54 protein-coding genes (2 of these 54 running past the window's edge) are annotated in these 56244 nt (G+C 66.7%); 17 read left to right on the plus strand and 37 right to left on the minus strand.

The window, feature by feature from the left end; translation table 11 throughout:
• The 3 genes in view from lipA to AC5P9N_RS16695 are tightly spaced (at most 17 nt apart) and all read right to left on the minus strand, a layout consistent with a single transcriptional unit that may run on beyond the window.
• Window positions 1–364, minus strand: the beginning of a protein-coding gene (lipA, locus tag AC5P9N_RS16685) for a lipoyl synthase (protein WP_099484074.1). The gene continues 647 nt to the left of window position 1, outside the view; 364 of the gene's 1011 nt are visible here — the first part of the coding sequence; the start codon lies at window positions 362–364; its stop codon lies off the left edge, out of view.
• Between the two features lie 17 nt (window positions 365–381).
• Window positions 382–1092: a lipoyl(octanoyl) transferase LipB gene (gene lipB, locus AC5P9N_RS16690; protein WP_099484073.1), complete on the minus strand. Its 711-nt coding sequence runs from the start codon at window positions 1090–1092 to the stop codon at window positions 382–384.
• On the minus strand, window positions 1080–1358 hold the full coding sequence (locus AC5P9N_RS16695; protein WP_005411067.1) for a YbeD family protein: 279 nt from the start codon (window positions 1356–1358) through the stop codon (window positions 1080–1082). The genes lipB and AC5P9N_RS16695 overlap by 13 nt, the downstream gene beginning before the upstream one ends.
• A 317-nt stretch (window positions 1359–1675) precedes the next feature.
• Between AC5P9N_RS16695 and AC5P9N_RS16700 the strand changes: the two genes are divergently transcribed.
• Window positions 1676–2734, plus strand: coding sequence for a lipid A deacylase LpxR family protein (locus AC5P9N_RS16700; RefSeq protein ID WP_171968432.1), 1059 nt, complete (start codon window positions 1676–1678; stop codon window positions 2732–2734).
• A gap of 301 nt (window positions 2735–3035) precedes the next feature.
• Window positions 3036–3995: a trypsin-like serine peptidase gene (locus AC5P9N_RS16705; RefSeq protein ID WP_148239701.1), complete on the plus strand. Its 960-nt coding sequence runs from the start codon at window positions 3036–3038 to the stop codon at window positions 3993–3995.
• A 99-nt stretch (window positions 3996–4094) separates the two neighbouring features.
• Here the strand turns inward: AC5P9N_RS16705 and AC5P9N_RS16710 are convergent, their stop codons facing one another.
• The 9 genes from AC5P9N_RS16710 to AC5P9N_RS16750 form a co-directional block, all read right to left on the minus strand.
• Entirely contained in the window at window positions 4095–5312 is a 1218-nt protein-coding gene (locus AC5P9N_RS16710; RefSeq protein WP_005411069.1) for a D-alanyl-D-alanine carboxypeptidase family protein, read from the minus strand.
• A 100-nt stretch (window positions 5313–5412) separates the two neighbouring features.
• Window positions 5413–6612 carry a septal ring lytic transglycosylase RlpA family protein gene (locus AC5P9N_RS16715; RefSeq protein ID WP_495223842.1) on the minus strand — a complete coding sequence of 400 codons (1200 nt, stop codon included), beginning with the start codon at window positions 6610–6612 and terminating at the stop codon, window positions 5413–5415.
• Window positions 6609–7754, minus strand: a complete 1146-nt coding sequence (mltB, locus tag AC5P9N_RS16720; protein ID WP_099484068.1) for a lytic murein transglycosylase B — start codon at window positions 7752–7754, stop codon at window positions 6609–6611. Before mltB ends, AC5P9N_RS16715 begins: the two co-directional genes overlap by 4 nt.
• 989 nt (window positions 7755–8743) lie before the next feature.
• A complete protein-coding gene (gene rodA, locus AC5P9N_RS16725; protein WP_049461443.1) occupies window positions 8744–9838 on the minus strand; it encodes a rod shape-determining protein RodA in 1095 nt (364 codons plus the stop codon).
• A 136-nt stretch (window positions 9839–9974) separates the two neighbouring features.
• The gene (gene rodA / locus AC5P9N_RS16730; protein ID WP_005411073.1) at window positions 9975–11087 is read right to left on the minus strand and encodes a rod shape-determining protein RodA; all 1113 of its coding nucleotides are present in this window, start codon (window positions 11085–11087) and stop codon (window positions 9975–9977) included.
• Entirely contained in the window at window positions 11084–13159 is a 2076-nt protein-coding gene (gene mrdA / locus AC5P9N_RS16735; RefSeq protein ID WP_062605613.1) for a penicillin-binding protein 2, read from the minus strand. The genes rodA (AC5P9N_RS16730) and mrdA overlap by 4 nt, the downstream gene beginning before the upstream one ends.
• 3 nt (window positions 13160–13162) lie before the next feature.
• On the minus strand, window positions 13163–13648 hold the full coding sequence (gene mreD, locus AC5P9N_RS16740) for a rod shape-determining protein MreD (protein ID WP_005411075.1): 486 nt from the start codon (window positions 13646–13648) through the stop codon (window positions 13163–13165).
• Entirely contained in the window at window positions 13645–14658 is a 1014-nt protein-coding gene (gene mreC, locus AC5P9N_RS16745; protein ID WP_080240897.1) for a rod shape-determining protein MreC, read from the minus strand. The genes mreD and mreC overlap by 4 nt, the downstream gene beginning before the upstream one ends.
• A 121-nt stretch (window positions 14659–14779) precedes the next feature.
• Window positions 14780–15826 carry a rod shape-determining protein gene (locus tag AC5P9N_RS16750; RefSeq protein ID WP_005411077.1) on the minus strand — a complete coding sequence of 349 codons (1047 nt, stop codon included), beginning with the start codon at window positions 15824–15826 and terminating at the stop codon, window positions 14780–14782.
• A gap of 283 nt (window positions 15827–16109) precedes the next feature.
• Between AC5P9N_RS16750 and AC5P9N_RS16755 the strand changes: the two genes are divergently transcribed.
• Window positions 16110–17048, plus strand: a complete 939-nt coding sequence (locus AC5P9N_RS16755) for a carbohydrate kinase family protein (protein ID WP_005411078.1) — start codon at window positions 16110–16112, stop codon at window positions 17046–17048.
• Between the two features lie 144 nt (window positions 17049–17192).
• On the opposite strand, the gene AC5P9N_RS16760 is transcribed toward AC5P9N_RS16755, so the two are convergent.
• The 4 genes from AC5P9N_RS16760 to ubiE form a co-directional block, all read right to left on the minus strand.
• Window positions 17193–17828, minus strand: coding sequence for an HAD family hydrolase (locus tag AC5P9N_RS16760; RefSeq protein WP_099484352.1), 636 nt, complete (start codon window positions 17826–17828; stop codon window positions 17193–17195).
• Complete coding sequence (locus AC5P9N_RS16765) at window positions 17816–18547, minus strand: hypothetical protein (protein ID WP_005411080.1); 732 nt, start codon at window positions 18545–18547, stop codon at window positions 17816–17818. The genes AC5P9N_RS16760 and AC5P9N_RS16765 overlap by 13 nt, the downstream gene beginning before the upstream one ends.
• Window positions 18548–18674: 127 nt before the next feature.
• Complete coding sequence (locus AC5P9N_RS16770; protein ID WP_049404068.1) at window positions 18675–20603, minus strand: M1 family metallopeptidase; 1929 nt, start codon at window positions 20601–20603, stop codon at window positions 18675–18677.
• A gap of 193 nt (window positions 20604–20796) precedes the next feature.
• On the minus strand, window positions 20797–21558 hold the full coding sequence (gene ubiE, locus AC5P9N_RS16775; RefSeq protein WP_005411082.1) for a bifunctional demethylmenaquinone methyltransferase/2-methoxy-6-polyprenyl-1,4-benzoquinol methylase UbiE: 762 nt from the start codon (window positions 21556–21558) through the stop codon (window positions 20797–20799).
• An 80-nt stretch (window positions 21559–21638) separates the two neighbouring features.
• On the opposite strand from ubiE, the gene AC5P9N_RS16780 reads away from it, so the two are divergent.
• The 4 genes from AC5P9N_RS16780 to AC5P9N_RS16795 all read left to right on the plus strand — a co-directional run bounded on the left by AC5P9N_RS16780 (window position 21639) and on the right by AC5P9N_RS16795 (window position 23451).
• The gene (locus AC5P9N_RS16780) at window positions 21639–22091 is read left to right on the plus strand and encodes a nucleoside deaminase (protein ID WP_099484351.1); all 453 of its coding nucleotides are present in this window, start codon (window positions 21639–21641) and stop codon (window positions 22089–22091) included.
• A gap of 198 nt (window positions 22092–22289) precedes the next feature.
• Window positions 22290–22550 carry a hypothetical protein gene (locus tag AC5P9N_RS16785; RefSeq protein WP_005414515.1) on the plus strand — a complete coding sequence of 87 codons (261 nt, stop codon included), beginning with the start codon at window positions 22290–22292 and terminating at the stop codon, window positions 22548–22550.
• A gap of 75 nt (window positions 22551–22625) precedes the next feature.
• Window positions 22626–22961, plus strand: a complete 336-nt coding sequence (locus AC5P9N_RS16790) for a hypothetical protein (protein WP_049461452.1) — start codon at window positions 22626–22628, stop codon at window positions 22959–22961.
• 67 nt (window positions 22962–23028) lie between these two features.
• Complete coding sequence (locus AC5P9N_RS16795; RefSeq protein WP_005411086.1) at window positions 23029–23451, plus strand: low affinity iron permease family protein; 423 nt, start codon at window positions 23029–23031, stop codon at window positions 23449–23451.
• An 83-nt stretch (window positions 23452–23534) separates the two neighbouring features.
• On the opposite strand, the gene smeF is transcribed toward AC5P9N_RS16795, so the two are convergent.
• The 3 genes from smeF to smeD form a co-directional block, all read right to left on the minus strand.
• The gene (gene smeF, locus AC5P9N_RS16800; protein WP_012481298.1) at window positions 23535–24935 is read right to left on the minus strand and encodes a multidrug efflux RND transporter outer membrane subunit SmeF; all 1401 of its coding nucleotides are present in this window, start codon (window positions 24933–24935) and stop codon (window positions 23535–23537) included.
• Between the two features lie 92 nt (window positions 24936–25027).
• Complete coding sequence (gene smeE, locus AC5P9N_RS16805; protein WP_005411088.1) at window positions 25028–28150, minus strand: multidrug efflux RND transporter permease subunit SmeE; 3123 nt, start codon at window positions 28148–28150, stop codon at window positions 25028–25030.
• A 12-nt stretch (window positions 28151–28162) separates the two neighbouring features.
• Entirely contained in the window at window positions 28163–29347 is a 1185-nt protein-coding gene (gene smeD, locus AC5P9N_RS16810) for a multidrug efflux RND transporter periplasmic adaptor subunit SmeD (RefSeq protein ID WP_005411089.1), read from the minus strand.
• Window positions 29348–29573: 226 nt separating this feature from the next.
• Here smeD and smeT point away from each other — a divergent pair, with 226 nt between their 5' ends.
• Together smeT and AC5P9N_RS16820 are read left to right on the plus strand one after the other, a co-directional pair.
• Window positions 29574–30233, plus strand: coding sequence for an efflux transporter SmeDEF transcriptional repressor SmeT (smeT, locus tag AC5P9N_RS16815; protein ID WP_005411090.1), 660 nt, complete (start codon window positions 29574–29576; stop codon window positions 30231–30233).
• Between the two features lie 45 nt (window positions 30234–30278).
• Window positions 30279–31271 (plus strand): Gfo/Idh/MocA family protein, encoded by a 993-nt coding sequence (locus tag AC5P9N_RS16820; protein ID WP_099484354.1) that lies wholly within the window; start codon window positions 30279–30281, stop codon window positions 31269–31271.
• 96 nt (window positions 31272–31367) lie between these two features.
• Here AC5P9N_RS16820 and hslU read toward each other — a convergent pair whose 3' ends face one another.
• From hslU to AC5P9N_RS16865, 9 genes are all read right to left on the minus strand, one after another.
• Window positions 31368–32741: an ATP-dependent protease ATPase subunit HslU gene (gene hslU / locus AC5P9N_RS16825; protein WP_005414521.1), complete on the minus strand. Its 1374-nt coding sequence runs from the start codon at window positions 32739–32741 to the stop codon at window positions 31368–31370.
• A gap of 103 nt (window positions 32742–32844) precedes the next feature.
• Window positions 32845–33396 carry an ATP-dependent protease subunit HslV gene (gene hslV, locus AC5P9N_RS16830; RefSeq protein ID WP_005411093.1) on the minus strand — a complete coding sequence of 184 codons (552 nt, stop codon included), beginning with the start codon at window positions 33394–33396 and terminating at the stop codon, window positions 32845–32847.
• Between the two features lie 74 nt (window positions 33397–33470).
• The gene (locus AC5P9N_RS16835; protein ID WP_024957056.1) at window positions 33471–33671 is read right to left on the minus strand and encodes a DUF3079 domain-containing protein; all 201 of its coding nucleotides are present in this window, start codon (window positions 33669–33671) and stop codon (window positions 33471–33473) included.
• A 77-nt stretch (window positions 33672–33748) separates the two neighbouring features.
• Window positions 33749–34639, minus strand: coding sequence for a tyrosine recombinase XerC (xerC, locus tag AC5P9N_RS16840; protein WP_024957057.1), 891 nt, complete (start codon window positions 34637–34639; stop codon window positions 33749–33751).
• A gap of 13 nt (window positions 34640–34652) precedes the next feature.
• A complete protein-coding gene (locus AC5P9N_RS16845; protein WP_012481301.1) occupies window positions 34653–35327 on the minus strand; it encodes a DUF484 family protein in 675 nt (224 codons plus the stop codon).
• Window positions 35324–36175: a diaminopimelate epimerase gene (gene dapF, locus AC5P9N_RS16850; RefSeq protein ID WP_099484350.1), complete on the minus strand. Its 852-nt coding sequence runs from the start codon at window positions 36173–36175 to the stop codon at window positions 35324–35326. Before dapF ends, AC5P9N_RS16845 begins: the two co-directional genes overlap by 4 nt.
• Window positions 36168–36440 (minus strand): LPS translocon maturation chaperone LptM, encoded by a 273-nt coding sequence (lptM, locus tag AC5P9N_RS16855; protein ID WP_005411097.1) that lies wholly within the window; start codon window positions 36438–36440, stop codon window positions 36168–36170. The genes dapF and lptM overlap by 8 nt, the downstream gene beginning before the upstream one ends.
• A gap of 161 nt (window positions 36441–36601) precedes the next feature.
• The gene (locus AC5P9N_RS16860) at window positions 36602–37027 is read right to left on the minus strand and encodes a YbaN family protein (RefSeq protein WP_024957059.1); all 426 of its coding nucleotides are present in this window, start codon (window positions 37025–37027) and stop codon (window positions 36602–36604) included.
• Between the two features lie 54 nt (window positions 37028–37081).
• Window positions 37082–39193, minus strand: a complete 2112-nt coding sequence (locus AC5P9N_RS16865) for a S9 family peptidase (RefSeq protein ID WP_076739049.1) — start codon at window positions 39191–39193, stop codon at window positions 37082–37084.
• A gap of 220 nt (window positions 39194–39413) precedes the next feature.
• Between AC5P9N_RS16865 and AC5P9N_RS16870 the strand changes: the two genes are divergently transcribed.
• Complete coding sequence (locus tag AC5P9N_RS16870; RefSeq protein WP_180863428.1) at window positions 39414–40607, plus strand: pyridoxal phosphate-dependent aminotransferase; 1194 nt, start codon at window positions 39414–39416, stop codon at window positions 40605–40607.
• A gap of 127 nt (window positions 40608–40734) precedes the next feature.
• Here AC5P9N_RS16870 and AC5P9N_RS16875 read toward each other — a convergent pair whose 3' ends face one another.
• Entirely contained in the window at window positions 40735–42831 is a 2097-nt protein-coding gene (locus AC5P9N_RS16875; RefSeq protein ID WP_099484348.1) for a prolyl oligopeptidase family serine peptidase, read from the minus strand.
• A 69-nt stretch (window positions 42832–42900) separates the two neighbouring features.
• Entirely contained in the window at window positions 42901–43227 is a 327-nt protein-coding gene (locus tag AC5P9N_RS16880; RefSeq protein ID WP_099484347.1) for a hypothetical protein, read from the minus strand.
• 128 nt (window positions 43228–43355) lie between these two features.
• Here AC5P9N_RS16880 and AC5P9N_RS16885 point away from each other — a divergent pair, with 128 nt between their 5' ends.
• The gene (locus tag AC5P9N_RS16885) at window positions 43356–43958 is read left to right on the plus strand and encodes a lipocalin family protein (RefSeq protein ID WP_099484346.1); all 603 of its coding nucleotides are present in this window, start codon (window positions 43356–43358) and stop codon (window positions 43956–43958) included.
• Window positions 43959–44028: 70 nt separating this feature from the next.
• Here the strand turns inward: AC5P9N_RS16885 and AC5P9N_RS16890 are convergent, their stop codons facing one another.
• The 3 genes from AC5P9N_RS16890 to AC5P9N_RS16900 all read right to left on the minus strand — a co-directional run bounded on the left by AC5P9N_RS16890 (window position 44029) and on the right by AC5P9N_RS16900 (window position 46820).
• Window positions 44029–44718, minus strand: coding sequence for a methionine ABC transporter permease (locus tag AC5P9N_RS16890; protein WP_005411104.1), 690 nt, complete (start codon window positions 44716–44718; stop codon window positions 44029–44031).
• Window positions 44715–45722: a methionine ABC transporter ATP-binding protein gene (locus AC5P9N_RS16895; protein ID WP_049461469.1), complete on the minus strand. Its 1008-nt coding sequence runs from the start codon at window positions 45720–45722 to the stop codon at window positions 44715–44717. Before AC5P9N_RS16895 ends, AC5P9N_RS16890 begins: the two co-directional genes overlap by 4 nt.
• 201 nt (window positions 45723–45923) lie before the next feature.
• Complete coding sequence (locus AC5P9N_RS16900; RefSeq protein ID WP_005411106.1) at window positions 45924–46820, minus strand: DMT family transporter; 897 nt, start codon at window positions 46818–46820, stop codon at window positions 45924–45926.
• Window positions 46821–46946: 126 nt separating this feature from the next.
• Here AC5P9N_RS16900 and AC5P9N_RS16905 point away from each other — a divergent pair, with 126 nt between their 5' ends.
• The 3 genes from AC5P9N_RS16905 (at window position 46947) to AC5P9N_RS16915 (ending at window position 48897) form a co-directional block, all read left to right on the plus strand.
• Window positions 46947–47429, plus strand: a complete 483-nt coding sequence (locus AC5P9N_RS16905; protein WP_005411107.1) for a YajQ family cyclic di-GMP-binding protein — start codon at window positions 46947–46949, stop codon at window positions 47427–47429.
• 101 nt (window positions 47430–47530) lie between these two features.
• Entirely contained in the window at window positions 47531–48097 is a 567-nt protein-coding gene (locus AC5P9N_RS16910; RefSeq protein ID WP_099484353.1) for a DUF1415 domain-containing protein, read from the plus strand.
• Window positions 48094–48897: an SDR family oxidoreductase gene (locus AC5P9N_RS16915; RefSeq protein WP_099484345.1), complete on the plus strand. Its 804-nt coding sequence runs from the start codon at window positions 48094–48096 to the stop codon at window positions 48895–48897. Before AC5P9N_RS16910 ends, AC5P9N_RS16915 begins: the two co-directional genes overlap by 4 nt.
• Window positions 48898–49000: 103 nt before the next feature.
• On the opposite strand, the gene AC5P9N_RS16920 is transcribed toward AC5P9N_RS16915, so the two are convergent.
• The gene (locus tag AC5P9N_RS16920; protein WP_099484344.1) at window positions 49001–51031 is read right to left on the minus strand and encodes a M3 family metallopeptidase; all 2031 of its coding nucleotides are present in this window, start codon (window positions 51029–51031) and stop codon (window positions 49001–49003) included.
• A gap of 170 nt (window positions 51032–51201) precedes the next feature.
• Here AC5P9N_RS16920 and AC5P9N_RS16925 point away from each other — a divergent pair, with 170 nt between their 5' ends.
• Complete coding sequence (locus AC5P9N_RS16925) at window positions 51202–51606, plus strand: hypothetical protein (protein WP_044570892.1); 405 nt, start codon at window positions 51202–51204, stop codon at window positions 51604–51606.
• 138 nt (window positions 51607–51744) lie between these two features.
• Here AC5P9N_RS16925 and AC5P9N_RS16930 read toward each other — a convergent pair whose 3' ends face one another.
• The gene (locus tag AC5P9N_RS16930) at window positions 51745–52857 is read right to left on the minus strand and encodes a PLP-dependent cysteine synthase family protein (RefSeq protein WP_005411112.1); all 1113 of its coding nucleotides are present in this window, start codon (window positions 52855–52857) and stop codon (window positions 51745–51747) included.
• Between the two features lie 125 nt (window positions 52858–52982).
• Between AC5P9N_RS16930 and gloA the strand changes: the two genes are divergently transcribed.
• Window positions 52983–53501 (plus strand): lactoylglutathione lyase, encoded by a 519-nt coding sequence (gloA, locus tag AC5P9N_RS16935; protein ID WP_043035640.1) that lies wholly within the window; start codon window positions 52983–52985, stop codon window positions 53499–53501.
• Window positions 53502–53595: 94 nt separating this feature from the next.
• Window positions 53596–54024, plus strand: coding sequence for a VOC family protein (locus AC5P9N_RS16940; protein ID WP_099484343.1), 429 nt, complete (start codon window positions 53596–53598; stop codon window positions 54022–54024).
• Between the two features lie 67 nt (window positions 54025–54091).
• Here AC5P9N_RS16940 and AC5P9N_RS16945 read toward each other — a convergent pair whose 3' ends face one another.
• Complete coding sequence (locus tag AC5P9N_RS16945) at window positions 54092–54523, minus strand: CBS domain-containing protein (protein WP_005411115.1); 432 nt, start codon at window positions 54521–54523, stop codon at window positions 54092–54094.
• 446 nt (window positions 54524–54969) lie between these two features.
• On the minus strand, window positions 54970–56244 hold the 3' portion of the coding sequence (gene glmS / locus AC5P9N_RS16950) for a glutamine--fructose-6-phosphate transaminase (isomerizing) (protein ID WP_099484342.1). Its footprint extends 564 nt past the window's final position; 1275 of the gene's 1839 nt are visible here — the last part of the coding sequence; its start codon lies beyond the right edge, outside the window — the gene reads right to left on this strand; its stop codon occupies window positions 54970–54972.

Consider the following 56244-nt stretch of genomic DNA (forward strand, 5'->3'; position numbering starts at 1 on the left):
TCGGGCGGCCGTGGGCCACGTCGCAGAACGAGCAGCGGCGGGTGCAGACCTCGCCCAGGATCATGAAGGTGGCGGTGCCGTGGCCGAAGCACTCGTGGATGTTCGGGCAGCTGGCTTCCTCGCACACGGTCACCAGGCGGTTTTCGCGCAGCTTGGCCTTCAGGTTCTGCACGGCATTGCCCGAAGGAATGCGCACGCGGATCCAGGACGGTTTGCGCAGCACCGGCGCGTCGGCGAACTGCACCGGCGAGCGGTTGATCTTGTCACCGCCCAGCTGCTTGACCCCGGCCTGCAACGGCGCGGCGGACGGGGAGTCGCCCTGCACGATCTGCAGGGGAATGGAACGGGCGGTGGTTTCAGTCATGGCAGTTCCGGGGGCGGTCAGGCGGCCGCAGAAAGATCGGGCAGTTCGGGGGTGTGCTGCAGCAGCAGGCCGAACTGGCGGGCCAGGTGGTCCAGCAGCACCGGCTTGACGGCCTCCATCCCGGAGGGACCGCCCAAGTCTACCACCGAGGTCACCTGCAACCCCTGATAGCCACAGGGATTGATGCGGTGGAAGGGCTCCAGGTCCATGGCCACATTGAAGGCCAGGCCGTGGAAGGTGCAGCCGCGACGCACGCGGATGCCGAGCGCAGCGATCTTGGCGCCGCCAACATAGACGCCCGGGGCACCTTCGCGACGTTCGGCACCGATGTTCCACTCGCCCAGCGTATCGATGATGGCCTGCTCGATGCGGCACACGTAATCGCGCACACCGATGCCCAGGCGCGGCAGGCGCAGCAGCGGGTAGACCACGATCTGGCCGGGGCCGTGATAGGTCACCTGGCCGCCACGGTCCACATGCAGCACCGGGATGTCGCCCGGCGCCAGCACGTGCTCGTCCTTGCCGGCCTGGCCCAGGGTGAACACCGGGTCGTGCTCGACGACCCACAGTTCGTCGGCATCGGTGTCGCTGCGCTGGTCGGTGAAGCGCTGCATGGCGCGCCACACCGGCTCGTACGCCTGGCGGCCGAGGTCACGCACCAGCGCCGGACGCGGCGCACGGTCTTCCGGGGCGGCGTCGGCCGGGCAGCTGTCGGCTACAGCGTCCACTTCACTTCCGGGTGGTCGCGCAGCGCCTGGTGCGCCAGGTCGTACTGTTCGCGGCTCTCGGCCTTGAACACGATGCGGACGGACACGTACTTGCCGTTGGAGGAATGCTTCCAGCTGATGCGTTCATTGACGACATCGATGCCGGCAGCCAGCAGCAGGCGGGGGAGCTCATGTTCCAGGCCGCGGTTGGCCGGGCCCATGGCGCTGAGCTCGAACTGGCCGGGGAACTGGAAGCCGTGGTCGGGGTTGTCGGACTTGATTTCCATGGACCCATTATCGGGCCGCAGGGCAACAAACCCAAGAGTATTCATCAAAGTCAAAGGCGGCACGGGCGAGCCGCTGCGTTGCAGCGAGCGGCGGCGCCCCTGGTGGCCAAACGCCAGCTGACTGGAACCGGCGCGCTCCGGGCCAGATCCGGCCATGGCACCGATCGCACGCATGTAACGAATTGTGCCCCCCGGACAATGTTGTTTTCGGAACAGACAAGTGATCGGAAAGCGCTCGTTCCGTCACGTACTCACGCGTACCGTGTCGTTGCATAAATCGACAGACAACCGTCCCCTTCCCCATGAGCATTCCATCCATGCGTAGCGTCGCAGTCATCGGGCTTTCCGGCCTGCTGGCCGCCACCCTCCCCCTTGCCGCCCAGGCGGCCGAACAATGTGGCCCGGACGCGATGCGCGACCACCCGCCGCAGGTCAACTTCCGCGTCGACAACGACCTGTTTGGTGGCCGCCACCAGGACCAGGGCTATACCAACGGCGCGCAGCTGACCCTGGTCTCGCCCAACCTGGTCGACTACACCGACGACCCCTGCCTGCCGCGCATGGCGCGCTGGGTGAACCAGTACCTGGAAGGCCTGCACCCGGGCAGGTTCGAGCAGCAGAACATGATCTTCAGCATCGGCCAGGGCATCTTCACCCCGACCGACCCGACCCGCCGCGACCTGATCGAGGATGACCGCCCGTATGCCGGCGTGCTGCTGGCCAGCTTCGGTTTCAACGCACGCAGCGGCGACCGCCTGCAGACCACCCAGCTGGCCGTGGGCGTGGTCGGGCCGTGGGCACAGGGCAAGCAGGTGCAGGATGCCGTGCACAACATCCTGGGCGACAAGAAGTTCGAGGGCTGGGACAACCAGCTGCACAACGAGCCGGTGTTCATGCTGACCCACGAGCGCATGCGCCGCTGGCCGGCCGATGCCAGCGTCAATGCCGGCGGCTGGGGCTGGGATGCGATCAGCCACTATGGTGGTGCGATCGGCAACCTGGAAACCAAGGCCAACGCCGGTGGCGAAGTGCGCTTCGGCTGGAAGCTGCCCGACGACTTTGGCAGCACGCCGCTGCGCCCGGCCGGCGAGAACACCGCGCCGACCCGTGGCGGCCGCCCCAGCGGCTGGTCCTGGCACCTGTTTGCGACCACCGACGCGGCATGGGTGATCCGCGACATCACCCTGGACGGCAACACCTTCCGCAACAGCCACAGCGTGGACAAGCGCCACGTGGTGGCCCAGGGGGGCTACGGCGTCGCAGTGATGCGCGGGCGCTGGAAGTTCGCAGTGGCGCGCTACCACAGTACCCGCGAGTTCAATGGCCAGCGCCAGTCGCCGGTGTTCGGCAGCTTCACCATCAGCCGCTCGCTGTAAGCGAGGGGCTGATGGTGAAGCGGGTAGGTGCCGACCGTTGGTCGGCACACCGGTTTGCATCGTTCGCTGCATAAGGCATTTCTTCCGCCGGGCATGACTCGGCGCCATTGCCCGGGCAAAGGCCGAAACGGGTGACCTCCAGGCCGCGTTGGCGCTCGACTGGGTCCACCCGATCACAGGCCAGCGACGAAGCGTGCTGAAAGTACAACTTCTCTCATGGCACGACCGCTGGCGCCACGCTATCTCTGTTCGCACTCCGAGCAGAGGTCCTGTCATGCACCATCATCCACATGCGTTTCGCATGGCATTGGGCATAGCAATTACCGCATGTGCCACCTTCTCGACCACTGCGTCGGCTGGCGATCTGGTTGAGCACTGGATGGAGACCTCACAGGAAGAGGTCCTCGCCTACTGGACGAATGAAAGACTCGCTGCCGTACCCGACAAGGGAGAAGCTGCCATCAAGCCACCGGGGCCGGATCCACTGCAGACCGACGGTGACCCATGGCGGGGCACAGGCCCACACCCTGCTGGTGTCGGGCGGCTTTTCCTGACCCGCCCGGATGGCGAGGACGCTTCGTGCACCGCCACCGTAGTCGACAGCCTTGGTGGCGACATCCTGGTGACAGCATGGCATTGCCTTGCGCAGCTGGACGAGCACGGTGCCGTCCACTGGAGTCGCCACCTTCTCTTCGCACCGTTTTTCGAGAATGGCACTGCGCCGCTGGGAAAGTATCCAGTACGGCGGATCGTCGCACCGCAGGCCTCAATTTCCGGCGCACTCGACACCAGTTTCCTGCAGACCCACACCGATGCATCCGGCCAGGGGCCCGCGCGCCACGCTGGCAGCCAGGCCATTCGCTTCGATGAGCGCCCCGCAACCGGTCCCCGCGTTACGTTCGGCTACCCCGTTTCAGCCAATGGCATCGGCCTCATCCCGCCAACACCCTGGTACGAATTCGGAAATCCCGAATACACCGGCCAGCAACTGGCTTATTGCGCCACTTCACGCGTTGAACTGTCACCGTGTCGACCCTTCGGTTCGGAGAAGATTCTTCAGTGGGGCCTTGTCTGCGTGCAGGGCCCGGGTTCCAGCGGCGGACCGGTGCTGGAAGCGTTTGATTTCGACAACGGCCATGGAATCGTTGTGGGAGTAAACAGCATGGGCGTGGTCAACGACGGCCGCGCCCATCTGTGTTCGGCCGAGACCGAGGCGCTGGCCGAACGTGCCTACTGGTACATCCAGCAGCGCACCCCGTGAAACTTCAAGGTTCTCCATTCAAGCCCGCATCGCGTTCCAACAGAGAAACGAAAAGGCCGGCATTCGCCGGCCTTTTCGTTCACCACACCTGAGCGTGGATCACTCCGATTCCCACCACATCCAGAAGCTGTCCCACAGGCGCTTGAAGAAGCCGGCCTGCTCGACGGCAGCCACGGCCACCAGCGGTGCCTCGGCGATGACCTTGCCATCCAGGGTGACCTTCACGGTGCCGATCTGCTGCCCGGCGGTGAACGGTGCTTCCAGGGTCTTGGGCACGTCGATGCTCGGCTTCAGGTCGTTGTAGCGGCCGCGCGGCACGCTGACCAGCATCGGCTGGGCCACGCCCAGCTGCACCTTGTCGGTGGTGCCCTTCCAGACCTTGTGCTCGGCCACGGCCTTGCCCGGCTCGTAGAGGCGGTGGGTCTCGAAGAAGCGGAAGCCCCAGTTCAGCAGGGCCAGGCTGTCATCGGCACGCTGCTTCTCCGACGCACCGCCCAGCACCACCGCGATCAGGCGCTGGTCGCCACGCTGGGCCGAGCTCATCAGGCAGTAGCCCGCCTCGGAGGTGTGGCCGGTCTTGATGCCGTCCACGCTGCCATCGCGCCACAGTAGCAGGTTGCGGTTCGGCTGCTTGATGTTGCCGACCTGGAATTCCTTGATCTTGTTGTACGCGTAGGTTTCCGGGTAATCGCGGACCATCGCGCGGCCCAGCAGCGCCAGATCGTAGGCGGTGCTGTGGTGGCCCTGTGCGGTCAGGCCGTGGGCGTTGACGAAGTGCGAGTCCTTCATGCCGATCTTGGCGGCGTAGCTGTTCATCAGCGAGGCAAAGGCCTCTTCGCTGCCAGCCACATGTTCGGCCAGGGCGATCGCGGCATCATTGCCGGACTGGATCGCCATGCCCTTTTCCATGTCTTCCAGGCGCGCGGTCTGGTTGACCGGGAAGCCGCTGTAGCTGCCATCGGTGCCAGCGCCCCCCTCGCGCCAGGCGCGCTCGCTCATCATCACCTGGTCATCCGCACGGACCTTGCCGTTCTTGACCTCGGCGGCGATCACGTAGGACGTCATCACCTTGGTGATGCTGGCCGGGGCCAGCTGCTCGTGGATGTTTTCACCAGCCAGCACCTGGCCGGTGGCGTAATCCATCAGCACCCAGGCCTTGGACACGCTTGGCGCCGGGGCCGGCGGAGTGGCGACGGTGGCCGGGGCGGCGGCGGCGGCGGGCGCCGGCGTGGCCGGAGTCGGCAGCGGCGTCTGGGCGGAAGCCAGGCCCACCACCAGGGTGGCGGCCAGGGCGGTGGCGGCGGAACGGAAATTCATTGGACAGCAGGCTCCAGGGGACGGCCGGGAATGGAGGGTGGAACGTAACGGCCATTGTAAGGCCGGGGGAGCATGGGCCGGCAGCACCGGCCCGGGCGGATCAGTCCTTGACGATCTGGGGCGAACCCAGGCCCAGACCGGCGATGCGACCGACAAGTTCCGCCGCACTGGCATGGTCGCTTGCCGGAACACGCAGGCGGAACAGGGTGCGGCCACCGGCGGCGATGTCGCTGATGGTCGCGCCGACGATGCCGGCGGCACTGAGCTGGCCCATCGCGCGGTTGGCGTTGTCGCGGTTGGAGAAGCTGGCGACCTGCACCATCACCGCGCCGACCATCTGCTGCGACAGGCTCGGAGCCGGCGCGGAGGTGCGCACCACCGGCGCGCTTGGCGGCAGGCTGCTGACCGCCACGTCCGGCGCGGTGCTGGCCACGCCCCGGGTGGTGGCCGGCTGGCCGCGCGCCGGGGCGCCATCGGTCGGCAAGCGGTTGACCAGGCGATCGATATCACTGTCGGTGGAAGCACGTGGCGCCGGCACCGGGCGCGCGCTGGCCACTGCAGTGGTGGCAGCCGCTTCAGCCGCGCGACGCTCGCGACGCGACGGCTTCTGCGCCATCAGGTTGCTCTCGCCCGGTTGCAGCGCGCGCACCTCGACATTGCCGGTACCGCGTTGGGTGATGCCCAGGCGCACGGCGGCGGCATAGCTGAGATCGACCACGCGGCCGTCATGGAACGGACCACGATCATTGACACGCACGATCACCGACTCGCCGTTGTCCAGGTTGGTCACGCGGGCGAAGCTGGGCAGCGGCAGCGTCTTGTGCGCGGCAGTGAACTGGTACATGTCGTAGACCTCGCGGTTGGAGGTCAGGCGGCCGTGGAACTTGGCGCCGTAGTACGACGCTGTGCCGCGCTCGACATAGTTGCGGGTGTCGTCGAGCACCTTGTACGACTTGCCCAGCACCACGTACGGCGACTTGTTGCCGATCGCCGATCGTTCCTCGGCGGTCACTTCCGGCTCGGGGATGCAGGCCACGTTGGGAACGTAGTCTGGCGTGCTGTCACGCACGCCCGGCTTGTACAGGCCACCGGCAGTGTAGTTGCCGCGGGTGCTCAGGTCTTCCTTGGCCGCCGCATATGGCGAACCTTCAGGGCAGTGCGCCGGTCGCGAACCACGCCCCTGCACCAGCGTGCCGCTGGACTTGCCACCATGGCCGGCCGTGGCCGGCTGCTTCGGCGCGCTGCTGCAGGCCGCCAGCGCGAAGACGATCAAGCTCGGGACCAACCATCTGATGTTCATGCCGGGGGCAGCTCCTGTCCGGCGATGGCCTGGGACAGCTGGAACACGGCCATCGCGTACATCTTCGAGAGGTTGTAGCGGGTGATCGCGTAGTAGTTCTGGAAGCCCAGCCAGTACTGCTTGCCGGTGCTGCCTTCAAGCGTGATCGGCGTGGCCGTGGCGCCCGGCTGCGCCGGCGCGCTGGGCTGGTAGCCGCGCTGTGCCAGGTCGGCCAGCGACCAGGTGGGCATCCATTCGGTCGGGTTGAACTCTTCGCGGCCCGGCGCCAGCGTGGCCGGTACGGCAACCTGGCCACCACGCACCCAGCCGCCCTTCTTCACGAAGTAGTTGGCGATGGACGAGAACACGTCGTCGTAGCTGTTGAACAGATCGCGACGACCATCGCCGTTGCCGTCCACTGCGTAATCGAGGTAACTGGACGGCATGAACTGGCCCATGCCCATCGCACCGGCATAACTGCCCTTGAGCGTGGTGATGTCCAGCTTTTCTTCGCGGCCCAGCTCGAACAGCTTGGCCAGCTCGTCGCGGAAGAACAGCTCGCGGCGCACTTCGCGTTCCAGCTTGGCCGGATCGCCGCTGCGCGGGTAGTAGAACGCCAGCGTGTACAGCGCATCGAGCACGCGATGGCTGCCGGCATTCTTCCCGTAGCTGGTTTCCACGCCGATGATCGCCACGATCACTTCGGCCGGCACGCCGGTGCGCTGCTGCACGCGATCCAGTTCGGCACGGTGCTGGGCCAGGAACGCGCGGCCGCCATCGATGCGTGCCTTGCTGATGAACATCGGCCGGTATTCGTTCCACGGCTTGACCCGCTCGGCCGGGCGCGACATCGCCGCGATGATCGGCTGGCGGACCTGCGCCTGGTCGAGCACGCTGCTGATCTGCTCCGGCTTCAGGCCATAGCGCTTGGCGGTATCGGCAATGAAGCGGGCCCGCGCGACCTCGAACGGCACCGGTGTGAGATCCACCGGCGGCGCGGTAGCCGCAGTTGCTTCGGGTGCAGCCTCGGCCGGCCCATGGGCCCTGGTGGCGGGCTGGCGCGGCGTACTGCTGGCCTGGGGTGAAGACGGTGGGGACTTCGGCTGGGTCGCGCAGGCGACCAGGCCGAGGGTGAGCATGCAGGCCAGAGTGCGTCGAATCATCGTCGCAGGTTAGCAGGTCATGGATGAATTAAAACCCCTAACACCATGAATCACAACGATTTGCCCGTGTTCAGCGGGAAATGTGAAGGCGTCGTGATCGTGCTTCCCCATTCAGAGAGAGGTGGCCGGTTGCGTCCCCATCCCCGCAGACGCAACCGGCGACCGGATCCGGTCGATACCTGCGCGGCTGCCGCTCCCCAGTGGCAGTGCCCCGCGCTCCTTGTATCCGTTGGATCAGTACTGCTTCCCGCCCGACGCCCCCTCGCGCTGCAACGATAGACGGCGCGCCGTGCCGAACGGGCCGCCATTGTGCAGGCCGATTACGACAAGTCCATTGATCAAGATCAACGCGGCGTAAAAGTGTGAACCAGCTAACGTTTTTTGCGGACTTTGGTCAGCGAGTGTGCTGTCCTGCATCGTTGTGAGAACGCTTCCACAGCGAGCGTTGCGCAGAGTCAGGAAGTTTCCAGCCAACGGCGCAGCCCCTCGTGGGTGGTCGCGCAAAGCAGTTCATGGGTGGGGCCGGGTAGATGGGCTGCGCAGGGGGCGCTGCAAGTACGTCCATGTAAGCTCGGTCGCCGCATCCATGCGGCTCACGCCCCTGCGCAACCCATCTACCCGGCCACGGACAGGTTCCGAGCGCGGCCACCCACGGAGAAGAGAAGAAAATTCAAAAGCGGGTCGCGGCGCTGCGCTTGCTCGTGAGCCGAGCATGGCTCGGCTCTACAGGAAGCAATGAAGCAACCGGCCAAGCTGCTTTTGCCTTTGATCTTCTTTTTCTTCTCCGTGGGTGGAGAACGCCCGTGAACTGTCAGCGGCCGGGTGGGTGGGTAGTGCGGGGTGTCCGCGGCATGGATGCCGCGGCCAAGCCCCCATGGACGGGTTTACGGCGTCCCCGCACTACCCACCCACCCGGCCAGCCCTCAGCAATCCGGCTTTAAGCGACCAACCCAACCACCCACGAGGGGCTGCGCCGTTGGCTGGAAACCCTATCCCCCGTGCACGGGCCGGTGCCCGCGCACCGCCATCACCAGCCCGATACCCGCCAGCAGCGACACCGCCGAGGTACCGCCATAACTGATCAACGGCATCGGAATGCCCACCACCGGCAGCAGGCCGGAAATCATCCCGCCGTTCACCAGTACGTACACGAAGAACGCCAGGCCCAGGCTGCCGGCCAGCAACCGTGCGTGCGTGTCGCGGGCGTGCACCGCGATCCACAGGCAGCGGCCGACCACGAACAGGTACAGCGCAAACACGGTGGCCACGCCGATCAAGCCGAACTCTTCGGCCAGCACCGAGAACGCGAAGTCCGTGGTGTACTCAGGCAGGAAGTCCAGCGTGGCCTGGGTGCCCTGCCCCCAGCCGCGCCCGTCCCAGCCACCGGAGCCGATCGCGATGCGCGACTGCAGGATGTTCCAACCGGTGCCAAGCGGATCCGCCGACGGATCAAGGAAGGTCAGCACGCGATCCTTCTGGTACTGCCGCAGCAGGCCGAACCAGGCCAGCGGCGCGGCAACGGCAAGGCCCGTCGCGCCAGTTGCCACCCAGCCCCAGTGCAATCCGGCCAACAGCAGCGCGAACACGCCGCTGGCGGTAACCAGCGTGGCGGTGCCCAGGTTGGGCTGCATCAGGATCAGCACGGCGGGTACACCGATCAGCACGGTGGTGGTCAGTACGGTGCGCGGCGACGGTGGCAGCGGTTGCCGATGCAGGTACCAGGCCATCATCAGCGGCAGGCTGAGCTTGAGCAGTTCGGACGGCTGCAGGTAGAACACGCCGAGATTGAGCCAGCGCTGCCCGTACTTGCCTGTACCGATCACATACACCGCCATCAGCGGCAGCATCGACAGCGCATAGATTGCCGGCGTCCACGCGCGCAGCCGCAGCAGCGAAACGCGGGACAGCAGCCACATCGACGCCAGGCCACCGGCAAAACGCGCCGCCTGCCCAGCCACCGGACCGGACACGCTGTGCAGCACCGCCAGGCCCGCGCCCATCAGGATCAGCAACGCGATCAGCAACGGCAGATCGATCGTGCGCGCCACCTCACGGCAGCCGCCAAGCAGTCGTTTCCATTCCACGCGGGCACGGTAGCAATGCGTGCTTGCGTGAAGCTGTCAGGGTGCGCGTGCGCTTGTAGAGTCGAGCCGTGCTCGACTCTACAGAACAGCGCAAGCAATCGAGCAGATGGAAGCGCGACGAAGCGCGCAACCGGTGCTAGCCGTAGCCGCCGTGCACCGGGTTGTGACTGCGCACGGCCATCACCAGGCCGAAGCCGGCCAGCAGTGACACCGCCGAGGTACCGCCGTAGCTGATCAGCGGCATCGGCACGCCCACCACCGGCAGCAGGCCGGAAATCATCCCGCCGTTCACCAGTACATAGACGAAGAACGCCAGGCCAGTGGCGCCAGCCAACAGGCGCGAATAGGAATCGCGCGACTGGCTGGCGATCCACAGGCAACGCCCGATCACCACCAGGTACAGGGTCAGCACCAGGGCCACACCCATCCAGCCGAATTCCTCGCTCAGCACCGAGAACGCGAAGTCGGTGGTCTGTTCGGGAATGAAGTTCAGGTGCGACTGCGAGCCCTCGCCCCAGCCCTTGCCATCGAAGCCACCGGACCCGATCGCGATCTTCGACTGGATGATGTTCCAGCCGGCCCCCAGTGCATCCATCTCCGGGTCCAGGAACATCATGATGCGGTCCTTCTGGTACGGCCGCAGCAGCCAGAACCAGGCCACCGGCGCGACCGCAGCCACGCCGCCCACGCCCAGCCCGACCCACCACCACGGCAGGCCTGCCAGCAGCAGTACGAACACGCCGCTGGCGGCGATCAGCACGCCGGTACCGAAGTCGGGCTGCAACATCACCAGGCCGGTCGGCACGCCGATGATGATCAAGGCCACGAGCACGGTGTTGAAGCGCGGCGGCAGCGGCATCTTGTGCAGGTACCAGGCCACCATCATCGGCAGGCTGACCTTCAGCAGCTCGGCCGGCTGCAGGTAGAAGAACTTCAGGTCCAGCCACTGCCGGCCGTACTTGCCGGTGCCGAGCACGAACACCGCCAGCAGCGGAATCATGGAGATCGCATAGATCATCGGCGTGGCCGAGCGGATGCGCAGGATCGGCACCCGCGAGATGCCCCACAGTGCAGCCATGCCCACCGCGAAACGCGCGCCCTGGGCCATCACCAGGCCGTCGCCACCGGCACTCTTCAAGGTGGCCAGGCCGATCACCATCAGCGCGCCCAGGGCCAGGCACAACACCCAGTCCAGCGTGCTGAAGAAGCGGCGCAGCATGTCGCCGGCCCAGCGCAGGAACACTTTCATCGTGCGGGCTCCGCAACCGTCGGGCGTGGCGTGGCCGGCAGTGCGGCAGCGGCCGGCGTACCCGGCTGCGGCGCAGGGGCCGGTTCGGGGGCGGGGGCACCCACCTGCACCAGGTGTTCGCCCAGCTGCGCGGCCGCCAGATCACCGGCCTGGCGTGCGCCGACGTCTTCGTTGTCGAACGCGGTGGCACCGATGGCGGTGGTACCACGCTCGCTGTCCAGCGGCTGCATGCCCTCGGGCATCTTGCCCAGCAGGTAGGCATCGAACACCTTGCGGGCGATCGGCGCAGCAGCCGAACCACCATAGCCACCGCCTTCCACTGCCACCGCGATCGCGATCACCGGGTTTTCGACCGGCGCGAAGCCGACGAACAGCGCGCGGTGGCGCAGGTGCATCGGCAGGCTCTTCGGGTTCACCGCTGCGGTGCCCTTGCGGCTGATGACCTGCGCGGTACCGGTCTTGCCGGCCATCACGTACGGCGCACCGACCGCCACGCGCCAGCCGCTGCCGCCCGGCCGCATGGTCGCCATCATGCCCTCGCGCACCGCCTGCACGTTGTTGGGGTTGGGGCTGACCGGCTTGCTCTCGCCGGGCGGCGTCGCGGTCCAGTCGCTGTCGAAGCCGTCGCGCTGCTGGATCACCAGGTGCGGGGTGCGCAGCTGCCCGTCGGCCAGCGCGCTGACGCCGCGCGCCAACTGCAGCGGGGTGACCTTCCAGTCGCCTTGGCCGATGCTGATGTTGACCGTATCGCCGGGGTACCAGGCTTCCTTGCGGGTCTTCCGCTTGTAGGCCGGCGACGGCAGGATGCCGCCGATTTCGCCGGTGAGGTCGATACCGGTCGGCTGGCCGAAGCCGTAGTACTCCATGTAATGGTCGAAGCGCTCGATGCCCAGGTCCAGCGCCAGCTTGTAGTAGTAGGTGTTGACCGACTCGGCGATGGACTTGCGCAGATCGGTCCAGCCATGGCCGCCACGATGCGCATCACCCCAGCCACGGCTGGTGCCGGGCAGGTAGAACATGCCGGTGGACAGCACCTTGTCTTCCGGGCGGCGCACGCCCGAGTCCAGGCCGGCCAGGCCGATCAGCGGCTTCAGCGTGGAACCGGGAGCGACGCCGCCGAGCACCAGGCGGTTGAACTGCGGCCGCGACGGGTTCTCGTTCAGCGCCTTGAAGTCGGCATGGGAAATGCCGTTGACGAACAGGTTGGGGTCGTAGGACGGCAGGCTGACCATCGCCAGCACCTCGCCGGTACGGGGGTCCATCGCCACTGCCGAGCCTTCCTGGTCGCCGAAGGCGGCCACCATGGCACGCTGCAGGTCCGCGTCGATCGACAGCCGCAGGTCGGCGCCGGACTGCGCGGCCACCCGGCCGATGGTGCGGATGGCACGGCCCTGCACGTTGGTTTCGACCTGCTCGTAGCCGACCTTGCCGCGCAACTGCTGCTCGTAATAGCGCTCCAGGCCGGACTTGCCGATGTGGGTCAGCGCGGCATTGCCTTCGCCGAGGATCTCCAGATCCTTGTCGTCGACGCGGCCGACATAGCCGATGATGTGCGCGAACAGGTCACCGTACGGATAACGCCGGGTCAGGTAGGGCTCAAGCTCGACGCCGGGGAAGCGCCAACGGTCGACGGCGAAGCGCGCCATCTCCTCGTCGCTCATGCGCAGCTTCAGCGTGACCGGCAGGAACTTGCGGCGCGCCTTGCGCGACTTGTTGAACGCTTCCAGCTCTTCCGGGCTGATGCTGATGATCTTCGCCAGCCCTTCCAGGGTGGCGTCCATGTCCTTGACCTTGTCCGGGGTCACGTCCAGGCGGAACGCTGGCACGTTCTCGGCCAGCAGGCGACCGTTGCGGTCGTAGATCATGCCGCGCCCGGGCACCACCGGCCGCGGCTTGATGCGGTTGGCTTCCGAGCGCGTGGCGTAGACGTCGTGATCCAGCACCTGCAGCTTGAAGTACCAGCCGCCCAGGCCCAGCAGGCAGACCAGCACGCCCAGGAAACCCAGCGCCGCACGGCGGCGGAACTGTTCGGCTTCGGCGTGCGGGTTCTTGACCTGGCGGCGCGGGATCATGGCTCAGCGCCCGCGCTTGCCGAAGCGCACTGCGTCCAGCAGCACGAACACCAGCGGCCACAGGCCCATGCCCAACAGCGGGGCCCACCAGTACGACCACGGCAGGGTCGGCTCGCCCACCAGGATGTGGACCAGCGCGCTGACGATGCGGTCGTTGAACAACAGGCCACCGATGGCCAGCATCTGCTGCGACATCGGGAAGAAGCGGATGCGGGCGCGGAAACGCTGCAGGATGAAGGCCAGCATCACCAGCCGCAGCGCCTGTTCGCCGAGCACGCCGCCGTACAGCAGGTCGGCGACCACGCCGCTGGCGAAAGCGATGCCCAGGCCGACGCGCTCGGGCGTCTCGATCACCCAGTACGCCAGCACCAGCGCCAGCCAGTACGGGCGCAGCGGCTGCAGCAGCGCCGGCAACGGCAGCAGGCCCAGCAGCAGGGCTACGACCAGGCTGGCCGGCAATACCCACGGGTTGTCGCGCAGGCGGCTCATCGCTGGGCCTCCGGCGTGGTCGGTTGCCGGCCAGCGGCCGGCACTACCGGGGAGCTGACCGGAGCTGGCGTTGTTGTCGCTGGCGCGGCTCCCGCAGGCACGGTGGCGCCGGTGGCCGGGCCACCCGGAGTGGTTTCTTCCAGCTGCAGGCGCAGTTCCGGCGGAATGCGGATCGCCGCACCGGGGCGCAGCAGCAGCACATCACGGCCACGATCCAGCTGGGCGGCTGGCTTCAGTTCGCCGACCAGGAAGGCATGGGTGTCGTCCGGGCGCAGGCCGGTGATGGTGCCGACCGGGAAGCCGGCCGGGAAGCGGCCACCGAGGCCGGAGGTGACGATCTCATCGCCCACTTCCACACCCGCGCTGAGCGGGATGTCGCGCAGCTCCAGCGTGTCGCCGCGACCGTAGACGATCAGGCGTACGCCGTTGCGGGCCACGGTGACCGGCACCGCGTGGTCGGGGTCGGTCAGCAGCAGCACGGTGGAGGTACCGCCGGTGACGCTGATCACCTGCCCCATCAGGCCACCGGCATCGATCACCGCCTGCCCGACATGCACGCCTTCGCGGCTGCCGGCGTCGAGCACCAGGCGCTGCTTCACCGGGTCCAGGTCGATATCCAGGATCGGCGCCAGCTGCACGTCCAGGCCACTGCGCTCGGCCACGTTCAGCAGTTCGCGCAGCTGGGCGTTGTCCAGCGCTGCGGTCTGCAGTCGGGTCAGGCGCGCGTTGGCCAGCAGCAGCTGGTTGCGCAGTTCACGGTTCTCGGTGACCAGCTGGGTGTGGCTGGCCGCGGAATCCTTGACCTGGTTGCCGAGCTTGCCGGGCAGACCCGCCAGTGCCCACACAGGCTGCACCAGGCTGTTGGCCTGCTCGCGCAGGCGCGCCAGCCAACCCGCCTGATCGTCAAGGACGATCAGTGTGATGGCCAATGCAAGATAGGCCAGCAACCGCAGGGGGCTGGCGGCATCACCGGATCGGGAGGCAACGGGAGGACCGGCGTAGGGCGGCACGGCAACGATTCAACTGGCAGAAGGCGGAAGGGAAACACGCGGACGCCCCGCCGGTGCCGGCCCGCCATCGCGGCGGGCCGCACCCCGGAAGGGCGCGGCGGGCAGGAACGGCCGGGACGGCTTATTCCGGCGCAAAGAACTCGTTGCCGTGCATGTCCACCAGTTCCAGCGCACGACCGCCACCGCGGGCCACGCAGGTCAGCGGATCGTCGGCCACCTGCACGTGCAGGCCGGTTTCCTCGGAGATCAGGCGGTCCAGGTCACGCAGCAGGGCGCCGCCGCCGGTCAGCACGATGCCGCGCTCGGCAACGTCGGCACACAGTTCCGGCGGGGTCTGCTCCAGCGCCAGCTTGACCGCGCTGACGATGCCCGACAGCGGTTCGTGCAGGGCTTCAAGCACCTCGTTGGAGCTGATCTTGATCATCTTCGGCACGCCCTCGGCGAGGTTGCGGCCGGAGATCTCCAGCTCCTGCACCTCGGCCTGCGGGTAGGCACAACCCAGCTCGACCTTGATGCGCTCGGCGGTGGCTTCACCGATCAGCATGCCGTGGTTGCGGCGCACGTAGTTGGTGATGGATTCGTCGAAGCGGTCGCCGCCGATGCGGACCGAGGCCGAATAGACGATGCCGTTGAGCGAGATCACCGCCACTTCGGTGGTGCCGCCGCCGATGTCGATGACCATCGAGCCACGGGCTTCGGTGACCGGCATGCCGGCGCCGATCGCGGCAGCCATCGGTTCTTCGATCAGGTACACGTCACGGGCACCGGCTTCCTCGGCCGATTCCTTGATTGCGCGGCGCTCGACCTGGGTCGAACCGGCCGGCACGCAGACCAGCACGCGCGGGCTCGGGCGCAGCACGCGCGACTTGTGCACCTTCTTGATGAAGTGCTTGAGCATCGCCTCGGTGTAGGTGAAGTCGGCGATGACGCCGTCCTTCATCGGGCGGATGGTGGTGATGTGGCCCGGGGTACGGCCGAGCATCTGCTTGGCCTCGGCGCCAACGGCTGCCACCGAGCGAGTGCCACCGATGGCACGGTCCTGGCGCACGGCCACGACCGACGGCTCGTTCAGCACGATCCCCTGCCCGCGCACGTAGATGAGGGTGTTGGCCGTGCCCAGGTCGATGGACAGGTCGTTGGAGAACATGCCACGGAGTTTCTTGAACATCTGAGGAAGGAGTCCTGAGGGGTGTCGTGCCCGCCGCGGGATGGCGAAAAAATGGGCAGAAATCGAGGCCGACAAGCCTAGCAACCCGCCTGCCGCCGAGCAAGGAAAAAACTAGCTGAACCCGCGTCTTCACAGGCTTTCGGCCTGATCGGGCATCACCCGGTTCTGGCCCTGAGCGGCACCAGCGGGTAACCTTTGCGCCGTCGGGCGCCCAAGGGCGCCGTTTGCTTGCCCGCTGAACCGGGCCGGCCCACCCCAAAATTCACCGCATAGGCTTACATCGATGTCCGCTCTGATCTGTGGTTCTCTTGCCTTCGACACCATCATGGTGTTCCCGGACCAGTTCAAGAATCACATCCTGCCGGACAAGGTGCACATCCTGAACGTGTCCTTCCTCGTGCCGCGCATGCGCCGCGAGTTCGGCGGCTGCGCCGGCAACATCGCCTACAACCTGCACCTGCTGGGCGGCCAGCCGATCCCGATGGGCACCGTGGGTTCGGACTTCGGCCCGTACCGCGAATACTTCGAGGGCCTGGGCATCGACCTGTCGCGCGTGCGCGTGATCGACGAGCTGTTCACCCCCCAGGCGTTCATCACCACCGACCACGACAACAACCAGATCACCGCCTTCCACCCGGGCGCGATGATGCGCTCCTACGAGAACCACGTGCGTGGCGTACCGGGCGTGACCCTGGGCCTGGTCGGCCCGGACGGCCGCGAAGGCATGATCCAGAACGCGCAGGAATTCCACGAGGACGGCATTCCGTTCATCTTCGACCCGGGCCAGGCCATGCCGCTGTTCAACGGCCCCGAGCTGCGCGCCTTCATCGATCAGGCCGACTACGTGGTGGTCAACGACTACGAGTCGAACCTGCTGCAGGAGCGCACCGGCTGGGACGAGAAGGAGATCGTCAGCCGGGTCAAGGCCTACATCACCACCCGTGGCCCGAAGGGTGCGGTCATCCACACCCCGGAAAAGAGCTACGACATCCCGCCGGCGCACGAGCGCCGCGTGGTCGATCCGACCGGCTGTGGCGACGCCTTCCGCGCCGGCCTGATCTACGGCATCCAGAAGGGTTACGACTGGCTGACCATCGGCCGCATGGGCAACCTGATGGGCGCGCTGAAGGTCGAGCACCCGGGCACGCAGAACCAGCGCTTCACCTTCGATGAGTTCAACGAGCAGTTCAAGCAGCAGTTCGGTTACGCGCTGGGCGCGTAAGCCGAACTGCCCGCGCATTCCACCTTGTCCCCGCGCCTTCGGCGCGCCCTCTTGAACAACAAGGGGGCTTTCCACCCGATGCGCTGCTGGGAATGCTGTTGGTAGGTGTCGACCTTGGTCGACACTGCCGGCCAGCGGCCGGCACTACCCCTTTTGCTGCCAGGCCGCCAGCAAGGCGCGGCAATCGGCGAAATGCCAGTCGGCCCGGCCCGGCCATGGGTTCTCCGGCAGGTTGACCAGCACGGTGTGGGCGCCCGCGGCGCGACCGCACTCCAGGTCGTAGGCGTGGTCACCGACCATCACCGCGTGCGCAGCCCCGATGCCCCAGCGACGAAGATGCTGCTGCAGGCCATCCGGCGAGGGCTTGGGCACCGCTTCGTCGCGGCCGATGATGTCGGCGTCGTCGAACAACGCCCCGACCCCGATCGCCTCCAGCGTCAGCTTCGCCAGCGCATGGTCGTTGCGGGTCAGGATGCCCAGTCGGCAACCCGCCGCCGCCAGCGCGCGCAGCAGCTTCACCGCCCCCGGCGCTGGCAGCGCGTCCTCGGCCAGAGCGCGCTCGTGATCCAGCAGCCACGCGCGCTTGGCCTGCGCCGGTGCGTCGGGCAATGCCGCGATATGGTCGAGGATGTCTTCCTCCGCGGCGATCTCCAGCGCGCGGCGGATCGCGGCGAAGTCATGCACGGCTACCGTCAGTGTGCCGTCCATGTCGAACACCCAGTGCCGGATCGCGGACAACGCGTGCACTGCGCTGCCCGTCGCAACCCTCACTGCCACCACTGCGGCATGCGGCTGGCGTCGACACCGCCGGTTTCGAACACGGCCGTTCGCGTGCCACCGGCCTTGACCGGGAACTCGATGCTGATCGACTTGCCCTTGCGCGCCAGCTTCCACAGTGCCTTCTGATCGGTGATGAACAGGGCGATGGCTTCATCAGTCTTCGGGCGCCAGGCCGCCATTGGTACCGGCTTGCCGTCATCCACGGTCACTTTCACCGTGCATTGCGGGCAACGGAAATCACCGGCCTGCAGCACCAGGTAGGCATGCCGTTTCCACTCCGGATGATCGCGGAACACCAGCTGCACCGGTTTGGCGCCGCTGCCATCCACGTCCACCCGTTCCTTGCTGTAGATCTGCGCCGAGACCTGGTTGCCCTTGCTTCCCACCGGAATCTGGTTGTACTGCCATAGCCCCTGCATGCGGCGCAGGTCGCGCGCGGCGTCGCCCTTGGCCTTGACCTCGTCGAAGCCTGCGGCGATGCGCTCGGCGGCGGCGGTGTCCTTGTACTGGTCCAGCAGCGAGGCACCATGCAGGCGCGCGCGTTCCCAGTCCTGCGCGGCCACGGCCATGTCGTACTGCTTGGCCACGTCTTCAGCCTTGGCCTCCTTCTGCGCCTGCGCGGCGGCCGCAGCGGCTTCCTGCGCCTTGCGTTCCTCTTCCGGGTTGCTGCAGGCGGCCAGGGCCAGGGTGCAGGCGGTGAGCAGGATCAGTCGTTTCATGGCGGAGGTCCTATGCGAGTGCATCCCGATTCTATCGGCAGCGAAAAGCGGATACACCAACGGCGGGTTTCCCCGCCGTTGGTGGTGAAGCAGTGACCGGTTGCCGGCCAGCGGCCGGCACTACCGCTTACTTGGCTTCAGCCTTGGCCAGCATGTCCTGAACCGAGGCGGTGGTGATCGGGTGATAGCCCGGCTTGGCCTTTTCGAAGGCCTGCTTGGCCAGTTCCAGACCCTTCGGGGTCTTCACCAGTTCGGCGTAGATCGGCAGGATCAGCTTGCGACGGCCGACGCGCTCGATGAATGCAGCCGCCCCTTCATTGGCCTGCTCGTAGCCGCTGCGGATGGCCAGCGGGTACCAGCGCATGGCGATCTCGCCATTGGGGGTGCCGGTGAAGTGGAAGGCCTTGTCCAACGTGGCCAGCTTGTCCAGCGGCTGGGTCGCACCGAGGCCGTCGATGAAGCGCACCCATTCCTGGGTGCTCCAGTCGGCGATGACTTGGCTGCTGGGCACGGTGCCGGCGCTGGCGAATGCGATGCGCGCGGTATCGACGCTGCTGAAGTTCCGCGACTGCGCCTTGGCCGCGAACGCCGGGATGCCCGGCTCGTCCAGCCACGCCTTCAGTTCGGCCTCGGTCACGGCTGACGGATTCTTCGGCAGCAGGTTCTTCTTCATGTACGCGACGAACTGGTCGGTGTTCGCGCTCTGGAAGGCGTGGTCATCGAACCAGCCCCGCAGGAACGGATCGAAGGTCTCGCGGCCGAAGCGCTGCTCCAGGAACTCCAGGAACCATGCACCCTTGACGTAGGCGACCTGGCTGAGCGCTTCGTCGGGATCACGCTCGTTCAGCGGCGGCAGCGCCAGTGCCTGGTCGGCCGGGCTCATGTCCTTCACTTCGGCCAGCAGGTCGGTCTGGTCGATCTGCTTCTCCATCTCGGCCATCTCCTTGCCGTACAGGGCTTCGGTGATGCGGCCCTGGACGTAGGTGGTGAAGCCTTCATTGAGCCAGATGTCCTTCCAGCTGGCGTTGGTCACCAGGTTGCCCGACCAGCTGTGCGCCAGCTCGTGGGCCACCAGCGAGACCAGCGACTTGTCGCCGACGATCACGGTCGGGGTAGCGAAGGTCAGGCGCGGGTTTTCCATGCCGCCGAACGGGAACGACGGCGGCAGCACCAGCATGTCGTAGCGGCCCCAGCGGTATTCGCCGTACAGCTTCTCGGCGGCACCGATCATCTTCTCGGTGTCCTCGAATTCCTTGGCGGCCTTGTTGACCATGGTCGGCTCGGCCCAGACGCCGGAGCGGCCGGAGATCGGCTCGAACACCAGGTCACCGGCGGCGATGGCCAGCAGGTAGGACGGAATCGGCTGCGGCATCTTGAAGGTGTAGTCACCGTCACGCGCGGCCTTCGGGTCGTTGTCGGCGCTCATCAGCACCATCACGTCCGGGCGCGAGACCACGTGCGCGCTGTAGGTGAAGCGCACGCTCGGGGTGTCCTGCAGCGGCACCCAGGAACGGGCGTGGATGGCCTGCGACTGGCTGAACATGAAGGGCAGCTTCTTGCCCTCGGTCATCGACGGTGCCAGCCACTGCAGGCCCGAGGCGGTCGGTGCGGTGTGGTAGGTCACTTCCACCTTGGCCGGCTGTTCCGGGGCCTCGATGGTCAGCTTGCTGCCGAACACCTTGTCAGCGGCGGCCAGCTCGAACTTCAGCGGGCTGCGCGCGCCATCGGCGGCGACGGCCTCGACCTTGGACACGGTCAGCTCGCGGGTGTCGAGCACCAGCTGCCTGGCGTCCTTCTGCTTCCATTCCAGGGTGTAGGTGGCGGTGCCGCCAATCTGCTTCTGGTCGAAGTCGAGCTTCAGATCCAGCGCGATGTCCTTGATGACGACCTTGTCCGGCTCGGCGTACGAGCTTTCGTCGTGGCTGCGGTTCTCGGCGTTCACGGGGGCGGCAGGGGCCTTTGCGGCAGTCGGGGCGGCGGCGGGCGCGGCCGCCTCCTGGGAGCAGCCGGCGGCCAGGGCCACGGCCAGCGGAAGGAGCATCAGCGGATTACGCATGAATCGGGACCGTTACGGGGATCAAACCCCAATGGTACCTCCCTCCGGCCCGGCAGGCGTTGCGCGGTGCGGGGTAATGGCAGGCAAGCCGATCCTGCGCCTCGGGCGCATGCCAACCAAGGTCGGCAGCTACCAGATCGGATCACCGCAGCGGGCGAGCACCAACCAAGGTTGGCACCCACCAGAGCGGGGCTTACAGCTTGTAGCCGGAGTGGATCGAAACGATGCCGCCGGTCAGGTTCTTGTAGTGGCAGCGCTCGAACCCGGCCTGTCCCATCATCGCCTTCAGTTCATCCTGCGGCGGGTGCTTGCGGATGCTCTCGGCCAGGTACTGGTAGCTGTCCGAGTCATTGGCGAACAGCTTGCCCAGCTTCGGCAGGATCTTGAACGAGTGGAAGTCGTAGATCGGCTTGAACCAGTCCGCGGTGACTTCGGAGAACTCCAGCACGCGGGCCTGGCCCCCGACCTTCAGCACGCGGTACATCTCGCGCAGGCCGGCGTCCTTGTCGGTCACGTTGCGCAGGCCGAAGGCGATGGTGACCAGGTCGAAGCTGTTGTCCGGGAACGGCAGGGCCTCGGCGTTGCACTGCACGTAGTCCAGGCCGAGCACCAGGCCGCGGTTGGTCAGGCGGTCACGGCCGACCGACAGCATGCCGGCGTTGATGTCGCCCAGCACCACCGAGCCCTCGGCGCCGACGCGCTCCTTCAGCAGGGCGGCGATGTCGCCGGTGCCGCCCGCCAGATCGAGCACGCGGTCGCCCGGCTTCACCTGCGCGGTGGCCACGTAGTAGCGCTTCCACGCCCGGTGCACGCCCAGGCTCATCAGGTCGTTCATCAGGTCGTAGTTGCGCGCGACCGAGGTGAACACCTGGCCGACCAGCTTCTGCTTGTCCTTGGCGGCGACGTCGCGGAACCCGAAATGGGTGGTACCGGCTTTGTAGGGGGATTCGCTCATGGCCCCGATTATCGCACCGCCGGGGGCCAGCGGCACCCCCTGCCCGTATCATGGCGGGCCACGACTTACCGGAGCCCCGCATGATCACCACGCCCGACTACCAGGCCCTGCTGCAGACCGCCATCGCCGAAGCCCGCCAGGGCCTGGCCGAGGGCGGCGTGCCGATCGGCGCAGCCCTGTACCACAACGACGGCCGCCTGCTTGGCTGCGGCCACAACCGCCGCGTGCAGGAAGGCGACCCGTCGGTGCACGGCGAGACCGATGCGTTCCGCAAGGCCGGCCGCCAGCGCCGTTACCAGGACACGATCATGGTCACCACCCTGGCACCGTGCTGGTACTGCTCTGGCCTGGTGCGCCAGTTCAACGTCGGCACCGTGGTGGTGGGCGAATCGCGCACCTTCCAGGGCGGCATCGACTGGTTGCGGGAAAATGGCGTCAACGTGATCGACCTGGACAGCCAGGAATGCGTGGACCTGCTGGGCGGCTTCATTGCGCAGCACCCGGAGATCTGGAATGAAGACATCGGTGAATGATCACCACGCAGTGTCCTGTTGAACCCGTTTAATGAACGCTTCAGTGCCGGCACGCCCTAGTGCCGGCAGCGTTTGCGGCCATTGCCGTGAACCAGTGCACAGTCAGCTGCGCAACGTGCACACGCTGCGATAACACCCCGCCCGGCTGCCGCGCCTAGGGTGGGGTTACCGGGACTTCTTTCCCCGGCGGAGCCAGCCATGTGCGCGCACGCCGTACGACCTGCACCAGACTCGATCCTCGACCCGATCCGCGAACGCCTGCAGCGGCAATATGCACTGCACCGGCGCGGCGCGTTGTTCTGGACCGCCTACCAGCGCATGCAACTGGAGCTGGTCCGTCGCCATCCGCTCGACCACGAGCGCCTGTGCAACGCGATGGCCACCCTGGCCGAAGATCTCGGTGCCGTCGAGCACGCGCAGTTGATTGGACATGCCAACGCCAGCTCCACATCGCGCTGACGCGGCATGCACCGCCACATACGCCACACTCCGATGAACCCCCACTCCCTTTCCACTCAACCGAACTGGATTGTCATGCACGCTGAAGTCCCCACCATTCCTCCGGTCATCAACGTTGACGCCGAGCTGGATCACTGGCGCCGCCAACATGCCGAAGGCGCACTGCCGCAGAACTCGTTCGGCTCGTACGTGCCGTGGATCAAGTTTGCCTGCGATTCGCTGATCACCCAGCCGCGCGCCAGCGAGGCCGAACGTGACGAGATGTTCCAGACCCAGTACGCCCTGCAGATCATGCCGCGACTGAGTGAAGCCCAGGCCCGCGAATTCGTCGACCGTTGCTGGCAGCACGTCTACCAGAGCAGTCCGGTGCGCAGCCTGCAGGCACCGCGGCTGCAGCGCATGCGCGCCTGACCGCCGCTGCACGGCGCCTGCACGGGCCACTGCCGATCATCCTCGTCACCTGAGTGGGACGACGACGATGAAAGTACGAAACCTGTTCAATACGATCGCCAAGAAGGCCGCGGCCGCCACCGGCTCGCCGTGGACCTTCCTGGCTGCAGTAGCGATCGTGGTGATCTGGGGCATCAGTGGCCCGGTGTTCGGTTTCAACGACACCTGGCAGCTGGTGATCAACACCGGCACCACCATCATCACCTTCCTGATGGTGTTCCTGATCCAGCACACGCAGAACGCGGACACCGCCGCGATGCAGATCAAGCTGGACGAGCTGATCCGGGCGACGGCCGAAGCCAACAACGAACTGTTGGATCTGGAAGAACTGGACGAAGCGCGCCTGGAAGAGATCCGCGCCGAGTACGAGCAGATGGCGCGCGAAGCCGGCGATGCGCTCGCGCGCGTTCGCGCCTGCCATGCAGCGCGGCGCGACGATGAAGCGGTGTAGCAGGTCCTGAAATGACAATGCCGGCCAGCGGCCGGCACTACCATCGATCATCAGGGTAGAGCCGGCCGCTGGCCGGCTGCCCTTCAGCTGCGCTCGTGCCAGCCACCGCCCATCACCTTGTACAGGGTGATGCGGTTGGCCTGCTGCGCCAGCTGCGCCTGCAGCTGGGTCTGTTGTGCGTTGTAGGCGGTACGCCGCGCATCAAGCAGGGTCACGAAGCTGTCCAGGCCCGCGTCGTAGCGCGCCTGCGACAGGCGGTTGGCCTGTTCGGCCGCTTCCACCAGGCGCTGCTGTGAACTCACCTGCTCGTCCAGGCTGACATTCAACGCCAGCGCATCGGCGGTTTCGCGGAAGCCCACCTGGATCGACTTCTCGTACTGCGCCAGAGCGATATCACGATCCGCGTTGGCGATGGCCAGGTTGGCGCGCAGCTTGCCGCCCTGGAAGATCGGCAGCGTGATCTTCGGCAGGAAGCTCCACACGCGCGTACCGCTGTCGAACAGGTTGGACAGTTCGCTCGAACCACTGCCGATGCTGCCGGTCAGCGAGATGCTCGGGAAGAACGCCGCGCGTGCCGCACCGATATTGGCGTTGGCCGCCAGCAGCTGGTGTTCGGCGGCCATGATGTCCGGGCGCTGCAGCAGCACGTCGCTGGGCAGGCCGGCCGGCGGCGGTGCCAGTGCAAGCAGCTGCGGCTCGATGCTGTCCGGCAGCAGCGCCGGATCCAGCTGGCCACCGGCCAGCAGCGCCAGCGCGTTGCGGTCCTGGGCCAGCTGGCCACGCAGGCGTGCGGCGTCCGTACGCGCGGTCTCGACCAGGGTACGGGTCTGGGTCAGCTCCAGCGCCGAACTGCCACCACGTTCGTGGCGGGCCTCGGCCAGGCGCAGCGAATCCTCGTAGGTCTTCAGCGTGGCATCGGCGATCTTCAGCCGCTGCGCATCGGCACCGTAGGTCAGCCATGCGGTGGCCGTCTCGGCCACCAGGCTCAACTGCGCGTTGCGGCGGTTGGCGGCCACCGCGAAGTACTGCTGCAGCGCAGCTTCACTGAGATTGCGCACGCGGCCGAACAGATCCAGCTCGAACTCGGCCACGCCGACACCGGCGGTGAACTGTTCGTTGACACCGGCGTCGGTGCCCTGGCGCTGCATCTGGCCGGTAACGGCCACGCCGGGCACGCGATCAGCGCGCTGCACACGGTACTGGCCGCGCGCGCGCTCAACGTTGAGCACGGCCACGCGCAGATCGCGGTTGTTCTGCAGCGACTGGTCGATCACCTGCTGCAGGCGCGCATCGGTGAAGAAGTCGCGCCAGCCGACGGCGGCGACATCGGCCACCTCGCCCTGCGCGGCCTCGGCCGGCCACTGCGCCGGGATCGCCGGGGCGACAGCGGTGTTCTTCGGCACCAGGGTGGAGCAGCCGGCGAGCGCGAGCACAGCGGCAATGGAAAGGAACAGGGATGCACTTTTCATGGGAATGACTTCCATCGGTACTGCCGGATGGCAGGAGGTCATGCCGGCCAGCGGCCGGCACTACCGTTTCGACAACGCCAGCCTGAGGCCGGCATGACCGTTTCAGGTCACGTCGTGGATTTGCGCTTGAACACGCGCTGCACCACCACGAAGAACAGCGGCACGAAGAACACACCGAGCACGGTGCCGACGATCATGCCGCCGAGCACGCCGGTGCCGATCGCCTGCTTGGCGCCGGAACCGGCACCGGTGGAGATCGCCAGCGGTACCACGCCCATGCCGAAGGCCAGCGAGGTCATCACGATCGGACGCAGGCGGTCGCGCACGGCATGCATGATCGATTCGATCAGGCCTGCGCCCTTCTCCAGGTTCTCCTTGGCGAACTCCACGATCAGGATCGCGTTCTTGCTGGTCAGGCCCACCGTGGTCAGCATCGCCACCTGGAAGTAGATATCGCGTTCCAGGCCCTTGAAGGTATTGGCCAGCACCGCGCCGAGGATGCCCAGCGGGGCCGCCAGCAGCACTGCGGTCGGCACGCTCCAGCTTTCGTACATCGCGGCCAGGCACAGGAATACGATCATCAGCGAGAGCGTGTACAGCAGTGGCGTCTGCGAGCCAGCCTGGCGCTCCTGGTACGACATCGCCGTCCATTCGATGCCGAAGCCCGCCGGCAGCTGCTTGGCCAGCTGTTCGATCTCGGCCATGGCATCACCGGAGGCGACACCCGGGGCCGGTTCGCCCTGGATTTCCATGGCCGACACACCGTTGTAGCGTTCCAGGCGCGGCGAACCGTAATCCCAGTGCTTGGTAGCGAAGGCACTGAACGGCACCATTTCACCCTTGTCGTTCTTCACGGACCAGAGATCGAAGTCCTCCGGCACCATGCGGAACGGCTGGTCGGCCTGCACGAACACACGCTTGACGCGGCCACGATCGACGAAGTCGTCGATGTACGAGCTGCCCCACGCGGCGGCCAGCGTGCCGTTGATCTGGTCGATTGACAGCCCCAGCGAGGTCGCCTTGGCCGCGTCGATGTCGATGCGGAACTGCGGCGTGTCCTCCTGGCCGTTCGGGCGCACGTTGGCCAGCTTCTTGCTGCCGGCGGCGAGGCCGAGCAGCTGGTTGCGCGCGGCCACCAGTGCCTCGTGGCCCTGGCCGCTGTTGTCCTTCAGGAAGAAGGTATAGCCCGAGGCAGTGCCCAGTTCCGGGATGGCCGGCGGCGGGAAGGCGAAGATGAAGGCATCCTTGATCTGGCCCAGGGCCGCCATCGCGCGTCCGGTGATCGGCATCACACCATTGTTGGCGTCACGCTCGCTCCAGTCCTTCAGCTTGACGAATGCCATGCCGGCGTTCTGGCCCATGCCGGCGAAGCTGAAGCCCTGCACCGAGAACACCGAGTCCACCGCATCCTTCTCGTTCTGCAGGAAGTGGTTTTCCAGCGCCGCGATCGATTCCAGCGTACGTTCCTGGGTGGCACCCACCGGGGCCTGCACCAGCGCCATCAACACGCCCTGGTCTTCGTTGGGCAGGAATGAGCTGGGCAGGCGCACGAACAACACGCCCATCAGCACGAACAGCGCCGCCACGATGCCCATGAAGCGCCACGGGCGATGGATGATGCCGCGCACGCCACGCTGGTAGCTTTCGCTGGTGCGGTCGAATCCACGGTTGAAGCCATTGAAGAAGCGACCGGCCAGGCCGCGGTGGGCGACGTGGTGCTCACCCTTCTTCAGCGGCTTGAGCATGGTCGCGCACAGCGCCGGGGTCAGCACGATCGCGACCAGCACCGACAATGCCATCGCCGAGACGATCGTGGCCGAGAACTGGCGGTAGATCACGCCGGTGGAGCCACTCATGAAGGCCATCGGCACGAACACCGCCGACAGCACCAGGCCGATGCCCACCAGCGCGCCGGTGATCTGGCCCATCGACTTGCGGGTCGCCTCGAGCGGCGACAGTCCTTCCTCGGACATGATGCGCTCGACGTTCTCCACCACCACGATGGCATCGTCCACCAGCAGGCCGATCGCAAGCACCATCGCGAACATGGTCAGCATGTTCACCGAGAAGCCGAGCATGGCCAGCACGCCGAAGGTACCCAGCAGTACCACCGGCACGGCGATGGTCGGGATCAGGGTGGCGCGGAAGTTCTGCAGGAACAGGTACATCACCACGAACACCAGCACGATCGCTTCGATCAGGGTCTGCACCACGCCCTTGATCGACACGCGCACGAACGGGGTGGTGTCGTACGGGACCTCCGCCTTCAGCCCGGCCGGGAAGAAGCTCTTCATGTCTTCCAGCGCGGCATTCACACCAGCAGCGGTATCCAGCGCGTTGGCGCCGGTGGCCAGGGTCACCGCCAGGCCGCTGGCCGGCTGGCCGTTGTAGCGGGTGACGAAGTCGTAGGACTCGGCACCCAGCTCGACGCGGGCGACATCCCCCAGGCGCAGCTCGGCACCGTCCTGCGCACCGCGCACGATGATGTTGCGGAACTGTTCCGGGGTCTGCAGGCGCGACTGCGCGTTGATGGTGGCGTTGAGCTGCTGGCCCTTGATCGACGGTGCACCGCCAAGCTGGCCGATGGCCACCTGCGCGTTCTGTGCCTTGATCGCTGCGGTCACTTCCGCAACCGACAGGCCATAGGTATGCAGCTTGTTCGGATCCAGCCAGATGCGCATGGCGTACTTGCCACCGAACACCTGGATGTTGCCCACGCCCGGCACGCGGCTCAGGCGATCGACGACATTGGAACCGACGTAGTCGGCGATGTCGTTGGCATCCATGCTGCCGTTCTCGGACACGAACGCGATGACGTTCAGGAAGCCCGAGCTGGACTTGGCCACGTTGATGCCCTGCCGCTGAACTTCCTGCGGCAGCAGCGGCATGGCCAGCTGCAGCTTGTTCTGCACCTGCACCTGGGCGATGTCCGGGTTGGTGCCGCTCTCGAAGGTCAGGGTGATGGTGGCCTGGCCGTTGGACGAGCTGTTGGAGGAGAAGTAGATCAGGCCATCAAGGCCCTTCATGTTCTGCTCGATGATCTGCGTCACCGAGTCCTCGACCACCTTGGCCGATGCACCCGGGTAGGTGGCGCTGATTTCCACCGCCGGCGGTGCGACGTTGGGGTACATCGAGACCGGCAGCTTGAACAGGGCCAGGCCGCCGGCGAGCATGATGATGATGGCGATCACCCACGCGAAGATGGGTCGATCGATGAAAAAGCGTGCCATGGGGTTCTCCGCTTACTTCGCGTCGCCGGCCGGGGCGGCAGGCTGGGCGGCCGCTGCCGGCTTGGCCGGAGCAGCGCCCTTCTCGGTGGCCTTGACCGGCATGCCGGGGCCGATCTTCTGCAGGCCTTCGACGATGACCTTGTCGCCGGCCTTCAGACCGTCCTCGACCAGCCACTTGTCGCCGACCGTGCGGCTGACCTTGACCGGGCGCACTTCGACCTTGTTGTCCTTGCCGACCACCATCGCGGTCGTGTCGCCCTTCGGATCGCGGGCGATGCCCTGCATCGGTACCAGCACCGCATCGCTGCGCACGCCGCCGCCGATCACAGCGCGCACGTAGGTGCCCGGCATCAGCAGGCCGTCCGGGTTGTCCACCTTCACGCGCAGGCCGAAGCTGCCGGTGGCTGGATCGACGCTCACTTCAGAGAACTCCAGCGTGCCCTTGTGCTCGAAGGTGCTGCCGTCTTCCATCAGGATGCTGACCGGCAGCGTCTGGTTGTCCTGCAGGCGGCCGGCAGCCAGTTCGCGGCGCAGCTGCAGCAGCTCGGCCGAGGACTGGGTCAGGTCGACGTAGATCGGGTCCAGCTGCTGCACGGTGGCCAGTGCATTGGCCTGGCCGGCGCTGACCAGCGCACCCTGGGTAACGCTGGACTTGCCGATGCGGCCGCTGATCGGCGCGGTGATGCGGGCATAGCCGAGGGTGACGTTGGCCGCGTCCAGCGAGGCCCTGGCGGCACCGACATCGGCCTCGGCCTGCTTCTGCGCGGCCACGGCGTTTTCCAGGTCCTGCTGGCTGACCGCGTCGACCTTGGCCAGCTCGGTGATGCGCTTGGCGCTCAGGCGCGCGGCGTTGGCCGTGGCTTCGGCGCGGGCCAGCTGGGCGCGGGCGCTGTTGGCCTGGGCGCGGTAGCTGGCGTCCTCGATCTGGTAGAGCGGCTCGCCGGCCTTGACCATGCCGCCTTCGGTGAACAGGCGCTTGGCAACGATGCCGTTGACCTGCGGGCGCACTTCGGCGACCAGGAAGGCGTTGGTACGGCCCGGCAGTTCGCGGGTCAGGCCCACGGTCTCGGACTTCAGCGTGACCACGGTGACGTCACCCGGGCCCTGCTCGGGGGCCTGGGGTTGGCCGCCGCAGGCAGCCACGGCTGCGGCGATGGCCAGCGACAGTGCAAAGGGTCGGATTCGGCTCAGCAACATGACGGAAAGGCTCTTGAAGGAAAGGATCTCAGCCGGCGCTGATACGGCGGACCCTTCGACCGGTAAAGGTGAAGACCGTGAGAACAGCGCCCACCCGGGTGGAGCGGGAGCCGGACCGGCCTGCCACGCACACGACGGGAATGATGGGAGCGAAATATACATACATGCTTGTTTGTTTGTAAACAGGTACAATTCAGCCACGTTTCACCCGCACTCGTACCTGCCCATGGCCCGCAAGACCAAAGAGGACACCCAGGCAACCCGGGAAGGCATCCTTGACGCCGCCGAAGCCTGCTTCCATGAACACGGCGTGGCCCGTACCACGCTGGAGATGATCGGCGCCCGCGCCGGCTATACCCGTGGCGCGGTCTACTGGCACTTCAAGAACAAGAGCGAGGTGCTGGCCGCGATCGTCGAACGGGTGCACCTGCCCTTCATGCAGGAACTGGAGCGCACCTCGACCGACCAGCGCGACACCCCCGTGCACGACCTGCGCGCGGTGATGATCCACTCCTTCATCGAGCTGTCCGAAGACGAGCGCCTGCGCAAGACCATGGAGATCATGCTGCGCAGCGATGCCTCGGCCGACACCAGGGTGCTGACCGAAATGCAGCAGGCCGGATTCCGCGATGCGCTGGACCGGATGGAGCGTGCCCTGCGCCGCGCCCGCGATCTGGGCCAGCTGCGCGAAGGCGCCGACCCCAAGATCGCCGCGCGCATGCTGCATGCCACCGTGCTGGGCGTGCTGCACGGGGCGATGGTCGAACCGGACCTGATGGACCTCAAGCGCGACGGCATGCTCGCACTGGACATGACCCTGGCCGCCTACGTGAAGGACGGCGTGTTCGTGCCGGGCACTGTGCCCGAGCCGCTGCCCGAAGCGTGAGTGGCGCTGCTGCCGCCACCGCCGCGCCCATCTGAGGACAGCCCCGTGATCCTGGACAACGTGGTGTGGGGCTTCATCGGCTGTGGCAGCGTCACCGAGAAGAAGAGCGGCCCCCCCCTGGCCAGCACACCCGGCTCACGGGTGGCAGCGGTCATGCGCCGCAATGCGGGATTGGCCGAGGATTATGCGCGGCGCCACGCGATTCCGCGCTGGTACGCGGACGCCGACGCACTCATCGCCGATCCGGAAGTGAACGCGGTCTACGTCGCAACGCCGCCCTCGACGCACATGCATTACGCGCTGCAGGCGATCGCCGCGGGCAAGCCGGTCTACATCGAAAAGCCGATGGCCATGGACCACGACGAGTGCCAGCGCATCATCGCGGCCAGCGCCCGCAGCGGCGTGCCCGTGTTCGTGGCCTACTACCGCCGTGCCCTGCCCCGCTTCGCACAGGTGAAGCAGCTGCTGGACAACGGCGCGATCGGAACGCCGCGCAGCGTGCGCGCCATCCTGCATCGGCCGCATTCGGCGAATGCCGCATCGCCCGACTTCTGGCGGACCAATCCGTCGATCGCCGGCGGCGGGCTGTTCGTCGATCTGGGCTCGCATACCCTGGACCTGCTCGACCATCTATTGGGGCCGCTGAGCGACGTGCGTGGCCTGGCCAGTTCGCTGACCGGCGCCTACGCCGCCGAGGACAGTGTCTCGATGTGCTTCCGTACCGGCAGCGGGGCGCACGGCATCGCGCAATGGAGCTTCTGCGCGTTCCGGCGCCAGGATGAGGTCGAGATCACCGGCGACCGCGGGCAGCTGCGCTTTGCCACCTTCGAGGACGTTCCAGTGGTTCTGGAGACCGAAGCGGGCATGCAGGCATTCGACGTCCCGAACCCGCCATCGGTCCAGCAGCCATTGATCGCCTCCCTCGTGGACGAGCTGCGCGGCAACGGCCGTTCGCCCTCGACCGGCATCAGCGCCGCCCGCACCAGTGCGGTGATCGACCAGGTGCTGCGGGACTACCGCACCCGGCAATCGCGCTGACCGCACAAGAAAATGGCCGCCCTGCGGCGGCCCTTTCTGTTGCAGCGGGCGGGGTCAGAGCCCTCGCTGGGGCGAGGGATCCGACCCCAACGGGCATTACAGGATGTAGCGGCTCAGGTCCGGGTCCTGCACCAGCTCACCCAGGTGCTTGTCGACGTAGGCGCTGTCGATCGCCAGGCTTTCGCCATCGCGGTCCGGTGCCTCGTAGCTGAGCGAATCCAGCAGGCGCTCCAGCACCGTATGCAGGCGACGGGCACCGATGTTCTCCTGGCGCTCGTTCACCTGGAAGGCGATTTCGGCCAGGCGCTCGATGGCGTCGGCGGTAAAGCTGACCTTGACGCCCTCGGTAGCCAGCAGCGCCTCGTACTGCTTGGTCAGCGCGGCCTTCGGCTCGGTCAGGATGCGCACGAAATCACCCTTGCTCAGCGCACCCAGTTCAACGCGGATCGGGAAGCGACCCTGCAGCTCCGGAATCAGATCGCTGGGCTTGGCCAGGTGGAACGCACCGGATGCAATGAACAGGATGTGGTCGGTCTTGATCGTGCCGTACTTGGTGGACACGTTGGAGCCTTCCACCAGCGGCAGCAGGTCGCGCTGCACGCCTTCGCGGGAGACATCGCCGCCGCCCACGTTATCGCCACGCTTGGCGACCTTGTCGATCTCGTCGATGAAGACGATGCCGTGCTGCTCGCAGGCCTCGATCGCCGCAGTGCGGATATCGTCCTCGTTGACCAGCTTGCCGGCCTCTTCTTCGATCAGCAGCGGTCGCGCGGCCTTGATGGTCAGCGTGCGCTTGTGCGCCTTCGCGCCGCCGCCAAGGTTGGCGAACATCGACTTCAGCTGCTGGCCCATTTCCTCCATGCCCGGCGGGGTCATGATGTCCATGCTGACATTGGCGGCCAGGTCGAGTTCGATCTCGCGCTCGTCCAGCTCACCGTTGCGCAGCATCTTGCGGAACTTGATGCGGGTCTCGTTGTCCTGCGCCGACGGTTCGTTGCGGGCGACTTCCGGATCGAAGCCGATGCCACCGCTGCGGCGCGGCAGCAGCGCATCGAGGATGCGGTCTTCGGCGCGTTCCTCGGCCTGGGTACGCACGCGCACCTTGGCCTGTTCGCGGTACAGCTTCACTGCGGTATCGGCCAGGTCGCGGATGATCTGCTCGACGTCCTTGCCGACGTAGCCGACTTCGGTGAAGCGGGTGGCTTCGACCTTCACGAACGGCGCGTTGGCCAGCGTGGCCAGGCGACGCGCGATCTCGGTCTTGCCGACGCCGGTCGGGCCGATCATCAGGATGTTCTTCGGCATCACTTCATTGCGCAGCTCAGGCACCAGCTGCATGCGGCGCCAGCGGTTGCGCAGGGCGATGGCCACGGCGCGCTTGGCGTCGTGCTGGCCCACGATATGCCGGTCCAGTTCCTGCACGATCTCGCGCGGGGTCATGGTGGCGGAGGAAACTTCGATCTTCGACATGGATGTGCTCACGAATTCGTTGTCGGTCGTGCCGGCCGCTGGCCGGCAACCAGGCACGCGTGTGGGGGATCATGAGGTTGCCGGCCAGCAGCCGGCGCGACCCTCAGAGTTCCTCGACCACCACGTTGCGGTTGGTGTAGATGCAGATATCGCCGGCAATGCCGATCGCTTCGCTGGCGATGGTGCGCGCATCCAGTTCGGTGTGTGCCATCAACGCGCGTGCAGCCGACAGCGCATAGGAACCACCCGAGCCGATGGCGATGATGCCATCCTCCGGTTCGATCACATCGCCGGTGCCGCTGATGATCAGCGAGGTTTCCTTGTCGGCCACGGCCAACAGGGCTTCAAGCTTTCCGAGGCGGCGCTCGGTGCGCCAATCCTTGGCCAGTTCGACCGCAGCACGCTGCAACTGGCCGTGCTTTTCCAGCTTGGCCTCGAACAGCTCGAACAGGGTGAAGGCATCGGCGGCGGCACCGGCAAAGCCGGCCAGCACCTGGCCATCACGACCGAGGCGGCGCACCTTGCGCGCATTGCCCTTCATCACGGTGTGGCCCAGCGTGACCTGGCCGTCGCCGGCAATGGCCACGTGCTCGCCGCGACGGACGCAGACGATGGTGGTGGCGTGGAAAACGTTGGGGTTCTGACTGGGGTCCATGCGGCCTCCGATAGCTGTTCCCGGGACATGGGGACAGCGCCGGGTGCGATCAAGCCTGTGCGGATGGCTGCCGTTCAGCGCTTGGCGTGCGACGGCCGGTCCGGATTGGGCTCGATGCCCCAGGCGATGTACCAGTCTTCGCCCTGCGTCTCGATCGGATGCTGGGTGCGACCGGAGCCATTGCCACAGGCCAGCGCGTCAGCCGCGCAGTAGCGGTCGCAGCCCCAACAGATGCGCTCGGGATGCTTGGGGTGCAGCGGAATGGGCTTCGCCATGGTGGCGGGTTCCTCGTGGCCTGCGGCCACGATGCGCCGGCAGCGCCCGCCCTGCCCTGATCCAGATCAAGGGCGGGCTATTCAGCCTTGTCGTCCTTGCTGCGGCGCTTCGCGCGCGGATGCGCGGCGTCGTAGACCTTGGCCAGGTGCTGGAAATCCAGATGGGTGTAGATCTGGGTGGTGGCGATGTCGGCATGGCCCAGCAGCTCCTGCACGCCGCGCAGATCACCGGATGATTCCAGGATATGGCTGGCGAAACTGTGCCGCAGCATGTGCGGGTGCACGTGCTTGAACAGGCCCTGGCGCTGCGCCAGCTGGCGGATGCGGATCTGCACCGCGCGTTGGCTGATCGGTCCGTTGCGGCCGGGAAATACCGGTGAGGCCGGACCACCGCCACTTTCGGCGCGCCACGCCTGCAGTGCTTCGCGCGCCGGCCGGCCGAACGGCACGCGGCGCTGCCGATTGCCCTTGCCCAGCACGTTGACCAGCCCGCTGTCGAAATCCAGATCGCGCCAGGTCAGCGCGCAGACTTCGCTCAGGCGCAGGCCGGAAGAATAAAAAAGTTCCAGCAGCGCGCGGTCACGGCGGCCAAGTTCACCTTCCGGCTCCAGCTCGACCAGCTGCACGGCCTCATCGGCGTCGAGGACCTGTGGCAACCGGCGCGGCGCGCGCGGCGCCTTCAGCGTCGCCGCAGGACTCACCTCGATGCGGCCGTGCTTGAGCAGCCAGGCATAGAAGCTGCGGCAGGCGGACAAGCGGCGCTGCAGGCTCTTGGCCGACAGGCCACGGCGGTGCTCATCGGCGACGAACTGGCGCAGCGCGTCGGCATCGAGTGCCTCCACCGCAACACCGCGCGGCTCGGCCCAGACCGACAGCGCGTCCAGGTCACGGCGGTAGGCATCGAGCGTATGCGCCGACATCCGCCGCTCTACCTGCAGATGCTGCAGGAAGGCCTGTACCGCGCTCATCGTCGTGTCCTGCTCAGCCCGGGAAGCGCTTCAGGCCGGTCACCAGGGCATCGCCCATCATGCGCAGGAACAGCGTGCCCATGCCCGGATAGAAACGGTTCGGATCGTGGCTGCCCACCGCAATCAGGCCCACGCCCGGCAACGGCAGCAGCGCGGTGGTCTGCACTTCCTCGCTGCGCACGCCATACAGCACGGCATTCTTTTCCGGCTGCAGGCGGCCGCAGATCGGCTCGCCGTCCTTCAGGCAGTCGCGGAACGGGCCGAGCTGCGGATCATCGGCTGCGATCACCTGCAACCAGTCGGCCTGTTCCAGCCCGGCCACCGGCGTGTGCACCACCAATCGCACCAGGTCGCCGGCGAAATCTTCCTGCAGCGAGGCCGCCATCGCACGCAGGGTGTCGGCGGCGTTGTCCTGCTTCATCAACGCCAGGGTCAGCTGGTGCGTGCGCACCGCCAGGCGTTCGTTGACCTGGGCAGTCGCGCCCAGGTCGGCCAACCGTCGTGCCAGCTCGCGGTTCTTCTCGCGCAGCACTTCCAGCTGGTAGCTGGCCAGCGACGCGGTCGGGCCGTCGTCACGCGGCACCACCAGGGTCAGGGCCAGGTCCGGGAACTGCTTGAGGAAGCCGGGATGTCGCCGCAACCAGGCAGCGACTTCGTGGGCCCCGAGCTTGTCGACGGTTTCGGTCATGCCATCCACTCCCCTTCGAAGACGAATGCAGTCGGGCCGGCCATCACCACAGGCTGGCCATCGCCCGGCCATTGGATACGCAGGTCACCGCCGGGCAGGCTGATGCGTGCATCACGCTGCAGGCGGCCGCGCTGCATCAGGGTCACCGCAGCGGCGCAGGCGCCACTGCCGCAGGCCAGGGTTTCACCGACGCCGCGTTCATTCACACGCAGGCGTGCATGCGCCGGGCCCATCACCTGGGCGAAGCCCACGTTCACCGAGCGCGGGAACGAGGCATGCTGCTGCAGCAGCGCACCGACGCGCTCGACCGGTGCAGCATCGATCAGGCCCACTTCGATCACTGCATGCGGGTTGCCCATCGACACCGCAGCGAAACGCACGCTTTCGCCCTGCAGCGGCAGCAGGTATTCCTCGCGCGCGTGGGCGAAACCCACCAGCGGCACGTTGGCCGGCTCGAACGCCGGCACGCCCATGGTCACCGCGAACTGGCCATCGCCCAGCACTTCCACCTCATGGCTGGCCAGCGGGCTGTCGATGACGAAGCGGTCGCCCTGCGCACTGCCTTCGCGCACCAGCCAGGCGGCGATGCAGCGCGCGCCATTGCCGCACTGTTCGGAATTGGAGCCGTCGGCATTCCAGATGCGGTACGACGCCACCGAGCCTTCCGCGCGCGGCGGTTCGATGGTCAGGATCTGATCGCAGCCGACGCCGGTGTGGCGGTCGGCCAGCTGCGCGGCCAGTTCAGGCGTGGGCGGCGCGGTGCCGTCACGCAGGTCGATCACTACGAAATCATTGCCCGCGCCATGCATCTTGCTGAAGCGCAGGGCCTTGGAACCGGCCTCACTCATTCCCGCCGCCCACCTTCTTCGCAGGCGCAGGCGCCGGTTGCGTGGTCGGTGCAGCCGGCTCCACGGTCGTGGCCGGGGTGCCACTGCCTTCGGTCTGCGCCGGGGTCGCTTCGGTAGCGGGCTCGGCAACAGGTTCGACGGTTTCTTCCACCGGCACCGGCTTCTGCGGCAGTACCAGCGGGCCCTTGTTGCCGCAGGCGGCGAGGAACAGCAGCGAAGCCGCTGCCAGCGGAATCAGGATGGCGTTTCGATGGGGGATCTTCATGCCCCGAGTATAGCCATTGGCGGCTGAGCGGTTGGTAGAGTCGACTGTGAGTCGACTGCTCCTGCAACGGCCGTGAAAAACCCGCGCTGCGCGCGATAGTCGACTGACAGTCGACTCTACCCCCCTGACCGCCCCACGGGCCGCCCCGGGGCGGGCCATGTTCAGCCTTCCGGCGGTGGCAGTGGCCGGGTCCACAGCCAGATCGCCACCACGGTCATGCTGCCGATCGAGAACCACTTCACCCAGGCAATCGGCACGCACCAGAGCATGATGCCGGCGCATACCGCCATGGTGATCGTGGCCATCCACTTGCCGTAGCGGCTGACCGCCCCGTGTGCCTGCCAGTTGGCGATGGCCGGGCCGAAGCGTGGATGCTGCAGCAGCCAGTTGTGCAGGCGTTCGGAGCCACGCGAGGCGGCCCAGGCCGAAATCAGGATGAATACGGTGGTCGGCAGGCCCGGTACGAAGATGCCGACGATGCCGGTGCCGAGGCTGACATAGGCCAGCAGCCACCACGCCCAGCGGAAACGCACCACGCGCGGAGGCGTGGTGGCATCGCGAGGGACGGAAGGATCTGGCGCGCTCATGGCCGCAAGGATACCGGTTCAGGGTGCCAGGCAGTGCCCGGCACCCTGTCGCGATCACGGCTGGGCGATGCCCAGCTGCTGCAGCACGAATGCGTACGACTCGGACAGCTCGCGGTAGCGCTGGAAGCGCCCCGACTTGCCGCCATGGCCGGCTTCCATGTTGGTGCGGAACAGGATCGGGTAGTGGCCGGTGTTGTCGTCACGCAGCTTGGCCACCCACTTGGCCGGTTCCCAGTACTGCACCTGCGAATCCCACAGGCCGGTGCCCACGAACAGCGCCGGATAGGCCTGCTTGCTGACGTTGTCGTAGGGCGAGTAGGACAGCATGTAGTCGTAGAACTGCTTCTGCTCCGGGTTGCCCCACTCGTCGTACTCGTTGGTGGTCAACGGAATGGTCGGGTCGAGCATGGTGGTCACCACGTCGACGAACGGCACCTGGGCCACCATCACGCGGTAGTCCTGCGGCGCCTGGTTGGCCACCGCGCCCATCAGCAGGCCACCGGCACTGCCGCCGGATGCCGCCACGCGGTCCTTCGCCGCCCAGCCCTGCGCCACCAGGCCACGGGTGACGTCGATGAAGTCGTTGAAGGTGTTCTGCTTGTGCAGCAGCTTGCCGTTCTCGTACCAGTCGCGGCCCATTTCCTGGCCACCGCGGATGTGGGCGATGGCATACACCACGCCACGGTCGAGCAGGCTCACCGCGGTCTGGTTGAAGTACGGGTCCATCGACATGCCGTAGCTGCCATAGGCGTACTGGAACAACGCGCCCTTGCCATCCTTCTGGTAGCCCTTGCGGTAGACCAGCGACACCGGCACCTTCACGCCATCGCGCGCGGTGATCCAGACGCGGTCGGTTTCGTACTTCGACGCGTCATAGCCGATCACCGGCTGCACCTTCAGCTGGCGGCGCTCCCCGGTGGCGGTGTTCAGTTCGAACACGGTGGTGGGGGTGGTCATCGAGGTGTAGACGTAGCGCAACCAGGGCGTATCGGCCTCGGTGTTGTCGCCCAGGCCCATCGAGTACGCCGGCTCGTCGGCCTTCACGTAGTCGCTGCGACCATCCTTGAACAGCAGGCGGATGCGTTCCAGGCCCTCGGAGCGTTCGGCGATGGCGGTGTAGCCATCGAACAGTTCGAAGCCTTCGATGAACACCGCATCGTCGTGCGCGATCCAGTCCTTCCACTGCGCACGCGAGGTCGCATCGGTCGGTGCGGTGACCAGCTTGAAATTCTTCGCACCGTCGTTGGTGCGGATCACCCAGCGGCCATCGTAGTGGTCGGCGTCGTACTCGACATCGCGCTGGCGCGGCGCCAGCACAGTGAAGTGGGTCGGGTCGCTGGCCGGCGCGTAACGCTCTTCCGAGGACACGGTGCTGTGCACGCCGATGGTGATGAAGCGATCGTCGCGGGTGCGGCCGATGCCCATGTAGAAGCTGTCGTCCTTCTCTTCGTAGACGATGGTGTCGGCGCTGGCCGCGGTGCCCAGCACGTGCTTCTTCACGCGCACGGTCAGCAACGTTTCCGGATCGTTCTCGACGTACAGCACGGTGCGGTTGTCGTCGGCCCAGACCAGGTCGCCCGAGCTGCCGGTGATCACATCGGGCAGCACCTTGCCGGTGGCCAGGTCCTTGAAGCGGATGGTGTACTGGCGGCGGCCGACATCATCATCGGCCCAGGCCAGCAGCTGGTTGTCCTGGCTGACTTCCATCGAGCCGACGCTGAAATAGCCCTTGCCGGCAGCCATCGCGTTGACGTCCAGCAGGATTTCCTCGGCGGCCTCCATGCTGCCCTTGCGGCGTGCGTGGATCGGGTAGTCCTGGCCGGTCTCGAATCGGCTGTAGTACCAGTAGCCACGCTCGCGCGCCGGCACGCTGGAATCGTCCTGCTTGATGCGGCCGACGATCTCCTTGTAAAGGGTGTCTTCCAGCGGCTTCAGCGGCGCCAGCAGCTGGTCGGCATAGGCATTCTCGGCCTGCAGGTAGGCCAGCATGTCCTTGTTCCCGCGCTTGTCGTCGCGCAGCCAGTAATAGTCATCGTTGCGGGTCGCGCCGAACGGCGCCTTGACCACATGCGGATGCTTGGCGGCATCCGGCGGAACGGGCGGAGTGGCGGCGGTGGCAGTGGTGGTCATCAGGCTGGCAAGCAACAGGCAGAGGGTGGATTTCATGAGATAGGGCTCCTTGAGGGGCAATGCAATGGCGTCCTTGCGCCCGAGTCTGGGTTGCGGAAGGACGGTGGGCAACCCTGCGGAACGTCATGGTGGCCATGCCTGCCGGTAGTGCCGGCCGCTGGCCGGCACCCTCACGGCCTGCGGGTGGGTCGGTTGCCGGCCAGCGGCCGGCACTGCCAGAGCGCGTGACCCCGGTGCGCGGCGTACCATGGGCTGCATGAGTACCCTGCCCCATACGCCGGGCTACAGCCGGCGCAGCCATGAAATCGCTCCGTTCCACGTGATGTCCCTGCTGGCCCGCGCGCAGGCGCTGGAACAGGCCGGCCACGACGTGATCCACCTGGAAATCGGCGAACCGGACTTCACCACCGCCGAACCGATCGTGCGTGCCGGCCAGGCCGCATTGGCCGCCGGCCATACCCGCTACACCGCCGCACGTGGCCTGCCCGCCCTGCGCCAGGCGATCAGCGGCTTCTATCGCAGCCACTACGGGCTGGACATCGACCCCGAACGCATCCTGGTCACCCCCGGCGGCTCCGGTGCGCTGCTGCTGGCCAGCAGCCTGCTGGTCGATCCCGGCCGCCACTGGCTGCTGGCCGACCCTGGTTATCCGTGCAACCGCCACTTCCTGCGCCTCGTTGAAGGCGGCGCACAGCTGGTGCCGGTCGGCCCGGACACTGCCTACCAGCTCACACCGTCGCTGGTGGAACAGCATTGGAATGCCGACAGCGTCGGCGCGCTGGTTGCCTCACCGGCCAACCCGACCGGCACCGTGCTCTCCGCCGACGAACTGGCCGCCCTGTCGAAGACCCTGCACGCGCGCGGTGGTCACCTGGTGGTGGACGAGATCTACCACGGCCTCACCTATGGCCTGGACGCACCCAGCGTGCTGCAGGTGGATGACAGCGCATTCGTGCTGAACAGCTTTTCCAAATACTTCGGCATGACCGGTTGGCGGCTGGGCTGGCTGGTGGCACCGCCAGCAGCCGTGCCGGACCTGGAGAAACTCGCGCAGAACCTGTACATCAGCGCATCGAGCATCGCCCAGCATGCCGCACTGGCGTGTTTCAGCGACGAAGCGATGTCGATCTTCGAACAGCGTCGCGACGCGTTCCGCCAGCGCCGCGACTTCCTGCTGCCCGCGCTGCGCGAGCTGGGCTTCCGCATCGAAGTCGAGCCGCAGGGTGCGTTCTACCTGTACGCCGATGTCAGCGCATTCACCGATGACGCACAGGCGTTCTGCGCCCATTTCCTGGAAACCGAGCACGTGGCATTCACGCCCGGGCTGGATTTCGGCTTCCATCGCGCCAACCAGCACGTGCGCCTGGCCTATACCCAGGAAGTGCCGCGGTTGCAGGAGGCGGTGGCACGGATCGCGCGTGGGTTGCAGCGTTGGCAGGGATCACGTTGACGGTAGTGCCGGCCGCTGGCCGGCAACCCGGGAATGCGTGAATGATGCGGTTGCCGGCCAGCGGCCGGCACTACCGGATAAAGAAAAACGCCGCCCTGGGGCGGCGTTTTCCGTTCTGCCTATCTGCTTACTTACCGCCCAACCGCTCCCACAGGAAGCTGTAGGCCAGCGCCGACATGTGTGCGGCCTGCGCGTTGTTGGCTGCACCGCCGTGGCCACCTTCGATGTTCTCGTAGTAGGTCACGTCCTTGCCGGCGTCGATCATCTTCGCCGCCATCTTGCGGGCGTGGCCCGGGTGCACGCGGTCATCTCGGGTGGAGGTGGTGAACAGCACCGGCGGGTACTTCTTCTTCGCGTCGAACAGGTGGTACGGCGAGAAGGTCTTGATGAACGCCCAGTCGCTGGTATCCGGGTTGCCGTACTCGGCCATCCACGAGGCACCGGCCAGCAGATGGCTGTAGCGCTTCATGTCCAGTAGCGGCACCTGCACCACCACCGCACCGAACAGTTCCGGGTACTGGGTCAGCATGTTGCCGGTCAGCAGGCCACCGTTGCTGCCGCCCTGCACGCCCAGGTGCCTGGCGCTGGTGATCTTGCGCTTGACCAGATCGCGTGCCACTGCGGCCATGTCTTCATAGGCCTTGTGGCGGTTCTGCTTCAGCGCCGCCTGGTGCCAGCGTGGGCCGTATTCGCCGCCGCCACGGATGTTGGCGACCACGTACACGCCGCCCTTCTCCAGCCAGGCGCGGCCCATGCCACCGGAGTAGCCCGGGGTCAGCGAGATCTCGAAACCACCGTAACCGTACAGCAGGGTCGGGTTGGAACCGTCCAGCTTCATCGCCTTGTCGTGCACCACGAAGTACGGCACGCGGGTGCCGTCCTTGCTGGTGGCGAAGTGCTGCTCGATCACCTTGCCCTTGGCATCGAAGAAGGCCGGCATGGTCTTCAGCGTTTCCGGGGCCTGCCCGATCTCGGCCAGCGCCAGGGTGGTCGGGGTCAGGTAGTCGGTGGCGGTCAGCCACACCGCGTCGCTGTCGTTGCTGTCGACCGCAGCCACGCCCAGCGTGCCGAAGGCCGGCGCGCCGACGAAGCGGCTGGTCTGCCAGCCATTGGCGCCCGGGGTCAGCACCGACAGGCGGTTCTTGACGTCATCCAGCACGTTCAGCACCAGGTGGCTCTTGGTCCAGGTGGCGCTGGCCAGCGAAGTGGTCGCGGTCGGGGTGAACAGCACGTCGAACTCACGCTTGCCGGCCAGGAAGTCATCCAGCCTGGTCGCCAGCAGAGAACCGGACGCATAGGTCTTGCCACCCACGGTCCACGGATCACGCAGCTCCAGGGTCAGCCACTGCTTGTGCAGGCCCTTCTCGGCCGAGTTCGGCGCATCGATCTTGGTCAGCGTGCCATCGTCGCCACGCAGGTAGATCTCGTTGTTGTAGAACGCCAGCGTGCGGCTGACAAGGTTGCGCTCGAAGCCCGGGGTGTCATCGTGCATCGCCGCGATGTACATGTCTTCCGGCTTGCCTTCATACACTACGCTGGCGGAGGCCATCGGCGTACCACGCTTCCACAGCTTGGCCACGCGCGGGTAGCCGGAGGTGGTCATCGAGCCGGCACCGAAGTCGGTGTAGACGAATACGGTGTCGCGATCGATCCAGTTCAGGCCGCCCTTCGACTCCGGACGGAAGAAGCCGTCCTTGATCCAGTTCTTGTTGGCCAGGTCGAACTCGCGGGTCACGTCGGCGTCGGCACCACCGCGCGACAGCGCGATCAGGCAGCGGCTGTAATCCGGGCGCAGGCAGTCAGCGCCGTGCCAGACCCAGTTCTCGCCCTCGGCCTTGTTCAGGGCATCGAGGTCAAGCACGGTCTCCCACTGCGGCGAGGCCTTGCGGTACTCGGCCAGGGTGGTACGCCGCCACAGGCCGCGCTCGTGCTGCTGGTCCTTCCAGAAGTTGTAGTAGTAATCGCCGATCTTCTGCACGGCGGGAATCTTGGCATCGGAGTCGAGCACCTCGCGGATGCTGGTCTCCATCTGCTTGAAGGCCGGGGTCTGCGCCAGGCGCGCCTCGGACTTGGCGTTCTGTTCCTTGACCCAGGACAGCGGCTTGTCGCCGGTGACGTCCTCCAGCCAGGCGTAGCGATCGGTGTCTTCAGCAGCCACGGCGGTCCCCACCGAGGCAGCGGTCATCATGCCAGCCAGCAGGCAGGCGGAAGCGAGTCGAGACATTGCAGCTCCAGGCAGTCATAAGCCGTGGAACGCTAGCATGGATCGCTGCAGCCGCCCCCGTGTCGAAGGTCAGGCCGTGGCCGTAGCGCGGCGGCGACGGCGGGGCGTCCCGGCGGTGCGACGATGCGCCTGTCCACCGGTGCGACGGGCCAGCCGCAGCCACGACAGGCGCGGCACAGGGAAGCGCAGCAGCGCCCACCAGGCCATCAGCGGCATGCCCACCAGCCACATCGGCAGCCAGCCCAGCCAGGCGTTGCTGCCACGCGCGGCCGGCCAGACCAGTACCAGCGCCAGGCCGGCCAGGGCCACCTGCCGCACGCTGCGCAGCAGGCGCGGATCGGCGCGTTCAATGATGACGCGTTCAGTTGCAGGGCGGCGGACGGAACGTGCGTTCATGGGGCTTCTCCGGTGGACAATGCAACACAGCTTGGGCAAGGCCCTTCTCACAGGTTGCGACACCATTGACGGATCGCGCACGCTCAGTCGACCATGCTCAGGCAAAGCCCTTCTGAGCCCGCTCCCGCATGACTTCGATCCGCCCGCTCTGCGCCATGCTGTTGGCCCTGTCCCTGGCGGGCCCCGCCGTGGCCGCCAGTGAGCCGCCATCGCCCCGCGCCAGCACCCCGCGCGCGGCCGACCCGGATGCGCCGATCGACCTGAAGCGCTTCATGGGCACTTGGTACGTGATCGGCCGCGTGCCGAACTTCATCGAACGTGGCCATGTGGCCAGCGTCAACGACTACGAACTGCGCGACGAGCACAAGGTCGGCATCACCTACCGCTACCGTGATGGCTTCGGCGAACCGCTGCAGGAAGTGCGTGCCCGCGCCAGCGTCGACCCGGACAGCGGCAACCACGGTTGGCGCACCTGGTTCTACCGCGTCGTGCCTACCCATTCGCGGGTGCTGGAAGTGGCACCGGATTACTCGTGGGCACTGATCGGTTACCCGGGCCGCGAGATGGCCTGGATCTTCTCGCGTACGCCGGACATGGACAAAGCCCTGTACAAGGAGCTGGCCGAACGCCTGCGGGACGAGTACGGGGTGAACACCGACAAGCTCAAGCGCGTGCCGCAGCACCCGGAGCAGGTCGGGAAGCTGGGTTACGAAGTACCGAACGTGCGTTGACCGCACGTGGGATTGCCGGCCAGCGGCCGGCACTACCCGAACGAGATGCCGGGCGCCGCCCGGCATTCTGTTATCTGCGGCTGTAATGCGCGACCAGGCGGTCGCCAAGCATCTGCAGCAGCTGCACCAGGATCAGCAGCAGGACCACGGTGACCAGCGCCACGTCGGTGTGCGAGCGCTGGTAGCCGTCGCGGAAGGCCAGGTCGCCAAGGCCACCGGAGCCGATCGCACCGCCCATCGCGGTGAAGCCGATCAGCGCGACGGTGGTGACCGTTGCGCCAGCGATCAGGCCCGGGCGCGCTTCCGGCAGCAGCACGCGGGTGACCAGCTGCCAGGTGGTGGCTCCCATCGCCTGGGTCGCTTCGATCACGCCACGGTCCACTTCGCGCAGTGCGGTCTCGACCAGGCGCGCGTAGAACGGCGCGGCACCGATGACCAGCGGCACGATCGCACCGCGTACACCCAGCGACGTCCCCATCAGGAACAGGGTGACCGGGATCAGCACGATCATCAGGATGATGAAAGGCACCGAGCGCAGCAGGTTCACCACCAGCGCCAGCACGCCATAGGCGAACGGACGGCGCTTCATCTGCGGTGCACCGAACAGGTACAGCAGCACGCCCAGCGGCAGGCCGATGGCCAGGGTCAGCGGCAGCGAACCGAGCAGCATCAGCAGGGTGTCGATGGTGGCCTGGCCGATGTCGGCCCACTTGCCCGCGTCCAGGTGGCGGAAGAATCCGCCGGCAGTAGCGATGATCATCGACGCAGCTCCTCAACATGCACGCCGGCGGCCACGAACGCGGCCTGCGCGGCGGACTGGTCGCCGCCCACCAGGGCGACCACCAATTGGCCATACGGGGTGTCCTTGATCCGGTCGATGCGGCCGGACAGGATGTTGTAGTCGACCCCGGTCTCGCGCGCGACGCGGCCGAGCAGGGGTTCGTAGGTGTCGCCACCGAGGAAGGTCAGGCGCACGATGCGGCCACCGACGGCATCGAAATCGCGGTGCAGCGTGCCCTCGTCCACATGCTCCGATTCGCTGACGAAACGGCGCGTGGTCGGGTGCTGCGGGTGCAGGAACACCCGGGTGACCGGACCGGTTTCGACCATCTGGCCGGCATCGAGCACCGCAACGCGGTCGCAGACACGGCGGATCACGTCCATCTCGTGGGTGATCAGCACGATGGTCAGGCCCAGCTCGCGATTGATCTTCGACAGCAGCGACAGCACCGAAGCGGTGGTCTGCGGGTCGAGCGCACTGGTGGCCTCGTCGCACAGCAGGATCTGCGGACGGGTCGCCAGCGCGCGGGCGATGCCGACGCGCTGTTTCTGGCCACCGGACAGCTGCGCCGGATACTTCTGCGCATGCGCTTCGAGGCCCACGGTCTGCAGCAGCTCGGCCACGCGCGCGTCGATCTCCGCCTTCGGCGTGCCGGCCAGTTCCAGCGGGAAGGCAACATTGCCAGCCACCGTGCGCGAGGACAGCAGGTTGAAGTGCTGGAAGATCATGCCGATGCGCCGGCGCAGCGCGCGCAGGCCGTCCGCGTCCAGCGCGGTGACATCCTCACCGCCGATCAGCAGCCGGCCACCACTGGGTTCTTCCAGGCGGTTGATCATGCGGATCAGTGTCGACTTGCCGGCGCCGGAATGGCCGATGATGCCGAACACCTCACCGGCCTCGATGGTCAGGTCCAACGGTTGCAGCGCGCTGACTTCGCGGCCGGCAACGGCATAGGATTTGTGCAGGCGCTGGAACTCGATCACGGGCGTGGCTCACCGGCTGGGTGACGGAAGGGGGCGTGCAGCCTACCAGCGCAGGCGGTCGCGCGCCCGCGCCATGGCCCAGAATGTTATTCCTTTTGGTTCTAAGAAACTGTCCCCGGTAGTGCCGGCCGCTGGCCGGCACCTGCAGCGGTCCCTCCGGCGCAAGGGGTTGCCGGCCAGCGGCCGGCACTACCCCCGGGCTCAGGGATGATCCAGCGGCTTCGGCGGTTCCTGCCGGTTTACCCGCTCGCGATGCAGCAGGTACAGCCCCGAGGCGACGATGATCGCCGCGCCCACCCAGGTATAGCCGTCCGGCAGCTGGCCCCAGAAGGCCAGATCCCAGCCGATCACCCAGACCAAGCCGCTGTACTCCAGCGGCGCGATCATCGAGGCCTCGCCCAGCTGGAAGGCCTTGGTCAGGGCAATCTGGCCCAGCGCCCCGGCCAGGCCCATGCCGGCAATCAAAGGCGCGTGTGCCAGCTGCAGCGGTACCCAGCCGGGAATGGCGAGCAGGCCGGCGCCGATGGCCATGATCACCAGGAACCAGACCACCATCGACTGCGAGGTATCGGTGCGGGTCAGCAGGCTGACCGTGATCGCCGCCACGGCATAGGCCGTTGCCGCCGCCAGCACCATCAGGCCGGGCACCGAGATGAAGCCATCCACGCCCGGCCGCAGCACCACCAGCACGCCCACCAGGCCAATGCCGATGGCGACCCAGCGCCGCGGCCCGACCCGCTCGCCCAGCAACGGCACCGACAGCGCGGCGATCAGCAGCGGGGCAACGAAGTAGATGGTGTAGGCGGTGGACAGCGGCAGGTCGCGCAGGGCGAACACGAAGCAGCCGATCATCGCCATGCCCAACGCGCCACGCAGCAGGTGCAGGCCCCAGCGCCGCGGCACCAGCGAACGTGGGCCGGCACTGACCAGCACCCAGACCAGCACGAACGGCAACGAGGCCGCACCACGCAGGAAAGTCACTTCCAGGGTGGGATAGCTGGCCGACAGCTGCTTCATGCCAGCGTCCATCAGCGAGAAACAGGCGACCGCAGCGACCATCCAGGCCACCGCACGCGAAGGGGAGCGTTGCACGTTCATGGCCCATTATCGCCGACCGCACCGGATTGTAGGGCGGCCGCCGAGCATGGGCTCGGCCCTACACAAAGCGGGCACGCGGGCCGGCACGATAGAATGATCGCCACTGAAACCTGCGGAGCACCGCCCATGCCTTCCTTCGACGTCGTGTCCGAAGTCGACACCCACGAGCTGACCAACGCCATCGACCAGGCCAACCGCGAACTGGCCACCCGCTTCGACTTCAAGGGCGTGGACGCAAAGTTCGAGCGCGACGGCGATGTCATCAATCAGTTCGCGCCGACCGAATTCCAGCTCAAGCAGATGAACGACATCCTGCGTGCTCGCCTGGCCGCGCGCGGCATCGACGTGCTCAGCCTGGAGTTCGGCGACATCGAGACCAACCTGGCCCAGGCCCGGCAGAAGATCACCGTCAAGCAGGGCATCGAGCAGAAGATCGCCAAGAAGATCGCGGCGGCCCTGAAGGACGCCAAGCTGAAGGTGGAAAGCCAGATCAACGGCGACAAGCTGCGCGTGCAGGGCAAGAAGCGCGATGACCTGCAGGACGCCATCGCCGTGCTCAAGGCCGGCAAGTTCGAGCTGCCGCTACAGTTCAACAATTTCCGCGACTGAGCCACCTGCCGGGAATCCCCCGGCGCTGCCAGCCGCAGGTACGACGGCGCGTTGCCAGCGACGCGCCTACAATGTCGGCCCCGCCAGCCGACGTGCCCGCCATGACCGATTCCGACCTGTCCACCGATGACCCGATCGCCGCCACCCGCCTGTGGCTGGAGCGCATCGTCATCGGCCTGAACCTGTGCCCGTTCGCCAAGGCGGTATACGTGAAGGACCAGGTCCGCATCGTGCTCAGCGATGCGACCACGACAGAAGCGCTGGTTGAACAGCTGGCCGAGGAGCTGGTGCTGCTGCGCGACACGCCGGCCGAGCAGATCGACACGACGCTGATCGTGCATCCGCAGGTGCTGAGCGATTTCCTCGACTACAACGACTTCCTCGACAACGCCGATGCGGCGATCGAGGCACTGGACCTGCAGGGGATCCTGCAGGTGGCCAGCTTCCATCCGGATTACCAGTTCGAGGGCGTGGCCGCCGACGACGCCAGCAACTACACCAACCGCGCGCCCTTCCCCACCCTGCACCTGCTGCGCGAAGACAGCGTGGCGCGCGCGGTGGATGTGTATCCGGACCCGGACGTGATTGTCGAGCGCAACATCCAGACCCTGGACCGCATCGGTGTGGACGGCTGGCATCGTCGCCTGCGCGGCGAAGACCTGACGTGAGCGCGGTGCCGCCGATTGCCGCATGGCCGGCCGCGCCACTGTCGGGCAAGGTGGTGCTGGTCACCGGCGGCGCCAACGGCATCGGTCGCGGTATTGCCCAGGCCGTGCTCGGTGCCGGCGGACGCGTGCTGATCGGCGACCTGGACAGGGAGGCCGGCCAGGCCTGCCTGGACGAATGGCAGCGCGGTGAGGATGCCGCGTTCCAGCGTTTGGATATCACCGACGAAGCCAGCGTGCGCGACTTCATCGCCGAGGCGCTGCAGCGTTTCGGACACATCGACGGGCTGGTCAACAATGCCGGCATCGCCGGGCCGCACGGCACGCGGCTGCAGGACATGGACTGGCACGAATGGCAACGCCGGCTGTCGTCGCTGCATGGCGCCTTCCTGTGCAGCAAGCACGCGCTGCCGGCGCTGACGGACAGTGCTGCGGGCGCGATCATCAACATCGCATCCACCCGCGCCTGGCAATCCGAAGCGCACAGCGAGGCCTATGCGGCGGCCAAGGGTGGCCTGGTGGCCTTCACCCATGCGCTGGCGATCAGCGCCGGCCCGGCGGTGCGGGTGAACAGCATCAGCCCCGGCTGGGTCGGAACCACTGCGTGGCAGGCACCCTCACGGCGCCATGAACCAGAGTACTCGGCCATCGACCACGCACAGCATCCGGTCGGCCGGGTCGGCCGCCCTGAAGATATCGGTGCACTGGCGGTGTACCTGCTGTCGTCGCTGTCCGGTTTCAGCACCGGCCAGGACTTCATCGTCGACGGCGGCATGACCCGGAAGATGATCTACGCCGAATGACCGGTCTTCGGTAGTGCCGGCCGCTGGCCGGCATTCCGGTAGACCCACGCCATGCGTGGATGGCGGTGTAGTGCCAACCAGGGTTGGCACCCACCACAACGGTTTACGCCATGCCCGAGTGGCGCAGCAGCGCGTCGATCTGCGGCGCGCGCCCACGGAAGGCCTTGAAGTTCTCCGCCGCCGGGCGGCTGCCACCGCGCGACAGGATCTCATCGCGGAAGCGTGCACCGGTCTCGGCCAGTGCCTGCGGCGCTTCCTCGAACGCCGCATAGGCGTCGGCACTGAGCACTTCGGCCCACTTGTAGCTGTAGTAGCCGGCGGCGTAACCGCCCGCGAAGATGTGGCTGAACTGGTGCGGGAAGCGGTTCCAGGCCGGCGGATGGTTCACCGCCACCTCCGCACGCACGCGATCGAGCAGCGCCAGCACGCTGTCCTGCGCCGGTTCGAACTGGCTGTGCAACAGCATGTCGAACAGGCCGAACTCAAGCTGGCGCACGGTGGCCATGCCGCTGTGGAAGTTGCGCGCGGCCAGCATGCGCTCGTACAGCCCGCGCGGCAGCGGTTCGCCCGTGTCCACGTGCGCGGTCATGGCCTGCAGGTGCTCCCACTCCCAGCAGAAGTTCTCCATGAACTGGCTGGGCAGTTCCACTGCATCCCATTCCACGCCATTGATGCCGGCCACGCCCAGTTCGCCGATGCGGGTCAGCAGCTGGTGCAGGCCATGGCCCATCTCATGGAACAGCGTGGTCACTTCGTTGTGGCTGAAGGTCGCCGGCCTGCCGTTGGCACCGCGGCCGAAGTTGCACACCAGGTAGACCAGCGGCGTCTGTACGCTGCCGTCCGCGCGCACGCGACGGTTGCGGCAATCGTCCATCCACGCGCCACCACGCTTGCCCTCGCGCGCATACAGGTCCAGATAGAACTGGCCGACCAGCGCGCCCTGCGCATCGACCAGACGGAAGAAGCGCACGTCGTCATGCCACACCGGTGCGCTGTCCTCCTGCACGCGCAGGCCGTACAGCTGCTCGATCACCGAGAACAGGCCGCCCAGCACCTTCGGTTCGGTGAAGTACTGCTTCACTTCCTGTTCGGAATAGCTGTAACGGGCCTGCTTCAGGCGGTCGGCGGCGAACGCCAGGTCCCAGGCCTGCAGGCTGTCGATGCCCAGCTGCTCGCGTGCGAACTGCTCCAGGTCGGCCCGGTCCTTGGCCGCGAACGGCTTGGCGCGCGCGGCCAGGTCACGCAGGAAACCCAGCACTTCGGCCGGGTCCTGCGCCATCTTGGTCGCTACCGAATAATCGCCATACGAATCGAAGCCGAGCAGCGCGGCCAGTTCAGCGCGCAGGGCGAGGATCCGATCGATGTTGCCGCTGTTGTCCAGGGACTCATCGCCGAATTCGGACGCACGCTGTGCGCTGGCGCGGTACAGGATCTCGCGCAGGTCGCGGTCCTCACCCCAGGTCTGCACCGGCAGGTAGCACGGCATCTGCAGGGTCAGTTTCCAGCCGGCCTTGCCGTCCTTCTGTGCTGCGGCATGCGCGGCGGCCTTCACGTCTTCCGGCAGGCCCTTCAGCCGCGCTTCGTCCTCGATGATCAGCGACCAGGCATCGGTAGCGTCGAGCACGTTCTGCGAGAACTTCGCCGACAGCGCCGACAGTTCCTCCTTGATCGCCGCGAAGCGCTGCTGCGCCTCCGGCGCCAGCTCGGCACCACCGAGGCGGAAATCGCGCAGGGTGTTGTCCAGCACCTTGCGCTGGGCCGCGTCGAAGCGCGCCGCCTCGGCACTGGCGGCCAGCGTCTGGTACTGCCGGTACAACGCCAGGTTCTGGCCCAGCGCGCTGGCGAAGCGGGTCACCCGCGGCAGGTTGCTGTTGTAGGCCTCACGCAGTTCCGGGGTGTTGACCACGCCCTGCAGGTGGCCGACCAGACCCCAGGCGCGCCACAGGCGCTCGGTGGCGTCATCCAGCGGGGCAACGAAGGTCTGCCAGGTGACCGGCTGCACCTGCTCGGCGGCGCTGACGGCGGCTTCGGCCTCGGCCAGCAGCACGTCCAGCGCCGGCGCCACGTGCTCGGGGCGGATGGCCTCGAAGCGCGGCAGGCCGGAAAAATCGAGCAGGGGGTTGGCAACGGTCACGGCAGATCTCCAGGGTACGGGCCCGGCAGGCGGGCAGCATGCAGGATATGGCGCTGGCAGGCGGGGCTGACAAGGGGGCACGGCCCGGCATTCACGTCGGCCTTACGGTCGCGCACCGAAGCTCTGGCTGCGGGGGAGTCCGCAGCGGTACGCACCGAACGAGGCCCTACATGGAAGGTCTGGCTGCAGTTGCATCCGCCTCACCGGCCCGGTCACTGGCATTGTCCGCCAGCCCGGCCGAACTGACCTGGATCGCCGCATTGTGCGATGCCGGCGACGATGCCCAGCGTCACCTGCATCAACTGCAGGCAGTGCTGCAGCAGGGCGGCACGTTCAACGACGCCCAGGAGTGGTACCCGTTCGAGGTGATCGAACGCGGCGCCAGCCAACTGCGGCTGGGCCATGAGCGCGAGTTCGTGATCTGCGTGCTGCTGTGGCTGCAGGCGCTGGCCCAGGGCCGAGCGAGCATCCTGGACCCGAGCCTGCATCTGGATGATCGCGCGATGGACATCGAGGCCTTGCCCGATGCACTGCGCGACGCGGTGCTGGACGCGTTCACTGCAGCGGGATATTGAGCCGCCCCGGCGACCGGATAGAGTCGACTGTTAGTCGACTTTCGCGCGCAGCGCGGGATTTTCGCGACCTGAACCTGGAGCAGTCGACTAACAGTCGACTCTACCCAGCCGACACACAGCCGGCCGTGCGTTGCCGCGTTACAACGCTTCCAGGCTGCACCACGGCAATTCGGGCAGTCCCTGCCCGGCCACCGCCGCCGCCAGTTGCGCATCGGCGCCGTCGACATCGATGCCCTGGCGCGCATACCACGACGGGTCGTAGTAGCTCTGTGCGTAGCGCTCGCCGCTGTCGCACAGGATGCTGACGATGCTGCCCTGGTGGCCCGCCTCGCGCATCCACTGCGCCGCCTGCAGCACACCGATGAAGTTGGTGCCGGTGGAGCCACCGACACGGCGGCCCAGCTGGCGGCTGACATGGCGCATCGCGGCCAGGCTCAGCGCATCGGGCACCTTCACCATCGCATCGACACTGGTCGGGATGAAGCTCGCCTCTACCCGCGGCCGGCCGATGCCTTCCACGCGCGAGCCACCGCTGCAGGTCAGGCCGCGCCAGTCCTGCTCACCGGCCACGGCGGCTTTGTAGCCATCGAAGAACACCGACACTTCCGGGTCCGCACAGAGGATGCGGGTGTCATGCCGGCGATAGCTGACATAGCGCCCCAGCGTCGCTGCGGTACCGCCGGTGCCGGGGCTGCACACGATCCATTCCGGAACCGGGCTGGGCTCTTCGGCCATCTGCTTGAAGATGGACTCCGCGATGTTGTTGTTGGCACGCCAGTCGGTGGCGCGCTCGGCATAGGTGAACTGGTCCATGAAGTGGCCACCGGTTTCACGGGCCAGCTTTTCCGAATCACAGTTGAGGTCGCAGGCACGTTCGACCAGGTGGCAACGGCCGCCGTGGAACTCGATCGCGGCGATCTTTTCAGGCGAGGTGGAGGCCGGGATCACCGCAATGAACGGCAGGCCGAGCAGCCGCGCGAAATAGGCTTCGGACACGGCGGTCGAGCCGCTGGAGGCCTCGATCACCGGACGCCCTTCACGCAACCAGCCATTGGCCAGCGCATACAGGAACAGCGAGCGCGCCAGCCGGTGCTTCAGGCTGCCGGTGGGATGGCTCGACTCATCCTTCAGGTATAGGTCGATGCCCTCGAACCCTGGCAGCGCCAGCGGGATCAGGTGGGTATCGGCGGAACGGTTGAAATCAGCTTCGATCTTGCGGATGGCGGCAGCCACCCATTCACGCTGCGACATGGCGGGCAATCGTTGTCAGGACGGAACGGTGCGATCCGGCCATTGTACGTCGCAGTGCCGTCAGGTGCTGGCCGGTAGAATGGCGCCATCCGGCCGGCAACGGCCCTGTCTGAAGGACCTCCCCCATGACCATTCCCGCCCTGCGCGATGTTCCCGGCGTCGCCGCCCAGGCCCCGGCCGAAACCACCGGCTTCGTGTTCAACCACACCATGCTGCGCGTGAAGGACATTGCCGCTTCGCTGGACTTCTACACCCGCGTGCTCGGCTACCAGCTGATCGACAAGCGCGACTTCCCCGAGGCCCAGTTCAGCCTGTACTTCCTGGCCTACGTGCCCGCTGGCGCCACGGTGCCGGAAGATGACAACGCCCGCCGCCTGTGGATGGCCGGGCTGCCGGGCGTGCTGGAACTGACCCACAACCACGGCACCGAAACCCAGGACGGCGCGGTCTACCACGACGGCAACAGCGACCCGCGCGGCTTCGGCCACATCTGCGTGTCGGTGCCGGACATCGAGGCCGCCTGCCGGCGCTTCGAGGATCTGGGCGTGACCTTCCAGAAGCGCCTGACCGACGGCCGCATGAAGAACCTGGCTTTCATCAAGGACCCGGACGGCTACTGGGTCGAGATCATCGCCAACGTCTGACCCGAAAAGGGGACGGAGGGGATTAAGTCGTTTCTGGCATTATTGGGCTGGAAGCGACTTAATCCCCTCCGTCCCCTTTTTCTGCGAGGTTCGTATGGAAACGATGGAACTGCACCGCGGCCGCCTGATCGACCACATCCAGCTGGTAGTGCGCGACCTGGCGGCCAGTCGCCGCTTCTACCAGGCGGTGTTCGATTCGATCGGCATCCCGATCGCCGGTGAAGGCGATGACTACTTCTGGGCCGATGAGCTGTTCATTTCCAGCGCCAGCAGCACGGCCGCCGCCGGCCAGCTGACCGGCCGCCACCATCTGGCCTTCCAGGCCCGCGACAGCGCAACCGTCGATGCCTTCCATACCGCCGCGATCGCCGCCGGCGGCACCGACAACGGCGCGCCCGGTGAACGCCCTTACCACCCGGGCTACTACGGCGCGTTCGTGCTCGACCCGGATGGCAACAACATCGAAGTGGTCTACCACGGCCCAGCCAACTACAGCGCCGACTCGGTGAAGGTCACTTTCTGAATTCACCGATGCCGTGAACGAAGAAGCCGGGCAATGCCCGGCTTCTCTGCTTCCAGCGCTGCAGCCCTCAGTGGGCGGCCATGTAGATGTCCTGCAGCACGGCCTTTTCCAGCTCCAGCTCGCCCAGCAGGTTCTTCACGATGTCGCCCAGGCTGAGGATGCCGACCAGACGAGTGCCTTCGGTGACCATCAGATGACGGCGCCGCGAGTACGTCATCAACGACATGGCCTGCTTCAGGGTGGCCTCCGGGGCGATGCCCTCCAGGCCGGTGGACGGCAGGCTGGAAATCACCCGGCGGCCGGCCTGCGGGCCGTCGTCGGCCAGGGTACGCACGATGTCCTTCTCGGAAATGATGCCGACCGGGGCATCGTCCTTCATCACCACCAGTGCAGCGATCCTGTTCGCGCTCATCTTGTGGGCGGCGGCACCAATGGTGTCTTCGGCATCGATGGTGATGACAGCTTCTTTCTTGGATTGCAGGAGTTCGCGGACGTTCATTCTTGTTTCCTGGTGCAGGTCACTGAAGTCAAAAAGTGTGCTCTTCCGATACGCCCCCTCCCCGGGAACAGACCTTTCAGCGCACGTCTGGCGCACCCGGCTGCCGCTTGGAATGGATCGGCAGACGACGTGCTGCAACGCGAACGAGGTGGGTTCAACCGCTCAACCCGGACCTCGGTCAAATCGATTCTACGACTGCGACCATCGGTCACTACCGGCATCGATGGGACAGTTCGTCGTGGGAACCAACCGACGATCCAGAGAATGGCACCGCGGCTGAAACCGCCGCTGAATACACGCGATGCCACGCGTTAAAGATTGATTGCCTGCTGCCGACGGTGGACAGAACACCCTGTGACTGTCCCACTTGCCGCTGCCACCGGCACAAACGAAAGGGGGCCCACACGGCCCCCTTCGCTTGCAACCTCCAACCGAGCTGACGGGTGTTACTCCACCGTCACGCTCTTGGCCAGGTTGCGCGGCTTGTCCACGTCGGTGCCGCGCGCCAGCGCGGTGTGGTAGGCCAGCAACTGCACCGGAATGGTGTGCACGATCGGGCTGAGCACGCCGGCATGACGCGGCGTACGGATCACGTGCACCCCTTCGGACTCGTTGAAGTTGCTGTCCTGGTCGGCGAACACGAACAGTTCACCGCCACGCGCGCGCACTTCCTGCATGTTCGACTTCACCTTCTCCAGCAGGCTGTCGTTCGGCGCGATCACCACCACCGGCATGTCCTCGTCCACCAGCGCCAGCGGGCCATGCTTCAGCTCGCCTGCCGGGTAGGCCTCGGCGTGGATGTAGGAGATTTCCTTGAGCTTGAGCGCGCCTTCCAGCGCGATCGGGTAATGCAGGCCACGGCCCAGGAACAGCGCGCTGCTCTTGCGTGCGAAACGCTCGGCCCAGGCAGCGATCTGCGGCTCCATGTTCAATGCGTGCTGCACGCTGCCCGGCAGGAAGCGCAGCTGCTCGAGGTAGTCCGCTTCCTGCGCCGCGTCGATGCGGCCGTGCAGCTTGCCCAGCACCACGGTCAGCTGGAACAGTGCCGCCAGCTGGGTGGTGAAGGCCTTGGTCGAGGCCACGCCGATCTCGGCACCGGCACGGGTATAGCACACCAGTTCGCTGGCGCGCGGAATCGCACTTTCCGGCACGTTGCAGATCGACAGCGTGTGCTTGTGGCCCAGCGACTTGGCGTACTTCAGCGCTTCTAACGTATCCAGCGTTTCGCCGGACTGGGAGATGGTGACGATCAGATGCTTCGGGTTCGCGTAGGCCGCGCGATAGCGGTACTCGCTGGCGATCTCCACGCTGCACGGAAGGCCGGCGATGGCTTCGATCCAGTAGCGCGCGGTCAGGCCGGCGTAGTAGCTGGTGCCGCAGGCGATGATCTGCACGCCTTCAGTGCCCGACAGCACGGCTTCGGCGTTCTTGCCGAACAGCTCGGCCGGGAAACCACCGGCGTCGATCGCCGCCTCGATGGTGTCGCCCAGCGCGCGCGGCTGCTCGTGGATCTCCTTCTGCATGAAGTGGCGGTACGGGCCCAGCTCCAGCGATGCCAGCGACACATCGGACAGATGCACGTCGCGCTCGATCGGCCGGTCGTGCTCGTCGAAGATGCGCACGCCATCGCGACGGATCTCGGCGGTATCGCCCTCTTCCAGGAAAATGACCTTGCGGGTGGCCGAGATCACCGCCGAGACGTCGGAAGCAACGAAGTTCTC

The organism is Stenotrophomonas sp. YJH_SMC_6 (assembly GCF_059371335.1).

Excerpts from the sequence above, each read along its gene's own strand:
- smeF (WP_012481298.1), bottom strand. The coding sequence starts at position 24,935 with ATGGAAGTCATTCCCATGAAAAGTGCATCCCTGTTCCTTTCCATTGCC.
- AC5P9N_RS16925 (WP_044570892.1), top strand. The coding sequence starts at position 51,202 with ATGGAAGGTCTGGCTGCAGTTGCATCCGCCTCACCGGCCCGGTCACTG.
- AC5P9N_RS16905 (WP_005411107.1), top strand. The coding sequence starts at position 46,947 with ATGCCTTCCTTCGACGTCGTGTCCGAAGTCGACACCCACGAGCTGACC.
- mreD (WP_005411075.1), bottom strand. The coding sequence starts at position 13,648 with ATGAGCCGCCTGCGCGACAACCCGTGGGTATTGCCGGCCAGCCTGGTC.
- AC5P9N_RS16780 (WP_099484351.1), top strand. The coding sequence starts at position 21,639 with ATGATCACCACGCCCGACTACCAGGCCCTGCTGCAGACCGCCATCGCC.
- AC5P9N_RS16770 (WP_049404068.1), bottom strand. The coding sequence starts at position 20,603 with ATGCGTAATCCGCTGATGCTCCTTCCGCTGGCCGTGGCCCTGGCCGCC.
- AC5P9N_RS16705 (WP_148239701.1), top strand. The coding sequence starts at position 3,036 with ATGGCATTGGGCATAGCAATTACCGCATGTGCCACCTTCTCGACCACT.
- mltB (WP_099484068.1), bottom strand. The coding sequence starts at position 7,754 with ATGATTCGACGCACTCTGGCCTGCATGCTCACCCTCGGCCTGGTCGCC.
- AC5P9N_RS16755 (WP_005411078.1), top strand. The coding sequence starts at position 16,110 with ATGTCCGCTCTGATCTGTGGTTCTCTTGCCTTCGACACCATCATGGTG.
- AC5P9N_RS16910 (WP_099484353.1), top strand. The coding sequence starts at position 47,531 with ATGACCGATTCCGACCTGTCCACCGATGACCCGATCGCCGCCACCCGC.
- AC5P9N_RS16700 (WP_171968432.1), top strand. The coding sequence starts at position 1,676 with ATGCGTAGCGTCGCAGTCATCGGGCTTTCCGGCCTGCTGGCCGCCACC.
- hslV (WP_005411093.1), bottom strand. The coding sequence starts at position 33,396 with ATGGACCCCAGTCAGAACCCCAACGTTTTCCACGCCACCACCATCGTC.
- AC5P9N_RS16870 (WP_180863428.1), top strand. The coding sequence starts at position 39,414 with ATGAGTACCCTGCCCCATACGCCGGGCTACAGCCGGCGCAGCCATGAA.
- smeT (WP_005411090.1), top strand. The coding sequence starts at position 29,574 with ATGGCCCGCAAGACCAAAGAGGACACCCAGGCAACCCGGGAAGGCATC.
- AC5P9N_RS16875 (WP_099484348.1), bottom strand. The coding sequence starts at position 42,831 with ATGTCTCGACTCGCTTCCGCCTGCCTGCTGGCTGGCATGATGACCGCT.
- AC5P9N_RS16795 (WP_005411086.1), top strand. The coding sequence starts at position 23,029 with ATGAAAGTACGAAACCTGTTCAATACGATCGCCAAGAAGGCCGCGGCC.
- smeE (WP_005411088.1), bottom strand. The coding sequence starts at position 28,150 with ATGGCACGCTTTTTCATCGATCGACCCATCTTCGCGTGGGTGATCGCC.
- dapF (WP_099484350.1), bottom strand. The coding sequence starts at position 36,175 with ATGAGTGAGGCCGGTTCCAAGGCCCTGCGCTTCAGCAAGATGCATGGC.
- AC5P9N_RS16715 (WP_495223842.1), bottom strand. The coding sequence starts at position 6,612 with ATGAACATCAGATGGTTGGTCCCGAGCTTGATCGTCTTCGCGCTGGCG.
- AC5P9N_RS16845 (WP_012481301.1), bottom strand. The coding sequence starts at position 35,327 with ATGACCGAAACCGTCGACAAGCTCGGGGCCCACGAAGTCGCTGCCTGG.
- AC5P9N_RS16860 (WP_024957059.1), bottom strand. The coding sequence starts at position 37,027 with ATGAGCGCGCCAGATCCTTCCGTCCCTCGCGATGCCACCACGCCTCCG.
- AC5P9N_RS16885 (WP_099484346.1), top strand. The coding sequence starts at position 43,356 with ATGACTTCGATCCGCCCGCTCTGCGCCATGCTGTTGGCCCTGTCCCTG.
- AC5P9N_RS16790 (WP_049461452.1), top strand. The coding sequence starts at position 22,626 with ATGCACGCTGAAGTCCCCACCATTCCTCCGGTCATCAACGTTGACGCC.
- AC5P9N_RS16945 (WP_005411115.1), bottom strand. The coding sequence starts at position 54,523 with ATGAACGTCCGCGAACTCCTGCAATCCAAGAAAGAAGCTGTCATCACC.
- AC5P9N_RS16785 (WP_005414515.1), top strand. The coding sequence starts at position 22,290 with ATGTGCGCGCACGCCGTACGACCTGCACCAGACTCGATCCTCGACCCG.
- hslU (WP_005414521.1), bottom strand. The coding sequence starts at position 32,741 with ATGTCGAAGATCGAAGTTTCCTCCGCCACCATGACCCCGCGCGAGATC.
- AC5P9N_RS16695 (WP_005411067.1), bottom strand. The coding sequence starts at position 1,358 with ATGGAAATCAAGTCCGACAACCCCGACCACGGCTTCCAGTTCCCCGGC.
- AC5P9N_RS16940 (WP_099484343.1), top strand. The coding sequence starts at position 53,596 with ATGGAAACGATGGAACTGCACCGCGGCCGCCTGATCGACCACATCCAG.
- AC5P9N_RS16880 (WP_099484347.1), bottom strand. The coding sequence starts at position 43,227 with ATGAACGCACGTTCCGTCCGCCGCCCTGCAACTGAACGCGTCATCATT.
- AC5P9N_RS16835 (WP_024957056.1), bottom strand. The coding sequence starts at position 33,671 with ATGGCGAAGCCCATTCCGCTGCACCCCAAGCATCCCGAGCGCATCTGT.
- lptM (WP_005411097.1), bottom strand. The coding sequence starts at position 36,440 with ATGAAGATCCCCCATCGAAACGCCATCCTGATTCCGCTGGCAGCGGCT.
- mrdA (WP_062605613.1), bottom strand. The coding sequence starts at position 13,159 with ATGATCCCGCGCCGCCAGGTCAAGAACCCGCACGCCGAAGCCGAACAG.
- AC5P9N_RS16750 (WP_005411077.1), bottom strand. The coding sequence starts at position 15,826 with ATGTTCAAGAAACTCCGTGGCATGTTCTCCAACGACCTGTCCATCGAC.
- AC5P9N_RS16865 (WP_076739049.1), bottom strand. The coding sequence starts at position 39,193 with ATGAAATCCACCCTCTGCCTGTTGCTTGCCAGCCTGATGACCACCACT.
- smeD (WP_005411089.1), bottom strand. The coding sequence starts at position 29,347 with ATGTTGCTGAGCCGAATCCGACCCTTTGCACTGTCGCTGGCCATCGCC.
- AC5P9N_RS16900 (WP_005411106.1), bottom strand. The coding sequence starts at position 46,820 with ATGAACGTGCAACGCTCCCCTTCGCGTGCGGTGGCCTGGATGGTCGCT.
- xerC (WP_024957057.1), bottom strand. The coding sequence starts at position 34,639 with ATGAGCGCGGTACAGGCCTTCCTGCAGCATCTGCAGGTAGAGCGGCGG.
- gloA (WP_043035640.1), top strand. The coding sequence starts at position 52,983 with ATGACCATTCCCGCCCTGCGCGATGTTCCCGGCGTCGCCGCCCAGGCC.
- ubiE (WP_005411082.1), bottom strand. The coding sequence starts at position 21,558 with ATGAGCGAATCCCCCTACAAAGCCGGTACCACCCATTTCGGGTTCCGC.
- AC5P9N_RS16710 (WP_005411069.1), bottom strand. The coding sequence starts at position 5,312 with ATGAATTTCCGTTCCGCCGCCACCGCCCTGGCCGCCACCCTGGTGGTG.
- AC5P9N_RS16930 (WP_005411112.1), bottom strand. The coding sequence starts at position 52,857 with ATGTCGCAGCGTGAATGGGTGGCTGCCGCCATCCGCAAGATCGAAGCT.
- AC5P9N_RS16890 (WP_005411104.1), bottom strand. The coding sequence starts at position 44,718 with ATGATCATCGCTACTGCCGGCGGATTCTTCCGCCACCTGGACGCGGGC.
- AC5P9N_RS16765 (WP_005411080.1), bottom strand. The coding sequence starts at position 18,547 with ATGAAACGACTGATCCTGCTCACCGCCTGCACCCTGGCCCTGGCCGCC.
- rodA (WP_005411073.1), bottom strand. The coding sequence starts at position 11,087 with ATGAAAGTGTTCCTGCGCTGGGCCGGCGACATGCTGCGCCGCTTCTTC.